Origin of the sequence: Natrinema versiforme JCM 10478, assembly GCF_000337195.1 — an archaeon.
Taxonomy (GTDB): domain Archaea; phylum Halobacteriota; class Halobacteria; order Halobacteriales; family Natrialbaceae; genus Natrinema; species Natrinema versiforme.
The window spans coordinates 1-57,671 of record NZ_AOID01000030.1 but is presented as its reverse complement, the minus strand read 5'-3'; the positions used below and the strand labels follow the sequence as shown (position 1 = coordinate 57,671).

The window sequence follows — 57,671 nt, the reverse complement described above, 5'->3', positions numbered from 1 at the left end:
CCGATGTCCTCGAGGACGACCGCAAGCGGCGCGAGGTCCTCGGTCACCGATTCTTCGCCCGCGCCGAACAGCGCAAGCGACTGCTTGAGCCCCCGAAAGGCGGGCTCGGGGAGGTCGGCGACTCCCTCGCGGTCCGCCTCGAGATCGACCTCGTGTGGGTCCCAGTGTTTTTCGACCGCGTTGCGGTAGTAGTTGTACGATCGAACCGTCGTCTCGAGTTGCAGTGGTGGCTGGTCGTCGGATCCCATTCGTACCCGAACATATGCGCCGATCGCCGATCAACCTGTATCTAACTCATAAGGGTGCTTAACTGCGGTCGCACGAAAGGGAACATATGGGCCTCATCGCGGAGTTCCAGCTCAACTCCCCGGATCTGCCGTTGACGGACGCGGTAGCGGCCGCTCCGGACGTGACGCTCTACATCGAACGGATCCTCGTCGTCGACCCCGACCGGCCGGTCGTTCTCTGCAGGACCACGGGAGCCGCCGAGGGCTTTGCCGCGGCACTCGCGTCCGATCCGACGGTCGAGACCTCTCGACGAATAGACGAGCGAGCCGAGGGCGCGATGTATCGGATCAGGCTCCGGGACCCGCCGCTCCCGATCTATCGGAAGTACATCGAACTCGGAACGACGCCGCTGGGCGGGATCGTGACCGTCGACGGCTGGTGGGCGCGGGCGCGGTTTCCGGACCGGGAAGCGCTCGCGGAGTACCGGGCGTTCTGTACGGACCGAGGCGGTACCTTCAAACTCGAGCAGCTCACCCGGGAGTCGTCATCGGACGACCCACCGTTCGGCCTCACCAGCGAGCAGTACGAGGCGCTGGTCGCGGCTCGCGAGGCGGGCTACTTCGAGGTTCCGCGGGCGGCGTCAACCGAGGATATCGGCGACCGGTTGGGGATTTCAGCCCCTTCGGCCTCCGAACGGCTGCGACGCGGCATTGATCGGCTCCTCGAGAACGCTCTCTGAGCCGTGAGAGACTGGACTCGAGATCTGTCTCGGTAGTCGAACCAGGCTCCCGATGGTTTCGACCGCCAGCGACGGGACAATTCTCAAGGCGACTGACGCGAAAGGAACGCGTATGAGTTCGTCGGAATCGGACGGCGTGACGCTGTCGGTTCGGGCCGCGGAGAAGGGAGACGCCGGCCGGGGCGTCGCGCGGATCCCCGAACCGGCGCGGCGACAGCTCGGTATTCTCAGCGGCGATACCGTCGTGATCGAGGGCGACGAGACGACCGTCGCCAAGATGTGGCCCGCAGACCAGTCGGTCTCCGAGAACGCGGTCCAGATCGACGGCGATACGCGGGCCAACGCCGGTGTCCACGTCGGCGACACCGTCTCTGTCAGGGCGAAAGACAAGTCGACCATCACCGATGCAGATCGGGTCACGCTGGTCGCGCCGCCGGGACTCCCCGATCGCCAGCGGCGAGCCGCCGAGAGCGAAGCGACGGAAAAGTTGCGCAACCGGCCGGTTCGCGCCGGCGAACAGGTCCGGATCGAAGGGATCGACCAGCAGCCGTTCAGGGTGACCGACACGGACCCGGACGGCGACGTTCGCATTACCGACGCGACGACGATCCAGATCGTCGACGCCGAAGTCGGAGCGGGCGATACCGCGACCGCAAGCGGCTCCGGAGCCGGCGGCCGCAGCCGCGACCGGCAATCGGGCGAATCGACGGGAACATTGACCGAGACCGACTCCGGCTCCGAGGTCGCGGCCGACGAGCCCGAACCCAGTCCGAGTTCCGGGGTCACCTACGAGGATATCGGCGGGTTAGACGAGGAACTCGAGCAGGTCCGCGAGATGATCGAACTCCCGCTGTCGGAGCCAGAACTGTTCCGGCGGCTCGGCGTCGAACCGCCGTCGGGTGTCCTGCTGTACGGCCCGCCGGGCACAGGAAAAACGCTGATCGCCCGTGCAGTCGCCAACGAGGTCGACGCCCGTTTCGAGACGATCTCCGGGCCGGAGATCATGTCGAAGTACAAAGGAGAGAGCGAGGAGCGGCTCCGCGACGTGTTCGAAACGGCGGAAGCGAACGCGCCGACGATCATCTTCTTCGACGAAATCGACTCGATCGCCGGCACCCGCGACGACGAGGGCGATGCCGAAAACCGGATCGTCGGCCAACTGTTGACTCTGATGGACGGCCTCGACGCCCGCGGCGAGGTCATCGTCATCGGCGCGACCAACCGCGTCGACGCGATCGATCCCGCGCTCCGCCGGGGCGGCCGCTTCGACCGCGAGATCCAGATCGGCGTCCCCGACGAGGAGGGTCGCCGGGAGATCCTCGAGGTACACACCCGCGGCATGCCGCTTTCTGACGACGTAGATATCGACGCGATCGCGCGGCGAACCCACGGTTTCGTCGGGGCGGATCTAGACGCTGTCGCGAGCGAGGCCGCGATGGCTGCGATCCGCGATCGGCCGACCGATACCGACGAGCAGCGAGTGTGGAACCGGAACCCGACAGTGCGGAAGACACACTTCGATACCGCGCTCGCGTCCGTCGAACCCTCGGCCATGCGCGAATACGTCGCCGAGTCACCGACCACCGATTTCTCCGACGTCGGCGGATTAGAGGCGGCCAAACAGACGCTCCGCGAGTCGGTCGAGTGGCCGCTGACCTACGACCGGCTCTTCGAGGAGACGAACACCGATCCGCCGTCGGGCGTCCTCCTGTACGGCCCGCCCGGAACCGGAAAAACGCTGCTCGCACGCGCGCTCGCGGGCGAAACCGACGTTAATTTCGTCCGCGTCGACGGCCCCGAAATCGTCGATCGCTACGTCGGCGAGAGCGAGAAGGCGATCCGCGAGGTGTTCGAACGCGCCCGGCAGTCGGCCCCGTCGATCGTCTTCTTCGACGAGATCGATGCCATCGCGGCCGCTCGAGGCGACGGCCACGAGGTCACCGAGCGCGTCGTCTCGCAGCTCCTGACCGAACTCGACGGGATGCGCGAAAATCCCAACCTCGTCGTGTTGGCCGCGACCAACCGCAAGGACCAGATCGATCCCGCACTGCTCCGCCCCGGCCGGCTCGACACCCACGTCTTCGTCGGCGAGCCGGATCTCGAGGCCCGCGAGAAGATCCTCGCGGTCCACGCACAGGGGAAACCACTCAGTGACGATCTCGAGATCACCGACCTCGCGGCCGAACTCGAGGGCTACACCGGGGCCGACCTCAAGGCCCTGATCAGGAACGCCTCGATGCGGGCGATCCGCGAGGTCGCGAACGAATACGATCCCGAGACGGCAAACGAGAAGGCGTCGACGGTCCGCATCGAACGCCACCATATCGAGGCCGCTCGAGACGAGACGGATGTAGCGTGAATCGGAGCTAACACCGTGGTTCGACACCCGTCGCTCCGCCGCCGCTCAATTCTCGATCCGGTCCGCCGCTTGATTCCCTTTATTCGCCGATAGCGGTTCCAGTTCGGTGGGAATTCCCATGACGAAGAGCTGATCCCCGTCTTGTACCGTCTCGTTCTCGTCCGGAAACGGGATCACGTCGTCGTCATGCACCGCGACGAGGACGGTGCCCGAGAGCCAGCCGACGAACTCGTTGTCGACCGGGTCGCCGTCCGCAACTGTCACCGAGCACACCGTCTCGTCGGCGGCACGGAGCACGGAGACGAACCCGTAGCCGTCGTCCGGCGGCTCAGATCGCGTCGTCAGCCGATACCTCGAGTCGGGCTCGAACTCGAACCCGTCGACGGCGTCGGCGTCGACGGTGATCGTCGCGACATCCCCTGTTGCGGCTCGCAGCGTTCCAGTCGAGACGAGCTGGCTCGAGTCTCCCTCGTCCTCGACCGTCCACACCTCGATCGGATCACCGGCGCTGGCGGTCGGCGACGGGTTGGCGCGGATCGCGGTGGCGGCGGTGCCGTCCGGCAGGGTCGACCCGAGCCCGGTCCGCCGTCGACCGACCGCGAGGCGATCGATACCCTCGTCGTCTCCGACCGTGATCGAGACGTGGTCGATATCGTAATCCCGCTCGAGACGTCTCGCAAGCCGCGATCGGAGCGCCGATACGTCGCGGTACTGCGGAACTAGCACCGTCCGCCCGGCGAGGTCGCGTTTGGTCGCCGCGTCGGCGGCCGGATAGCCGTCGATATCGTCGACTCGCTCGGGTAACTCGACCGGCGTCGGTCGCCGGGCCGACCGGACGAGTGACGCGCCCTCGCCGGCGGCCGCCAGTCGATCGATATCGAAGGCGTCGCGGGCGAACCGGTCGCCGATCCGACGCCCGCCCTCGGCGGTTCCCGCGCTGATAGCGACCGCACTGAGGAAGTACGCGGCGGTCGCGTGATGGGCCAGCGGCGTCCCGTCGATGATCGTCGCGTGCCCGAGACCGACCGCGTTGAGCCAGCCCGCGACGACGGCGAGGCCGGCGAAGACGCCGACGCCGACCGGGGCGACTCGAGCGCTGGCGGCGCGGTAGCCGAACGCGACGATCGTCGCCGTGATGCCGGCGAGCAAGGCGAACCCGAGAACGTTGATCAGTGCCGTTTCGGTCCACTCGGTCACGACCGCCTGCAAAACGACGACTCCCGTCACGACCTCACCTCCGTCTCCGCGATCGTGTTCGAGTCCAGTTCCGAGTCGCGGGTCGCGTCGAGCGCTCGTTTCACCGTCGTCCGCTTGCCGACGACGAACGCGTCGTCCCCGTCCTCGAGATCCTCCCCGTCGGGGTCGACGGTCCACGTTTCGCGGTCGGCAATGGTCTCCGCACTCGTCGCGGCAGTTCCGTCAGTATCGGTCTCAATCTCGTTGCGACGGGTCGCAGCGAGGATGTGGAGATCGTCATCGTTCACACCCGCTCCCGACTCGAGGGCGGCCTCGATCGCTCCGACGGGAGCGCGCCGAATCGAGTAGTCGGCCCGCTCGAGTCGGGAGATCGCCTCGCGGTCGGCGTCCGTCCCGCCGGCGGGAACGACGATTCGAGCGCGATCGGCGGCGAGCAACGCGTCGGCGCGGCCCGACGGAACCGCGACGGTAACACGCCCGTCGCCACCGGCCGTTTCGGCGGTCGGTCGCGTTCTCCCGGCGAACCGCGTGCCGAGATCGACTTCCGGTTCGGCCTCGGTTCGGCCGGAGGGACGGGCCGAGTCACTTCGATCGGTGCTCAGAACCGTTCCCCGAACTACGTCGTCCGAAACGTGAACCGCGACGTCGTCGCCGGGTGCCAGTCCCGCGGGCAGGAGAGCGCCGACCGAGACGGCCCGCCACCCGTCGGGAACCGCCGTCGAATCGCCACCCGAGGGCGGTGCCGCGGCGACGGTTGCCCGACCGCGGCCGTCGATCGACACCGAGACCGCGGCCAGTCCGTACTTGGTTCGAAGCCGCGTCTCGAGTCGGGTCTCGAGTGCCGAGAGCGGGAGGTCGGCGGGCAGCCGCCACGAATCCGCCTCGAGCGTCGCTTGAAGGTCGGGCGAGAGCGACGGGTAGCCATCGATATCGCGAATCTCCCCCGTCGTTTGGATCGTCACTTGCCCCGTCGCATCGATCGAATCGATAGCTTCGGCAGCGAGGGCCCGTCGTCGGAGGACCGGCCGTTCGATCCCGATCGGCAACTCCGCTGCGGCGCGTTCGCCTTGACTGACGGCGTACACTGCGAGGAGACAGACCGCGGCAGCCCCGATCGCCAGTCGCGCTGGTGATCGTGTGCCGGTCTCGAGTACACCCGCGGCGGCGGCGTTGAGTCCAGTCAGCGACAGCGCGATCGCGACGGTGCCGGGCCACGGAAGCGTCGATCCGCGATGGTGAAATGCGGCCCCGAGGAGACCGACGACGATCGCGGGGCCGATGCCGAAGACCAGCCCGAACGCCAGTCCGGTGATGAGTTCGGTCGTCGTCCCGATCATGGTCGCTCGAGCCCACGGTGATGGTGCGTTCTGCATCGATTCGTCGTTCGGTGTCGGCCCGGTTCGGGAGATCCGACCGCGGTCACGGCTGAATAGCGTGGCGTCACGGTCTCAGCGGGAGACGACGCGGATGGTCGGATTCGGTTGTTCGTCGATGTAGTTGCTGTCCGACGGCGGGATGACCTCTAACTGGATCGATCCCATATCCTGATCCGCGCGGAGGCTCTGGCTGCCGTCGAAATCCAGCGTCGCGTGATTATCGTCTCCGGTGGACTCGTCGAGCACCCCATCGAGTTGTGCGGAATCGGCAGTGGCAACGATCGTCGCGTCCGAGACGTTGTTACCGTTTTCGTCGATCGCGTACGCATTGACTTCCGCGCTCGATCCGGTGGCGTCCGCTTCGATCACCTGATCGTCGTCGGCAATTTTCACGGTCACCTCCGTATCGCCGACGCTGCCGATACCGCCGAGCATGTTCAGCATGATCGCCAGCGCCGCGACGCCGACGACCAGCGCGATCACCAGTCGAATCGGCAACCCCTCGATCGCGCGGTCGTCTCGAGCGAACGACCGCGAGCCGTTCATCCGATCCGTCGAATCCGAGTCGGTCCGTTTCGAAGTCACGCCCCGCTTGGCCCCGCCTTCCGCCTTAAACGTTGGATCGCGGGTTCAAATACGAAGCCGCGGGAAGTCTGCCCGTGAGTTTCGTACTCGGTCGCGACGCCGCCCTCGCGGACGGGCCGGTCTGTCGCCTCGGCTCCTACCGCGCGCTCGACGGGAGCGACGGCGCGGCCGTCCACCTCGATCTGGACTCCCCCCACGCGGTGTTGCTCGTCGGCAAGCGCGGCTACGGGAAATCCTACACGATGGGCGTCATCGCCGAAGGGCTCGCGCGGTCGCGGGGCGTCGCTCCCGTGATCGTCGATCCGATGGGTGCGTTCGACACGCTGTCGCGGCCCGCGACCGGCGACGCGGTCCCCGCACGCGTGATCGACGAGCCGGCCGTCGCACCCGACTCGCTCGACCCCCGATCCTGGTGTGCACTGCTCGGGCTCTCGCCGGAGAGCGGTGCTGGCGGGCTGCTCTGGCAGGCCGCACAGGTCGAATCGACGATCGACGGCATGCGGACACACCTCGAGTCGGCCGACGCCGCGAGCGCCGCGACGCGCGCCGCCGAAAACCATCTCCGCCTCGCCGAGTCGTGGGGCGTCTTCGACGCCGACGGACTCGCGGCTACCGATCTCGCGACCGCGGAAGCGACGGTCGTCGATGTCTCGGGGCTCGCGGATGCACCGATGAACGCCGTCTGTCGCGGGATCGCGGAGACGCTGTACCGCGCCCGGATCCGCCGATCGATCGATCGGTTGCCGTGGCTCCTGCTCGACGAGGCCCACACCTTCTTCGACGGCGTCGCCGAACCCGCCCTCGAGATGATTCTCACGCGCGGGCGCGCCCCTGGCGTCAGTCTCGTCGCCGCGACACAGCGCCCGAGTGCCGTCCCCGAAGTCGGTATCTCCCAGTCGGACATCCTCGTTTCCCATCGGCTGACTGCTCGATCGGATCTGGCGGCCCTCGAGAGCGCCCAGCCGACGTACATGAACGGCTCGCTGGCCGATGCGGACCGCTTGCCCGAGTCTCCGGGTGATGTCGTCGTGATCGACGACGCGACGGAGACGGTTCACGCGGCGCGGGTTCGAGACCGCGACACGCCACACGGGGGCGACAGTCCGAACGCAAGCGACAGCGCGCCCGGTGGCGGATGACACGGACGAACGACTCCGACGAGACGAATAGCGGTACCTCCGATCGCGGGCCTCGAGTCTGACTCCGAATCGTCCCTCAAGCGAGACTCGGCGGTGAAAATGGAACGCTGAAAACGGAAAATCGGTCCAGCGACGGACGAGTGCGGCTATAACTGCGACTACTGGAAGCCGATGCGACTGCCGCGGCGACCCGACGGGTCCGGCCCGCCGCTCGTGCCGCCCTGGAACTCCTCTTCGATCTGCTCGTAGTAGTCGAGGATGTCGTCGGTGATCGTCGGCCGGACGTTCTCCATGGCCTGCCGGAAGTGACGCATCTCGACGATGTCGGCCTCCTCGTCCTCGCGCAGCGCCTCGATGGCCGCCTCGCGGGCGATCGACTCGAGGTCGCTACCGACGTAGCCGTCCGTGATCTCGGCGATTTCTCGTAGCGTCACGTCCGCCGCGAGTGGCGTGTCCTCCGTGTGGATATCGAGGATGCGCTCGCGGCCGTCGACGTCGGGTTCGCCGATCATGACCAGTCGGTCGAACCGACCTGAGCGCAGCAGTGCGGGGTCGATCATGTCCGGTCGGTTGGTCGCGCCGATGACCATCACGTTGCCCATCTCCTCGAGGCCGTCGAGTTCGGTCAGGAGCTGGTTGACGACGCGCTCGGAGACGTTCGAGCCGGTTTCACCGCCCCGGCCCGGTGCGAGCGCGTCGAGCTCGTCGAAGAAGATGACCGTCGGCGAGACCTGCCGGGCCTTGCGGAAGGTCTGGCGGATGGCCTTCTCCGACTCCCCGACCCACTTGCTGAGTAGTTGCGGGCCGCGCACCGAGATGAAGTTCGCGTTCGTCTCGTTGGCGACGGCCTTCGCCATCAGCGTCTTCCCGGTCCCCGGCGGGCCGTAGAGCAACACGCCGGCCGGCGGATCGACGCCCAGCCGCTCGAACCGCTCGGGGTTCGAGAGCGGCCACTCGACGGATTCTTGGACCTGTTCTTTGGCGTCGTGGAGGCCGCCGACGTCGTCCCACGAGATCTTCGGGAGTTCGACGAGCACCTCCCGCATCGCCGAGGGCTCGACTTCGTTTAACGCGCCGCTGAAGTCCTGGCGCTTGACGATCATCCGATCGATCAGACTCGGCGGGATGTCCTCCTCGTCGAGATCGATCTCGGGGAGGTAGCGGCGCAGTGCCTTCATCGCGGCTTCCTTGGTCAGGCTCTCGATGTCGGCACCGACGAAGCCGTGGGTCTCGTCGGCCAGATGCCCGAGGCTGACGTCGTCGGAAAGGGGCATCCCTCGGGTGTGGATCTGCAGGATTTCCTCACGGCCGGTCTCGTCCGGCACGCCGATCTCGATCTCGCGGTCGAAGCGGCCGGGGCGGCGCAGTGCGGGATCGACCGAATCGACGCGGTTCGTCGCGGCGATGACGATAACCTGTCCCCGGGACTCGAGGCCGTCCATCATCGTCAGCAGCTGGGCGACGACACGTCGTTCGACCTCGCCGGTGACGTCTTCGCGTTTAGGCGCGATGGAGTCGAGTTCGTCGATGAAGATGATCGACGGCGACTCCTCGGTGGCGTCCTCGAAGATTTCCCGGAGCTGCTGTTCGGACTCGCCGTAGTACTTCGAGATGATCTCCGGCCCGGCGATAGAGAAGAAACTGGCGGAGGTCTCGTTGGCGACGGCCTTGGCGAGCAGGGTTTTCCCGGTGCCCGGCGGGCCGTGCAGGAGCACGCCCTGTGGGGGCTCGATGCCGAGTTTCTTGAAGATCTGCGGGTGCTTCATCGGGAGCTCGACCATCTCCCGGACCCGCTGGATCTCGTTTTGCAGGCCGCCGATGTCCTCGTATGTGATCCCGCCGCCGGTCTTCTCGAAGCCCGAGATGGGTTCCTCGCGGAGTTCGACGTCGGTGTCTTCCGTGATGAGGACGACGCCTTCGGGTTCGGTCTCGACGGCGATCAGGGGAATCGCTTGGCCCGGCGACCGCATGAACGGGTGGTTCGTCGAGGACATCACGGGAACGATGTCGCGGCCGACGACCGGTCGCTTGAGGATCTGTCGTTTCACCATACCGGCGGCGTCGGAACCGAACTGAACCGACGCCTCTTCCGGCGGCGCAAGCGTGAGCTTGTCGGCTTTCGTCGCTTCGGCCTTGCGGATCGTGACCCGCTCGCCGATACCGACGTCAGCGTTCTGGCGGGTGAAGCCGTCGATGCGGACGGTGTCGGTGTTCCAGTCCTGCCGGTCTGCACGCCAGACCTTCGCGGCAGTCGTATCTGCACCCTCGATCTCGATGATGTCGCCCGGACTCAGCTTCAAATGCAACAGCGTGTCCGGGTCGAGTCGGGCGATACCACGACCCGAGTCGTTCGGGTATGCCTTCGCAACCTCCAGTTGGACTTCGTTCATGATTTAGGGATGGACCGCGATGTCAATGACTCCGATACGTGCGCGGATAGGTTTTTTGCTAGGGTGAGTCATTTCCTGTGCTAGTAGCTATCACACACAGGTAGGACCGGACGCTACAAAGATGTACCGGCATCGGTTGGTTTTGGCCCTATCGACACCCCGTGCGCGGAAACGAGGACAGATGGCTTTTTGCGTCTTCCGCCCCGGAACGGAGGTATGCGAGTCCTCGCCTTCGACGGCCGAATGGGTGCGAGCGGTGATATGATCCTCGCCACCCTCCTCGACGCCGGTGCCGACCCCGACTCCCTCGAGCCCGTCACCGACGCTCTCGAGGTGGCGTATCGAATCGATACGGCCGACAAGAGCGGGATCGCCGCGACGACAGTCGATGTGGTTCTGACGGACACGGACGGAGACGCTGACGCCGACGGCGAGCACGATCACGGGGAATCCGAGAACGGCCACGATCACAGCCACGACCACGATCATGACCACGGTCACGATACGCCCGATCACGGCGACGAGGTCCCAGCCGAAGGCCACGGTCCCCACCGCAGCTACCTCGAGGTCCGCGACATCGTCACGGAGATGGGCCTCGCCCCGGCGGTCGAACGCGACGCGCTCGAGATCTTCGAACTGCTCGGGGAGGCCGAAGCCAGCGTCCACGGCGAGGACCTCGAGGACATTCACTTCCACGAGGTCGGGGCCGACGACGCGATCGCGGACGTGGTCGGTGCCGTTGCCTTACTCCACGACCTCGAACCCGACCGCGTCGTCACCACGCCGCTGTCGACCGGCGGCGGAACGGTGACGATGAGCCACGGCGAGTACCCCGTGCCGACGCCGGCGGTCGTCGAGATCGCACAACGGGCCGACTGGTCGCTGCAGGGTGGCCCGGTCGACGCGGAACTCCTGACGCCGACCGGTGCCGCGATTCTGGGGCACGTCGCCGACGGCATCGACTCGCTGCCCGCGCTGGATCTCGAGGCCGCGGGCAACGGCGCGGGCGGCTACGACCTCGATCCCCACCCGAACGTGCTTCGCGTCTTGGTAGGGGACGGCGAAAGTGGCAGGGAACTGGTCGAGGACGACATCGCCGTCCTCGAGACGAACCTCGACGATGCGACCCCCGAAGTGCTGGGCGGGCTCCAAGAGTCGCTCGCGAGCGCGGGCGCGCGCGACGTTTCGATTCTGCCCGCAACGATGAAGAAGTCCCGTCCGGGCCACCTCGTGAAGGTCATCTGCAAGCCCGCGGATCGGGAACGAGTTGCTCGAGCGCTGGCCGAGGAAACCGGGACGCTGGGCGTTCGCGACGCGGGGGTCACTCACCGCTGGATCGCGAACCGTGAATTCGAGACCGTGACACTCGAGATCGACGGCGACGAGTACGAGGTCACCGTGAAAATCGCGAGCGATGCCGACGGCGAGGTCTACGACGTGAGCGCGGAATACGACGAGGCAAAGGCGGTCGCTCGAGAGACAGGAGTGACGACTCGAGACGTGCTTCGACGAGCGGAACGAGCGGCCGACCCGCAGGGTACCTAATAGTTTCTCGGTCAGTTTCGATATCGGCGTGCTCACAGCTACGCTATGAGGTCAAGTCTAGTGAGGAACTGGCTTCAGACGTACCGTTTGATCTGACCGATGGCAGTTCTCGCGGCCGTTCTCGTCAGTCTGGTACTGAACGCGTACGAAAAATAAAAGCGGGTTATCGAAGGCGATTACTCCGTGGAATCGTCCTCGTCGTCGCCGTCGTCGTCAAGGGAGTCGAGGAAGTCGCTGATGATTCCGGCTAGGTTGTCGTCAGTGATACCGGAGTTGTCGGTCTCGGAGTTGTCGGTCTCGGAGTTGTCGGTATAATCGTCGCTGGCATCGGAGTCCGCGTCAGCACTCGTATCGGAGTCGACTCCGACGTTGGTCGAGGTCGTGGTCGTGTCCTCGACGTTCGCGTCGTTGCCCTGCGTGACCTCTTGGCTCTGGACCGCGGTCGTCTCAGCGTAGCTCTCGTCCGAGCTGCTGTAGGACGATGCGGCCTGCGTCTGTTCGTTGTTGTTGCTCTGCTCGACACCGATGGTCGTCTCCGCAGAGGACTCCTGATCGATGTCATCAACGTCAACATCGGAGTCTGCGTCGGAGTCTGCGTCAGAGTCTGCATGTGCCGCCGCTGTTCCTGCAGCCCCCATAAATGCGAGGCCGCCGATTAGTGCTACCGTCAGTGCGAGCGTGAGTGCGCGTTTCATGTTGAATTCGGTCACCGTGTTGCAGTCGGGCACCACGCGTGTCAACCACAACGAGACCTCCTCGAGGAGGGAACCTCCTCGTTCGACAGCGCTGTCGCTTGGCACGAAACTGGCTGTCTCCTCCCGGTCTCCCGCTGTGGCGCGTTGCCCAGTCGCTACTCATACCAGTATCCCATTTGAACCCGGCAAACGGTTTCGAGGCGAATCACGGCATTAGTGGGGCTGATCGGGCGGATTACCGTTGCAAGCGGATCGTTCACCGACTGTCAGCAGAACCTGTCGCCGTTTCGCTGCCCCTATTGAGGGCGTGGCCTGCGGTTTCAGGCCCACCCGCTCCCCTACACCGTCCCGGAAATATCGACCGTGAAACGGTTGCCGATCGGCTAGGAACCGCTAATATCCGACTTCGATTACCGAAACGGTCATCGGATCGAGACCGTTCGGAGCCTTTTGATAATTTGTCGTCAGGATATGGACGGATCAAATATAAGACGATTTTGGTCGCGGCTTGTACTTCCGTAACGGCCCGGCGAAGCCTCCGGTTTCGATCGATAAGCAGCCGCCTTCGGTTCCATAGGCCGGTTCATACGCGTTCCAATCTGTCGATAACAAAGGTACTCTTGGGGATAGGATGGTTTGCGTCGCAGAGACTCAGAAACGAAAGACCATCACGACACAGATCAAACGCTCAATGAATTCCAATACAACGAGACGCTCACGAACTACGACACTCCTTATGGCCTGTATGGTTGCCCTGTCGATGATCGCGGCCGGCGTGCCGGCAGCCACCGCGGGTGGGGACGGAGAACTAGACGCCGGAACCATACACGCACTCGAGGACGGGGAAGAACTGTATCTCGTCTTCGGTGCCGACCTCGACGGGCAGTCGCTCGAAGAGTACGTCGACGAACACGCCGACGATTCGAACGGCACCTCCGCCGAGATCATCCAGCACCAGGACGTCGATCAGGTCAACATCAACGAGCAGGGAACTGCGGTGTCGATCGCGATCGACGGCGGCGACGCGACCGCCATTCAGGAATCGAATCAGGAGAACGACAACGTCCAGAGCGGTGAGGTCACCGCCGAAAGCCGCGACGTGCGAAGCGCGGAGACCCAATTCGAGAACGTCGGCGACGTCAACATCATCGTCGGCGACGGCGGCGACCAGCAGTTCGACGGCTGGGCTGTCAAAGACAAGAAAGGCGACAAGACGGTCACGCAGGAAGCCGTCGCCGGTGTGAGCCAGTCCCAATCGGTCGGACAGGTCAACTACAACAACCAGAGCACCGCGTTCGCGCTCGCGGTCAACGACAGCGACGCGACCGCGCTCCAGCAGTCCTACCAGCGAAACGAGAACCTCCAGGAGGGCATGGCCAACGCTTCGAACGTCTACCTCGGTGACGGCGAATTCGGTCACAAGAAGGACAAGACAGGCGATCACAGCGCCGGCTCGAGTACGGGCCAGAGCGCCGACGCGCTGCTCGAGCAGTCACAGGACGTCGAGCAGGCAAACGTCAACGAACAGGACGGTGCGGTCGCCATCGCGATCGGCGAGGGCAGCACCGCCACGGCGATCCAGTTCACCGACCAGAGCAACCTCAACGAACAGATCGGTAGCGCCTCCGCCTCGAACCTGATGGCGTCGGCCGCCGGGATGGACGTCGCGACCGCGGGTAACGTCAGCGGCGATGTCCTCTCCTCGGAAACCGAAGTCCAGGAACCCGACAAGAAGGACAAGCAAGACGACGTCGACGGCGAGCAGACCGCGACCGCCGGCGTGGCACAGGGCCAAGAGGTCGAACAGCGGAACATCAACCTCCAGAACACCGCGATGGCCATCGCACAGAACGACAGCGAGTCCACCGCGATCCAGCTGGCCTACCAGCAGAACTACAACGCCCAGGTCGCGTACGCCGACGCGATCAACGTCTACGCGAGTCCGGGCTACGTCTCCGACGACGTGACGCGGACCTCGAGTACCACCGTCACGGTCGACGGGAACGCGGGCACGGCCGCCCCCGGTACGTCGTACGACTACGCCGGCAACGCCACGCAGACGAACGACGCGGAACAGACCGCCAGCACGGCGATCGAGCAGACCCAGATCGTCACCCAGGAGAACCTGAACGAACAGCACACCTCCGTCGCAGTCGCCGAAGACGGCGGCAGCGCCGGCAGCTCCCAGATCAGTCTGCAGGAGAACGAGAACGTTCAGCTCACGTCCGTCTCCGCGACGAACACGTGGGTTGAAGCGTAATATCGCGACGGCCGCCACACGGTCGACTTTCGACCGGTGTGACTGACTGTTTTCGTTTCTTCTTTGGCCGAGTACACTACCGATAGAGCAGAAATTTCCGTTCGATCACGCGGTCGCTATCGAACTCGCTTCTCGACCGACCGGGTGTCGACGAAACCGAGAGCGCTCGAGAATGGATCTATCCGGAACGAGGAAACGGACTCCGATCGAAGAATCGTGATGACGATTCGACGGCCACAGTGATACTAATACGTAAGTTTCGCGTATGCCTTCTTCGCGAGCGACATCGTCGGACTCGCGGACTCGACGATGTAGTAGGGCACGAGGTCGCCACCGTACTTGCTCTTGTACTTCGTGATCCGCTCGTTGTTCGCACTGTACATATCGTACTGCGTGATGTCGTCGAGTTCGGGATCGGTGAGGATGTCTTCGATAACCCGCCAGTGGAGCAGGCTGTTCACGCTCACGTTTTCGTAGCTCGCAGTCGTTCCGCCCTTCCAGAAGTAACAGGTATCGTTCGAGTACAGTGCGATGATTCCGCTCAGGAACTCACCGTCGGGGGTTTCCGCGACGTACACGCGGGCGCGGTCGTCGAGACTCCCGATGAGATCGCGCATGAACTCCCAGGACATGGGGAAGCCGATCCCCTGCTCCTCGTATCGCTCCCGCGTCGCGTCGTAGACCTTCCGGAGGCCGTCAACCCCCTGGATCGTGATAGAATGATCGAGGTCCTCTCCGTCTTGGATCTCCCGACGGAGGCTCTTACTGAAGGACTTGAGGACGGTGTCCGGCGTCGTCGACTCGAGATCGAGACGGTACGTAAAGCGGAAGTCAACGTCGAACCCTGCCCAGCGAAACGGCCGGGGATCGGCGTAGGTCGTATCGCAGGAAAGCCGGAACAGGAGGAGAGAGCGATCGATGTCCAGCACCGAGAGGATCCCCTCGATGAACGTCCGATTGATCTTCTCCTGTTTGCGTCGCTTCGGACTCGTCGGCATCAGAATCGGTCCCATTCTGTGGATGCCGAACCCGGGGGGCGGCGAGAGGGCACCCGTCACGAACGGTTGGTCTCTGAGAAAAAGCGGCATCAGTCCGACCGGTTGCTCGCCCCGATAGCCGCCGAACAGGTAGAGGTCACCTGCGGTATGCTCGTCGATGACTCGCAGCGAGTCAGACGTGTGAAACGGGCCGAAACCGGTCTCCGGAAGGGTATCGTCCCACTCGGAGAACGTGAGGTCTGTGAGGTGCATTTCTCTGACCGATACGGATTGGTTTTCATTGTAATAGTGTTCTTACACCCGCCGTCGGGCGCTGGATCGATCGGTATCTTAATCGGTGGTGAGTTACGTCTGATCTCGCGAAAGCGGACAACCGAACCGCCACCAAGCCGTCGGCACCGCTCGGTCGGTCGGGTGAGCGATCACCGAGCGAGCCATGGGCTATCCGTGGTTCTAGAAACGAGACGATCAGCCGGCGGAGATTCGATTCAGCGGGCGATTTCGGCCGAGCGTATCGCGTAGACTATTGCTTCGCTTCTTCGCTTTCCCACCCTCTGTCGAAGACGAATTTCCGGGCGTCGGGACTCGAGAGGATGTTGGCCGCCTGCACAACGGTTCCGACCGCCGGCAGCGGGTCTCGGCGCGAGAGCGTCCCGTAACACGTGTTGCCGATATCGAACTTCAGGAAGTCCGCGAGCCCCTCGATTTTGTTCGGTGTCTGAAGCAACCAGAGGATCTCGTTCGGCAGAACGGACCGGTATGTCACGCCGACCTCGTACTCCGTTACCGGGTCAACCTCGTCACCCACGGACAACCGGTAGAGGAGGGACGGAAAGTCCACTCCCGATCGGATCGCCAACCCGACCGGCGTCCAGAAGCGCGGATTGACTTCGAGTAACAGTGGCTCGCCGGCTTCGTCGAGGATGAACTCGACTTCGGCCGGTCCCTTCCAATCGACCGCCTCCAATACCGCCGCACCGTAGCGTTTCGCGATCCGGTCGTCGTGGCTTACGCCGACGACGGTGGGCCCGCCGCTCAGGGGATATTCCTTCTGCCGCTCGTAGGAGAAAGACGCCACAGGGTCCCCCTCGTCGTCGAAGAGCAGACAGGCGGTCGTGTACCCCGTCTTCTCGACGTACTCCTGAACGATCGGGGTTCCGTACTGCTTCGAAACCCGTTCGAAGGCTCGGTCGAAGTCCGACGGTGATTCGACGCGCGTGATCCCCCTCGAGCCCGAACTCACGCGGGGTCTGATCAGGAGCGGATAGTCGGCACTCCGTTTGATCTCCGCCTGGTCCCGTCGTTCCGGAAAATAGGTGGTCGGCGTCGGAACGCCGGCCCGTTGTGCGATCTGTATCGTCTCGCCTTTGTCGTTCAGCCGTTCGATCTTCCGTTGATCGGCGATATAGAGGTTGACGTGCCTCGAGATTTCGTCTCTGTGTTTCGACACCAGAAGCGTCGTCTCGTCGCGGACCGGAACGAGAAACTCGTAGTCTCCCTTTCGGAGGTGTCCGAGCAGCACGTCGAGAAATGCCTCGGGTTTTTCGTCGGGGATGGGATACTGTATCGTATCGCTCACGTGTTTCGAAAAGCGCGTCAGATTGTACGAGAAGTACTCGCCGACGTGAACGTCGAATCCCTTTCGCCCCAGTGATCGGCTGATAGCTAGCGCTGACAGGGTCTGACCGTCGGTGACCAAGACGTTGTTCCTCATTTCAGTGTTCCTCGGCCGAAGGCCGCGTCGTCCGCTCCGCTCGACTGCTTCGGCGTGAACGGGATGTGATACCGACGAATATCAAAACCGCCCTTGCAACGTACCAGTTCCACCGACAGTTCGAGCGAATCCCGCTGCACCGGAGTGGCAGCCGGCCGTTCTGGACACAGACAGGAATCGGGGGTTCCGTGGCGACTTCGTTCCGAACACTGCGAACAGCGGATCACCGTTTCGTCTCGAGAGCGCGCGTGTCCGCGATCGTTCGCTTCGGACACAGTGCTCGGTTCCTCGAGAGGCGACTGAGTAGTGGTGACTGCACGCCACCAGTATTGTGACACTGTTTCGGTCAGTTCGAACGGACCAGCGGCGTCGCATCGATTGACCTGCGTCGCCTTCCTTCCCAATCGGAAACTGCGATCACTGCAATCCCTGTATACCGTCCATAACAATACCCGATAGTGCGAAGAACGTGATGTGCACCGGTCATCGTCCCGGACCACGGATACGCTCGGAGACGTAGGGTCCGTTTACTCGGTCGGGAAATACGCCTCGCTATCGGCCGAGCAAACCGTTTGCCCCGGTATCGACGACTCCGTTCGAGCCGCGGTCGTTTCAGGTAGCGATTCGCGTTCTGGAGCGGGCGACAGTCGGCGATCGACGGTCGTCCCGCCGGACACGCGTTCGGCGGGCGGAGTCAACCGGTCCATCGACGAACGGATGGCCGCACACGGCGCTCCCCAGTTGTCGCTCGAGCCCGCGTCACGGGACGCCCTCGCCATCGACAGGAGTGCCTCTCTCGGCACGGACGGCGGCATCCCGGGCGGCCGAATCGGACCTGAGCAAGGCGAACTGCCACGCGGCGACCAGCAATGCGGATGAGACACGAAAACGGGAGCGATGGCTCCGAGTGGCCGATCGAGAAGACGGTCGTCCTGTCACTGGATCTCGAGTGTGACTACGGAACGGCGATTCGGGAGAACACGTACGAGGCGGCATCGAAGACGCCGGCGTTTTGTTCGCTCCTCGAGGAGTACGACGTTCCGCTCACGTGTTTCCTCCAGACGGAACTGCTCGAGGCAGCTCCCGAAGCGGCCGAGGCGCTCGAACGAGCAGCGGTCCCGGTCGATTTCCACGCGCACTCGCATACCCACCCGCATCCGAAGCGTGCGGATTTCGCGTCCGAAATCGAAACGAGCCTCGAGCGCGTCGCGGACCGCTTCTCGAGCGACGTCGTCGGCTATCGGTTTCCGGACGGGGCGATTCCGGCCGACGGCTATCAGTTGCTCGCGGACCACGACGTCGATTTCAGTTCGAGCCTCTTCCCGACGTGGCGACCCGGCCGGTTCGATAACTCGGGGCAGCCGATCACACCGCACGAACCGGTTCCCGGCCTGCTCGAGCTCCCGATCACGCCGTTTTCGTCGACGATTCGGATTCCCGTGTCGATTTCGTACCTGAAGTTTCTCGGCCGGCCGTATCGCGAACTCGTGAACCGGCGTCCGCCGAACGTGATCGTCTTGGATATACACATGCACGATCTCGTCACGACGTCGGCGATCGAGTCGCTGCCGCTTCCATACCGGGTGGTGTACAACCGAAATCGGCAACAGGGGATTCCGATTCTCCGTCAGTTGATCGAAGGGCTCCAGCGACGCGGCTATCGGTTTACGACGATGAGCGAACTGTACGCGACGTTCGGAGAGACAACCGCGGACACGATGTCGAGTTCGGTAAGGGAATAGGCACAAGGGGAACGGGGTCCGCCTGAATCGAACGCCGGCTACCACGTGAGCCGTTTGAGGTTGCCCAGGATCCGTCGCGGATGCGGCCCGTACAGCCACAGGAACAGCATGGAGTCTCTTGATTTGACGAGCGCGATCGTTTTCCCGTCGATCACGTCCCGCTGTGAGAGGAGATCGTGGCGCTGCTGCCAGAGGCTCGTCAGGACTCGTTTCATCGGCGAGATCCGAAACCCGGTCCGGACAAAGGCGTACGCGGCCCAGACGATCGCTGAGACCACCACGTAGCGCCACGGGAGGTTTCGAACGGCGAGTCTGATCCGATTGCCGACCAGCAACTCGAGTACCACGTGATCGGGTCTGCGAGCGGCCGGCGACTTCTTGTGCCGAACGACGACCGACGGAACGTAGAGGATGTCGTACCCCGCGTCGAGCGCCTGGATCGAGAGATCCATCTCCTCGAACCCGTACTCGAAGGCCTCGGGAAAGGCGTCAGTGCGCTCGAGCGTCGATCGACGGATCGCGGTCCCGACGCCGATGAAACTCGTCGTCCTGTACTCCTCGGTCGGCGGCGTCTCGAAGTCGGGCGGATCGGGGATCTCCTTTCGCAGTATCTCTCCGGAGTAGTAGTCCCGGCTCTGAAACGCGAGCACGCCGACGTCCTGGTGTTCGCGAAACCGTGAGACGATAATGTCCGTCGCGTTCGGATCCGCATACACCGCGTCGTCGTCAGTCGTGACCAGGATCTCACCGGACGCCCGTTCGTAGCCGATGTTCCGCGCCTCGGGCGGGCTCAATCGTCGGGGGAAGTCATAGAAGCTGACCTCGTCTCGGTCGAACCGTCCCCCGTCTTCGAACATCGCCGCCGTCTCGTCCGTCGAACCGCTGACGACGATCACCTCGATCGGCTCGTAGGTCTGCTCGAGGACGGACGCGACGGCGTCGGCGAGGTCGTCGGGGCGATTGTACGTCGGAATGACGTACGAGACGAGTGGATTCCCTTCGTCGGCGTCGGTGGCCGCAGGTACCATCTAGAGAAGGGGGCCGCTGACGAGAGGGATAAAGGTTGAGGAGAGAACAGGCTGTTAACCGCTGATAGCGGCCGGAAACATACCGTTTCGGAGTCGAACAACTCCCCGCATTATGACTCGTCGGCAGTCGCGTTAGCCGCCCCTCCGCCGACCGGTTCGACGATGGTGACGTCCTCGTTTTCGTAGACGATCGTCCTGTTCTCGGTGATCTCGTTTACGTGGTCCGCGCTCAGCGACGACAGCGGCGTGTCATCCGGCGCGGAGTCGTCGACCGCGTTATGCCGGATGAAAACGTACCCGCCCCTCGTGTCCGCGGGTTCGAACGTCGGGTCCCACTGGTTTTTCACCATGATCACCTCGACGTTGTAGTGGCTCATCGGCACGATAGAACGGAACAGTTGCGAGGAGATTCGGTCGGTATAGATCGGCACCACTGCTTCCTCTTCGGCCCCGCCGTCGGCGGCAGTCCGCTCGATCTCGGGTTGGTCCGCCAGCCACTGGGCCGCCTCGCGTTCCTCGTCGCTAAAGGCGTAATCGTGTGCCTCGTCGTTGAACGTGTAGTCCGCGGAGACGCCGGCGGCCGCACCCGCAAACCCGGAGTTGATGACGAACAGCGCCGCCAACACGACTGCAAGGGGGGTCCAATTCACGCTCGAGATTCCGGGGATGCGTTCGGCGGTCGTTCCGAGACGGAGGTAGCCGACGGCCGCGAAGACCGCCAGGACCGGCAACACCATCTGGTAGACTCTGTCGGCCCAGAGATCCAGGACGAGGAAGTAAGACATCCCGAGGAACGCACACAGCGGGAGAGCGAGCGCAGTGAACTCGACGTACCGGGTATCGATGCCCTGCCGGAGCCGGTTGAGGATACTGACCGTCTGCCAGACGAGCCCGAGACAGATCAGCAGCGACAACAGGAGATACAGGCCGAGGCTCACCTGTTGAAAGATCGTCTGCTGGGTCTGGACGTAGCTCGAGCCCGAGCCCGCGGCCGTCCCCCCGGGAAGGGACGCGAGCTGGTCGAGGATCGCGATCGGAATCGACGCGAGCGACGCGGTCAACTCGCTCGAGGCGTAGGCGTACCACGACGTCGCACCGACGAGGAACGCGAGCGGGTAGATCGGCGAGAGGCCGTGTCGGAACTCGCCGACGAGTCGCTCGGTGAGGACGAGGCCGATCGAGGCGGCGAGCAACGAGAGGCCGAACACGTAGGTCGAGCCGTAGTGAGAGTGAACGAGCCCGGTCGCCAACAGCACCATGCCGATCGTCCACCCGCGATCCCGGCTCTCGTGGCGGAAATACAGCAACAGTGCGCCGACGATGAATAGCTCCGAGAGCCGCTGTTTGCCGGGAGTCAGATAGAACGTCCCGTGATAGAAGACGAAAAACAGGCTGGCGTAGAGGCCGACGGTGCCATCGAACACGTCGGCTGCGAGAGAGTAGATTCCCAGCGGAACGACTGCGAAGATGATCGGATAGACGACGGTGAAGATCGTCACGAGCTCGAGTCCCGTTACCATCGAGTACGCGACGGGGACCGCAGTGACGATCGGCACCGACGACATCGAGCCGCCGAGCGCGGGAGCCCACTGGTGGTTGCTCGCGAACAGTTCGGAGAGGTAATACGTAAACTGGATGTCGGCCCCGACGACGTGTCCCGACGCGAGGCTGCGGTGCAAGAGCGTCGAGAGAGCGACGGAAAACACCACCACTGGATACTGAGAGGGTTGGATCACCCGCGTCGCCGAGAGGAGGGTGACGACTGCCACGCTGAGGACGAACAGCCCCAGCCCGACGTTGTTCCCGTACCGGTTCATGAGGAGGGCCCCGAGAACGGCGAATACCGGGAGGAACCCGAGAACGGCGTAGATCGGGAGCGAATTCGAGAACGGAACCCGAACGTGAAACGAGTTTCCGTCCGTGACCAGTATGAGGAGCGTCAATACCGCAATCAAGGCCGTCACGATGACCGCCAGCGGGAGAAACGAGAGCGGCTCGGGGACGCCGAAAACGGGAAGCAACACGCTCGCGAGGACGGTCGTAATCGAGAGCACGACGAGACTCAACCCGAGAGCGATCGTGCCGAACTCACCGACGCTGGTCGTTCTGAGCCCGAGCAGTTGCGTGAGCAACCCGCCCGGAACGACCGTCAGCAACACGACGCCGAAGACCGCTTGGGCGGCCGGGAGTTCCACGCCGATCGACTCGAGCCCGACGCTCGACCAGAAGCCGATCAACAGGGCGAACACGACCGTCGTAACTGTCGTTGGTCCCCAGTCGAAGGAGACCCCCGACGTCTGAGGGGCATACGTCATAAGGAATACGAATGTGGAAATCGAAGTGGATCTGACGAGACCATCACTCGAATTAAAACGGTAGTTGTGTTCACGATCGTTCGCCCGATAATAGCCGATTTATTCGCTCTCCGTGGCCCGATTAGTGGCGGATGCGGGCGGCTCCGATCGCTGTGACCGTTTAACAGGGTCGACGGAGGTCCGGTCTCGAGCGACGCAAACGGGTTGGGAGGGCCAAGAGCGGGCCAGAACACGGACCGTCTAACACAGTCTTACGGCCGACGGAGCCGCTCCGCTGTCCGCCTCCATTCTCAGACGAGCACCCGTATCGCCGGGACAATTACCTCGTTCCGAATTCGGGGGATCGACACGGCCAGGACGCCATAGATCGCAGCGCCAACGCCGATCACGGCGAGCAGGGAGCCGACGCTCGTGATGGGAACGGCCGACCTGATACCGACGAGGATCGCGCCCATGACGAGCGACGAGAGGGCGTACCACCCGACGATCCGATAGGGGAACTCGATCGTCATGAGCCGACTGAGGTAGTGTGTGTGAAGCGCGACGCTGATGAGTCCGACCACTGTCGTCGCGATCGCTGCCCCCACGAATCCGACCGTGACGACCAGCACCGGATTGAGCACGAGATTGAGTCCAGCCGTAATGACCGTCGTAATCGCGGCGAGATCCGGCCGATCGAGTCCGCGAAGCGCGCTCTCGATGATATCGTCGAACGACTGGAACACCTTCTCGACGAGGAGGATCACGAGCACTGCAGCGCCGAAGACGTACTCCGGGCCGAAGAGAAACCCCAGGATCTCGGACGCGAACAGCGTCCCCCCGATCAAGGCCGGAAGCGAGAAGAAGAGGGCGAATGCGATCGCCTTCGAGACCGCCCATTCGACCTTGTCGAGTTCGCCCTCGGCGTCCCACTGGCTGACCTGCGGAAAGATCGACCAGCCGATGGACTTGCTGACGAGCAAGACGAGCAGGGTGACCTGCCAGGCCACCTCGTACGTGCTTACGTACTCTTGAGACAGGAAGAACCCGATGATCGCGACGTCCATCCACTGGTATATCCGTCCGCCCGTCGACGAGACGGCGTGAAATTTCGCGTATTCGAGCAGCGACCGCGCGTGCTCGAGGGAGGGACGACCGATCGCCGTGTTACATCGCGCGTAGCCCCAGACGGCCGTGATCGCGCCGGCGAGCGCGAATCCGGCGGCGATTTCGATCACGCCGTAGCCGAACGTGACGAGGACGACGCCGAGGCCGACCCAGATGAATCGAATGGCGAACCGAATAACGGCCGTTTCGCCGACGCGAAGTTCCCCGCGTAACGCCTGGACGAAAAACGACGAGAGCTCGAACGTGATGAGCGCGACCACCAGTATGAACGCCAGTTCGAAGCCGATGTATCGGTTCACGTACGACCGCGCGAGTACGATCGAGACCGCGACGACACCGAGTAAGACGAGTTTGAGCGCCAGCGCGGAGCCGAGCATCCCTTCGCGATGGTCGCCCTCGCTCAGCCGCTTCTCGAGTGCGCCGCGAACCCCCAGATCCGCGGGAATCGTCAGCAGTCCCAGCAGCGCCTGAAAGAGGAACAGCGACCCGAGTTCGCTCGCACCGAGCTGGCGAGCGAAGTAGATGACGGCGAGAAACAGGAGGATCGATCTCCCGGCTTGCATGAGGAAGAGTTTCACACTCGAGCGTCCGAGATCCATGGATACCCTAGGGCAGACGATTGCGAGGCGGATCGCAGTTAAACCCTCCCTTCACCAGTACGGGAAACGTGGCCTTTCGCAGCAAGCGCGACCACGGCCAGGACTGAAACGATCCACTGTTCCCCGAACGGACGGACTTCGTTAGTGTCGGTGGAACGTACTGGTCAGCTACTGGCAAACTCATTTCATAACCCCTCGTACTGAGCGTGGGAACGATGAATGCTCGCGCAGACGACATCGCAGTTCTCGTCCCGGCAAACGCGTCAGTTATCCCGCTCGCGTGTATCCGTTCGCTCGGAAAACGCGGCGTCCCGACCGTCGTCGCGACCGACGATCGAAACGTTCCGGCCTGTTCGTCCCGATACTGTACCGAATCGCGGCTCGTTCCGTCACCGAATGACGATCTCACGGCCTACAAAGCGTCGTTGCTCTCGCTCGCCGAGCGCCCCGACATCCGGACGATAATCCCCGTTCGGGAGGAAGACATCTACGTCCTCTCGAAGTTCCGATCCGAATTCGAAGAACACGTCTCCGTCATCGCACCGTCGTACGGCGCGTTGCGGTCGGTTCACGATCGGTATCGGTTAGTCGAGATCGCCGACGAGCTCGGCGTCTCGGTTCCCGAGACGCGACTGCTCGACGAAGTCGACGAGTGGGACGACGACCTCATCGTCAAACCGCGGTTCTCGATTCTCACCAGCGACTACGTCGACTCGCATCTCACATCGCGGATCGACAACATGCGGGGAGAGACCACCTTCGTCGAGCCCGGTCAGAAGCCGGATCTAGACGCGATCGACCGCGATATGGAGGGCCACACGCCGATCGTCCAGGAGGCCGTGCCGATCGAACACGAGTACATGTACAGCGGGCTCTACGACCACGGTGAGGAAGTCGCCTCGTGGCAACAACGCTACCTTCGACGGAAGACCTACGGCGAGGGCGGCAGCGTCTACCGCGAAGCGGTCTTCGAACCGGAACTCGCCGACGCCGGGCGGAAGATTCTCGATCACCTCGACTGGCACGGGACGGCGTGTATCGAATTCATGAAGGACGCGAACACGGGCGAGTTCAAACTGACCGAGATCAATCCCCGCCTCTGGCTCTCCGTTCCGTGTGCGATCCGTGCGGGTGCGGACTTTCCGTACTATCACTGGCTGCTCGCGATGGGCGCGCGCGAGCGTATCGACCCGGGCTACGAACTCGGTGTCGCGACCCACTCGCTTTACGGCGAACTCTCGTATCTCAAGAGCGTTCTCTCCGAAGACTATCCGTCTACGGAACGACCGTCAGTTCCCGCTGCCTGCGCGAGCGTCCTCGCGTCCTGTATCGACCGGCCGCAGTTCGATTACGTCGATCGGACGGACTTGAAGCCGTTCGTCAAGGGCCTCTACAACGCCGTGCTGTACTCCGAAACGCTCGGCATCGCTCCCGATCGATCCGTCGAGGAGCCGATTTCCGCACCGAACTAACGATGGACGAACACTCACAACTCGAGAGCCAGCTCACGGTGACGCAGTGTCGCGATTCGGCCGACTGGGACGCCTACCTCGAGCGAGCCGACGGGCCGGTCTACGGGGTATCGGCGTGGGGCGACGCGACCGCCGGATACGGCCACGATCGCTACCACCTCGTCGTCCGCACGGCAGACGGCATCCTCGGCGCGCTCCCGCTTACGCACATCCAAAGCAGGGTGTTCGGTTCCAAACTGGTCTCGCCGCCGTACGCCGCTCGCGGGTCGATCGTCACGGACGACGGCCGAGCCGCGACCGTCAGGTCGCTGTTGCTCGAGCGGACCAGAACGCTCGCGGACGACCTCGACGTCGACTTCGTCAGTCTCCGCGGCAGGGACCTCGGAGCGGCCGACGGGTTCGAAAAACGGGACCGGTTCGTCACGTTCGATATCGATCTGAGTGGCGGCCCCGACGCGACGTGGGAGAACATCAAAGAGAGCCGCCGCCGCCAGATCAGACAGGCGGCCGACGAAGCGGGGGTCGAATACGAGATAGGAACGACGGTTGACGACCTCCGCGAATACTACGATCTCTACTTGGCGTCGATGCGCGGGCACGGGACGCCGCCGCACTCGTTTCGGTTCTTCCGAACCCTCTGGGACCGGCTGACCGGTCCCGGTCCCGGCGACCTCCACCTCGGACTGATTCGGAAAGACGGCGCACCGATCAACGGGATCATGGACCTCTCGCTCGGGTCGACCGTCTACCAGTGGGGCGTCGTCACCGACTACGAGTACCGGGACCTCAATGGCGGGAGTCTCCTGCTGTGGAAGTCACTCGAGCGGGCGGCCGCGGCGGGGTACGACTCCTACGAGATGGGCCGGACCCGCGAGGGATCGGGCGTCTACATGTTTAAAAAGAGCTTCGGCGGGGCGAAAACGTGGTACGATGACTACCATTACTTCCCATCCGGCACGGGAAGTCTCCCACATCCCGAAGACGAAAAATACGAGCCGATAAAGCGCGTATGGCGGAAACTACCGATCCCGCTCACGCGTCTAATTGGGCCTTTCGTTCGAAAGGATATCAGCCTTTGATGGCAATGCACACTACCCATCCGCATAGTGATGACTCGTTGGATCGCGAGCTGAGACGACAGCACTCGGGAGCCGGAGACATCCGATCATGAAGTACGTCTACGATCATCTATTAGATCACGTCAAAACCACACTTTCGAACCGCGAGGCGTCAAACCAACCGACGAGACACCGATCTCCGGAGGACCTCGAGACGCTCCCGGTCTCGGTCTGTCTCACGACGAAGAACAACGCCGACACCATTCGTGATTGTCTCGAGAGCGTCGTCCGGTGGACCGACGAGATCGTCGTCGTCGACAGCGACAGTCAAGACGGGACCGTCGAGATCTGCGAGGAGTACGGGGCGAACGTCTATCAACACGAGTTCGAGAGCTTCGCCCAGATCAAGACACAGGCGATGGAACACGCGGACAACGACTGGGTGTTCGTCCTCGACGCCGACGAGGAGGTCCCGCCGGAGCTGCGAGACGAGATCATCGACGCGTTCGGGACGGTGGGTGTCGTCGCCTTCTACATGGAAAAACAAGAGCACATGATGGGTGCTCGCACGAACCAGTATCACTACAAGCGACCGTATCTCGCGCGAAAAGACATCCTCTACTTCGAGCACGAGTACATCTGGGAACGGCTCTCGGTTCAGCAGCCCTACCGCGAGCGGACGAAAACCCTCTCGAACCGCATCGATCACTATCGGTTCGAGCGCGCGTCCGAGATCGAGTCGAAGATCATGCAGTATAGCGCGCTCGAGGCGGTCCAAGCCGTCGAGAGCGGGAACCGAAACGGATTCCTGTCGTTTCTGCTCCGCGGCATCGCCGTCGGTCTGGATCGGCTCATCATCAGTGGCGCGGCGCTCGACGGCTATCGGGGCTTTTTCGTCGCGTTTCTGGAGTTCTACCAGATGATTGCGGCCTACGTGAAGGTCCAAGACATCCACCGCTTGCAGGAAGAACACCCCGAGCAGTGGAAAGACATCTGGATCGAAGAGGAGTGTCGACGGTAGTCGATCCCGGACACACGAAACCTGCGTAGCGAGAAGCGAACTTCCCAGAATCAGACAATGCCAAACGAACCCAGCAGGGCCGACAGGCGAACGATCCTCCGAACTAGTGCCGGCGCGCTCGCCGCGCTCGGAGCCGGCTGTTTCAGCGTCGAACCGCCGGGAGCGAGACAGAACGAGTCGGCAAACGAAACTCCGGCCAACGAGACCGTCCCCGATATCTCGCCGGCGGACGACGACGAACTCGAACTCGTTTTCGAAGACTGGTTCGAGGAGAACACCGTCGACGCGGGCGTCTGGGAGACCGAGTTTCCGTGGGGCGAGCGAATACACAACTTCAACGCCTATGCGCCCCCCGACAACGCCTACGTCTACGAGGACAAGCTCGTCCTCAAGGCCATCGAACAGCGCTGGGAGGTCCCGGATGGAGCCCGTGGTGACGATCAAAGCGACACGGATGCGAACGAAACCGACGGCGAGATCGCGCAAGTCGAGGGGAACGAGACGGCGACCGGGACCGACGGTAACGAGACTGCGCCGAACGCAACAGCGTCCAACGGAACGGCGGCCAACGAAACAGCATCCAACGAAACGACGGACAGCGAAGCGGGAGAAACGGGGGTTCGAGAGCCAGCGAACGAGGGATCGCAGTCGTCGGAGACGGACGACCGCGATACCGTTCCGTACACGACGGGCGTGGCCACACCCTATCGCTCGTTCGGCCCCGGATACATCGAGGGACGGATCCGAATTCCGCCGACGGTCAAGGGATTCTGGCCCGCGTTCTGGCTGACGCCGGACGATCAGTGGCCGCCGGAGATAGATATCTTCGAGTTTTTCGGGACGGATCCCTGCCCCCACATGACCTACTACTACCGAGATTCGGACGGGAACATTCAGACCGAGGAGGAGACCTACTGCGGCCCGGATTTCAGCGGCGACTTCCACAACTACGCGGTCGACTGGCGCGAGGACCGAATCGTCTGGTACATCGACGGCGAAGAGCGGTTCCGCTTCGAGGACGAGGCACAGATCTCGACGGACGAGATGCGACTGATCCTCAACTTCGGTCTCGATGCCCCGTTTCTCGAGACGCCGAACTCGGCCGATCTCCCCGCCTACATGGAAATCGACCGGGTACGGGTCTGGGAGCGGTAGGGCGATCGGCGGGTGTGATAGTGGTCCCGGCCCCGACCATTGCACTCATCGTGACGGCCGCGTTCGACGGTGTCATCACCTGCGGTCGCCGCGGTCGGCTCTCCGTTACCCGCTGTCGTCAGCGACCGTTCAGAGCTGGTTTTCGATCTCCTCGGCGTCGACCATGACTCCGTTAATGAGGAGGATCGCGTTCCCCTCGAGCGAGAGGTCGCGAAGTCGGCCGTCGAATCGGTAGCTATCGATGTCGCCGTACCACGCCAGGGTCCCGGTCGCCGTCGAGCCGCTGATCTCGTCCCCCTCGAGCGTGCCGCGGTCGGGGTTCTCGGTGACGCGACCGCTCGCGGTGAACGTGTACTCGCCGTGAGTGCCCGTTCCGACGAACGTGATGCGATTCGGTGGGGTGGAACTCGATTGGTCGTCTTCGGTTCCGTCGGTGGTGCCGTCGGAGCCGCTGTCGGAGGTTCCGTCCGTCCCATCACCGGACTCGTTGTCGGATGTCCCGTCGGTGCTGTCATCGGATTCGGGATCGGACGTTTCGTCCGTCGACGAATCGGTCTCCCCGTCCGTCTCCGACCCGTCCTCAGTGTCGCTGCTTCCGTCGTCCCAGGGCGTATCGGCCGGGTCAACCGGGCCGAACGAGTCCGGGTCGACTTCCTCGCCGTCGATTCGGACCGTGACCGGTGCGTCCTGTCCGAACCCGGTGATTTTGCCGTCGAAGGTGAAGCCATCGACCTGCGACGTGCTGGTCGACGTCGTCCCCCAGCCGTAGATCCCGTCGTCGGAGACCCACTCCTGGCCCGATCCGGTCGACGAGTCGATCTCGATGCCGCCGTCCGACGCGGTGAATTCGTACCGAACGCCGTCTCCGTTCGCGGAACTGATCTCGATGGAGCGGCCGGCGGCCGCGTCATCGGACGTCTCCTCTTCGGGCTGTTCCTCGGTCTCGTCAGTGGTATCGCCATCGGACGGCGTCCCGCTACCGGGTGCGTGCTCCCAGACGCGACACCAATCGACTGCCATCTCTTCTTCCCAGGCCTGTGAGAGATCGGCGTTGCCGATGCGGTTCACGTGGGTGGTGAACATCATGTAGAAGGGGGCACCGGCTTCGACGGCGCTCATCATCGACGAGCCGTCGCGCGAGCCGATGTAGTTGCCGTTGAAGTAGAAGTCGATACTGTCCTCGTGCCAGGCACAGCCGTAGACGTTGTACGACTCGGTGAGATCGACGCCCGTATCGTGAGTCAGCGGGTCGTGCGTGTGCGTCGACCCGTCTCCGGGTTGCCCGGAGGTCGACCAGTGAACGTTGCAGTGTGCGTGGTGGCGGTCACTGTAGACATCGTTGCCGTCCTGGAACAGTTCGATGAAGTCGAGTTCCGGCGGCCATGCCTCCGAGTTCGGTTTCGACCAGAAGCCGGGCAGGAGACCCGTTCGTCCGGGCATCTTAATCTTCGCCTCGAAGTAGTGACCGGGGCCGAAATACTGCCGATTTTTGGAGTTGATCGCTCCCTGATAGACATCGTTCGAGCCACCGCCGCCGTGGGTGGTCCGCAACCGAAGGGTCCCGTTGTCGACGATCACGTTGTCCGATGTGACCGTCGCATCGTCGTTGTTCGCCGTGTTTCCCCAGCCGAAGCCGACCCCCCAGTTGTTCGAATTCAGGGAGGTGCCCTCGAACTGATCTTCGAAGGTGACCTGCCAGTTCTCGGGGTCCACGGGTCCCCCTTCGTCGGCCGCCGTAACGGAACTTGTGCCGACCGCTACCCCGCCGATCGCTGCAATCGCCCCTGCGGTGGTTGTTTTTAGCCACTCTCGTCGGCCGATCCGAGTCGCTTTCTCGTCTGTACGCTCTCTCCGACCGGAACTTCGTTCGCGTGCCATTGTTCCGATCACCTGAAAGCAACGGCCCCATATAGGTCTTTTTTGTAAGACAATAGTTTCTACTGATATTTAATCAATGTCGATAAAGTCTTGCGAAAAAATAGTTAATTAATCGATTTACTATAGTATCGAAATTATGAATGTCTGTTTCCGGTGGACCCGGCTGCCCGGAAGCGATGATCGAACCGGAAAGCCCCGAATGGGACCGAGTACGGTGGTCACAGAAGTTGGAAACAAATGATACATCAGATAGATATGAGGATCAGCACCGTATCAGAGAACAGGAGTCGTGTCGACCGAGAGCCGCTGCTACCGACGTAATATCGTATTACTGCCGCTCGCGGACATCACACATTCAGCAACTCCGATAGCTTTCGTTTCGGCCCCGATCGCTACGTGTCTCGGTCCGTCGCCATACTAACGGCTTCGACGACGACCGCCCAGACGCAGATCACCAGCCCAGTGAGGAACGCGACCACGGAGAGGAACACTACCAGCGGAGATGAAAGGACGGCGGGAGTGTACTCCATGAAAAGAAAGGAGACCGTGACGAGACCGAACAGTGAAACGAGGAACCCGGGTGCGCCGAGAACGGGCAGCGGTCGCTCGAAGCCCGCCGTCGTAATCGCGTTTCTGGCGAGCACGAGTCCGTGACTGATCGGGTCGTGACTGCTCGCGTTCTCGACGTCGTAGTCGATCGTCGTCCCGATTTCGTCGATCCGATAGCCGTTACGATAGGCGTGATAGATCACGTCGATGCTGGCGTCCATCCGATCACCGATACGGTCCTCGTTCGCCAGTGAGCGGATCGCTCGAGCGTCGTACGCTCTGAACCCGCTCTGGGTATCGCTGATCCGCGATCCGGATCGGCCGGTGTTCAGTCCGATATTTACGATGGTGTTGACGACCCACAGCCCGAACCGACGGTACACCGGCAAATCCGTCTCCGAGTCCGGATCGAACCGACTCCCGATGACGATTTCAGCGCCGGTTTCGCGCTGCTCCGCGAGCAGTTTCGGGATATCGTCCGGGTCGTGTTGTCCGTCCCCGTCGAGAACGATGAGGTGGTCGGCACCGCGGCGGTCAGCCTGCCGAAACGCCGTCCGGAGCGCACCGCCGTAGCCGCGATTCGTTCTGTGTTCGAAGACCGTCGCACCCGCGTCGCGAGCCCGTTCGGCCGTCTCATCTGCGCTTCCGTCGTCGATGACGAGGACGGTATCTACGTGCGATCGCGCCTGCGCGACGACGTCGCCGATCGAGTCCGCCTCGTTGTATGCGGGAATCGCGACGAGAACGTCGTCGAGCCCACCCGTTCGCTCCGTCCGTGCTCTCACAGCGTACGCGTCCTCTCGAGTATGCTCGAGTACGCTCCTGTCGTAGTCGATATACTCCTCGAGGTCGGAGTGGACGATCAGTCCGGGAAAGCCGAGTTGCTGTGACGCGTTCGTGAGCGTTTGAACGAGGGACTCGTCGTTTCGATCGGTGCTCGGGGTGACGATTTGGGCTCCTAACTGGCTGGCAAACGAAACCGCCTCGCCCCCTTCGTTCGCCCGATGGGTCACGAGCACTGAATGCCCGTTTCGCCTCGCCCGAAGGACGGTCCGGGCCGTTTCGTCCGCCCGGTCATCGCTCGTAATGATGCCGATCGCGGGTTTGTCGGTCTGGTCGACTCGACTGCCGAGATCCGCTGCCTGGAACAGTTTCCGCTCAGACATCGGACTCGATCCACCCCCGCGATTCGGCGATCGGTACCCGTTTCACTCGGTGCGTTCCGACCGGCCAGTCCGTCGGATCTCGTTCGGTGATCGATTTGTAGCTAATAGCCATCTCTATTGGTCGTGTGCAAATATGTCGAAGTAACAGCATACACTCGAACTTCGGTAGGACCCATTCACAGTCAGCTGAGGGCCTGATACGAAAAAAGCGGAGATAATCGTTACAAGACGTTTCGGGATATTGTCTATTGTCATTGAACGAACCAGTGTTCGCTACGGCCACGGAATTTCCCGAAAACGGCCATTAGCGCCAGGAGGTACGCGGGCTCGAATGGTTCCGACAAAACGCCGAATGACGCATCCTGGGTCCGGTTACCGCGTTCCGTTCGAAAGCAAAGTTTTCGTTAAACCAGTAACAGCGGGGAACGGTCTTGTGCAAACGATCGGTGCGTACCGACTGCGATCGCGAGGCCGTTGTCACTCGAACGGAGTCGGTCGCTATCAACCGAGTGGGGCGTGTCGTTTCACCGAGCGCCACGCAACTTTCAGTCCCGGGAGTCCGTCACGATACCAGACGATAATCGCCGCAGCGAGCAGTGCGAACTGGACGCTGCTGTACGCGCTGATCGAATAGCCGGAAAACGCGACGAGAATACCGCTGGGTTCGTCGTACGCCGGGGGGCCGAGAAACGGCCAGAACAGATACGTCGTCCCGGAGAAGTCACCCGCGATAGTCATGCGCGGGAGATCGGTTACGAGATGCGTTACATGACCGATGACGAACGCCGGTGCACTCTCGCGGTGGCCGGTGGGTCCCGCGAGTGCGGAGACGATCGGTATCAACAGCAGTGTGAAGGCAATCGAGTGGGCGAGCGAGCGACCGCTCGCGAGAAGTCCCAGTTCCCACGCGAGCGGTTTGTCGATCAGGTCGGGAAACTGTGAACCCAGTGCGACCGCGAGTGCCGGCATCGCACGCGGGGGTCGTCCGAAACGGACCCGAGCAAAGAGCGAATACAGGAGGTAGGCGACGGCGAGGTGTCCCCATGGCCACATGGGCGCTCCGTCCACGAGCGAACGGATAGGCGTATCGACGCTTCCACGCGCCGTCGAGGAGATCGGGTACTACCGCTCGAGCCTTCTTCGTCTCCCCGTCCGGTTTTGCCGACTGCGACCGGTTCCCGTGTCAGTTCGAGACATCGGACCTGGAGTCTGCAACGGGGTCGGATTCCCGTGTCAGCCTTCGGTGGCAACCAATTCACGGATCCCGTCCTCGAGCGAGATCGTGGGTTCGTAGCCGAGGTGCTCGCTGATCTTCGAGATATCCGCACAGCTATGACGGATGTCTCCCTCGCGTGGCTCGTCGTGGACGACCGCGGCGTCCGATTCGCTGTGGCGCACGATCATGTCGGCGAGTTCGTTGATCGTCACCCGCCGACCGGTGCCGACGTTGTACGCCTCGCCCGCAACGTCGCCCGTCGCCGCGAGGACGTTCGCCCTGACGATATCGTCGACGTGAACGAAATCCCGCGTTTGCTCACCGTCGCCGAACACCGTAAGCGGGTCGTCGTTCCGTGCGCGTTCGAGGAAGATATTGATCACACCGCTGTAGTCGTTTACCGGTTGCCCAGGGCCGTAGACGTTGAAATAGCGAAGCGCGACGGTCTCGAGCCCGTACAGCTCGTGATACAGGCGAGCGTATTCGTCGAGCGCGAGTTTGTCGAGGCCATACGGTGATGTCGGGTCCGCCGGATGCGTTTCCGGTATCGGAACGGCGTCAGGATGGCCGTAGATCGCCGCGCTCGATGCGAGGACGACGCGCGCGTCACACCGTCGAGCGGCTTCCAGTACCTCGAGCGTCCCGCGGACGTTTCGGTCGTGGCTCGCGCGGGGGTCCTCGACGGACTGCGAGATACTCACGAGGGCGGCCTCGTGGAACACGATGTCCGCCGAGTCCATCGCGTCGACGACGTCGGCCTCGTCACGAACGTCGCCGCGGACCAATGTCGCGTCGTCCGGGACGGCTCGAGGCGTCCCGCTCGAGCAATCGTCCAAGACGGTCACGTCGTTGTCATCGACCAGTTGGTGTGCAAGCCGGGCACCGATGAATCCCGCACCACCCGTGATGAGAACATCCGTATCGACTAGCTCCGGATCAGCCATCGTGTACGATGTCCGCCGCCGGTCGTAAAGTGCCCCATTCAACCCGCTGGGGACTGTCTTCCGCAATGAAACGACTCAACGGATCGCGCCCGGCATCATCACTCCCCTGTGCGGCGATCACTCGTCGATCCGATTCCGATGGAGTGAAACAGTCGAAACGGAGCGTAATCCGCTCGACTGTCGGTCTCGGGCTGCTCGAAGTCGGGTCGCGCGGGATCACGATGGCGGACGAATCCGATTCCTGACCGTCGATTCGGGCGACGGGATGGGGTCATCCAATCGGCGTCACGGTCGGGAACCCTGATCAATTGTTAACGACCATCATAGAAATTCGCTCGAAATCGCGCTGCTGGGAACGAGCGACGGGGAGTCTCGAATTTATCGCCCGGTAAGCCACTATTTCGGCGGTCGAATTAGTGAATCGCGGGTCGCGTTCGAATATATCAGTTATTGTCCGACGATACTGTCGCAGACCCAAAAGGCACCACCGTTTGATACGGCTAGTATATGGATAGCTATGCTGCGATCGTTCTCGCCGCCGGTGAAGGAAACCGACTCCGCCCCCTGACCAGATATCGTCCCAAACCGATGCTTCCTGCGGGAACGAAACCGATTCTCGAGCACGTTTTCGATGCGCTCGTCGACGCCGGCATCGACGAACTCGTCGCGGTCGTCGGCTACCGGTCTACTCGCGTCCAGTCTCACTTCGGTCCGACCTACCGAAACGTCCCGATCACGTACGTCTCCCAGGAAAAACAGCTCGGGACCGGCCACGCGCTCCTCGCGGCCGAATCCGCAGTCGATGGGACCTGTCTCGTGATCAACGGCGATCAGATCGTCGATACGCGAATCATCCGGGACACGATTTCGGGACACGAAGCCGACGCGAGTGCAACGCTCGCGCTGTTACAGCGCCCGTCCGTCGAAGCCTACGGCGGCGTCATCCTCGAGGACGGGCATGTGACGAATATCGTCGAAAACCCCCACGATGACCAGGATTACGTCCTCAACGCTGGCGTCTACATCATCGAACCGGCGGTGTTCGATGCCGTCCGCGCGTCGGAACCGACCGCCGGCGAGCACCATCTTGTCGACGGCCTGTCAGCGCTCGTCGACACCGGCGAGACGGTAAACGGGGTGGTCTCCGAGGGTATCTGGGCCGATGCGACCTATCCGTGGGATCTGCTCGATGTCTCCTTCGAGTTATTCGATGCGGGCATCGTCGACGGGGACCGGCCGCCGGCGGATCACCGCGACTCGAACGTGCACCCGTCGGCGGTGATCCGGGAACCCGTCGTCATCGACCGCGACTGCGTGATCGGCCCCGGTGCCGTCGTCGGTCCCTACGTCTGTCTCGGCGAGAACGCGACCGTCGGCTCGAACGCGGTCGTCGAGGAGAGCGTCATCGACGCCGATACGCGTCTCGGTGCCAACGCGACGGCGATCGAGTGTGTCACCGGTATCGGCGTGACGATCGGCGCGGGCTCGACCGTCTCCGGCGGCCCCGGCGACGTCCGTGTTCGGGACCGCATCTTCGAGGACGAATCCCTCGGCGCGCTCTTGGCGGATCGCGCCCACGACGACGGCGGCGTCACGTACGTCCCCGGGTCGATCGTCGGTCCTGACGTTGCGGTCAAACCGGGGACGACCGTTCGCGGAACGATCCCCGAGGGAACGGAGGTGTGGTCCTGATGTGTGGCATCATCGGCTACACGCCCGCACAGACGGATCCGAACATCCTCGACGTGTTGCTGGACGGCCTCTCGGGGCTGGAGTACCGAGGGTACGATTCCGCGGGCGTCGCGATCGCGGATTCGTCGCTCTCCGTATACAAGCGAAACGGCGAACTATCCGAACTCGAGGCCGCGGTGCCGGACCGCCCCGTCAACGGGCAGGCCGGGATCGGCCACACTCGGTGGAGCACGCACGGGCCGCCGACGGACGAGAACGCGCATCCCCACACCGACTGCAACGGCTCGGTCGCCGTCGTTCACAACGGGATCATCGAGAACTACCGCGACCTCCGCGAAGAACTCGAGGCCGCGGGCCACGAGTTCGAGAGCGAAACCGACACCGAGGTCGTCCCCCACCTGATCGAGACATCGCTCGAGCAGGGTGCAGACGCCGAGACGGCGTTCCGGCGCGCGGTGGATCGGCTGGAGGGTAACTTCGCCGTCGCGGCGGTCTGTTCCGACATCGAGGGCGTCCTCGCCGCGCGCCACCGGTCGCCGCTCGTCCTCGGCATCGGCGACGACGGCTACCACCTCGCGAGCGACGTGCCGGCGTTTCTCGACCACACGGACCGCGTCGTCTACCTGCAGGACGGCCAGTTCGCGAAGATCTGCCCGTCGGGCATCGAGATCACCGACGAGTCCGGGGCGGTCGTGGACATGCCGGTGAAGACCGTCGAGTGGGACCCGGAGGAGGCCGGCAAGAGCGGCTACGATCACTACATGCGAAAGGAGATCAACGAACAGCCGCGGGCGATCCGCAACTGTCTCCGCGGGCGGCTCAGCGAGATCGACCGCGCCGTCTCGATCGACGAAATCGACGACCTCGAGCGGCCGGAGCGGGTTCAACTCATCTCTTGTGGGACATCGTATCACGCGTCGCTCTACGCCGCGCGGCTCTTTCGCGACCGCGGGATCCCGGCGTCGGCGTTCCACGCGAGCGAGTACGACGCCGACGCGATTCCCATCGACGACGAGACGCTGGTGATCGCCGTCACCCAGAGCGGGGAAACTGCCGACACGCTCGGGGCGCTCCGGGACGCGAACCGCTGGGGGGCCGAGACGCTGGCGGTGACGAACGTCGTCGGAAGTTCGGTATCGCGCGAGGCCGACCACGCGATGTACATCCGCGCCGGCCCGGAGATCAGCGTCGCCGCGACGAAGACCTTCGCCTCCCAGCAGGCCGCGCTGGCGATGCTCTCGAGCGCGCTCACCGGCGAGTGTTCTCGCGGGTTCGTCGAGGACCTCCGGGCGCTGCCGGACCAGATCCAGTCGATCTTGGACCGATCGCGCGCCGAGGAGGTCGCCCGCGACTACATCGATTCGGACGCGTACTTCTTCATCGGCCGGGGGTACGGCGCACCGGTGGCGCTCGAGGGGGCGCTGAAGATGAAAGAGATCACGTACAAACACGCGGAGGGGTTCCCCGCGGGGGAGTTGAAACACGGGCCGCTGGCGCTGGTCTCGGAGCGAACACCGGTCTTCGCTATTATCAGCGGCGCATCCAACCAGGAGAAGATGATCGGGAACGTCGAGGAAGTTGCGTCCCGCAAAGCGCCGGTGATCGCGGTGACGGATTCGCCAGCGGCGGTCGAACACCACGTCGACGACCTCCTTCGGATCCCCGAGACCCGACCGCAGTTGCTGCCGATACTGGCGAACGTCCAACTCCAACTGGTGTCGTACTGGGTCGCGAATCAACTCGGCCGGTCGATCGACAAGCCCAGAAACCTCGCGAAGAGCGTGACGGTCGAGTGACCGCCGGAATCGGCGTTACTCGTCTCCGCCGCTGTCTCTGTCGTCGTTGCCGTCCCCCGGTTCGCTGTCGCTTCCGTTTTCGTCGCTGCCGTCAGCTCCGTCCGCGTCGTTCCGGTGCTCCGAGAGCGCCTCGTCGACGGTCAACTCCCCGGCCGCGACGCGGCGAGCGAGGACCTCGTCAATCGCCCGGTTGTGCTCGCTCCGCTCGCGCGAGCGGTCCTTGATCACCTGGATCTCACCCTCCGTTGGCTCGATCTCGCGGGCGTCGACGACCTCCCCCTCGAGTCGGGCGATGTTGACCGCGGCGAGCACGTCGCCCATCCCTCTCGAGCCCGTGCCGAGGTAGGGCGTCGTCCCCGTCTCGTCGACGAGTTCGACGTGGACGGTGTCGAGTTCGTTGACAAGTTTCGCGCTCTCGAGGCGGGAGCCGTCGCCGATCCGTACGACCGGAGAGGGTGCTTCGTCAGCCTCGCGCCGGATCACGTCGACGGCGTCCCCGAGGGGCACCTGAAAGGTGGCGACGATGGTCTCGCCGGTGAGGACGGCGATGCCGGGTTTCTTCCCCGGATCGACGCCGATGACCGTTCGGCCGCCGTTGCCGCGAACCGCGGCCAGCGCCTGATCGACCGCTCGCCGGGGATGATCGGGCTCGGCGACGATCGTCGCCACGTCCGGGAAGTCGTCGGCGTGTTCCGCCCCCGTAACGACGACGGTTGCCTGTTCCGGCAGCTCCTCGTCCGGCTCGACGGTCGTAAACACCGTCCCGCGATCCCGGAGTTCGTTGACGACGCCGTGGTATACCTCGAAGTCCGCCGTAGCGACGACGATCACGGCCCGGGCTTCGCTCCCGTCGAAGATAAACGTACGCGAACGGAGCCGTCGTCGGGACTGGCAACTGGTCGAAGCGGCGGGCACCGGCTGTGTCAGGCTGCGACCGGGTGAGGTCGAACGTTTCGCATCGACCGCGGCTCGGCCGTCGGCGACTGAAGCCGCTCTGCCGTCGAAACGTCGCCGTCCTCTCGAAGGACGATCACGGTGATGTCGCGATCGGTTCTCGACTCGATCCGTTCCCGGAGTTCGGCGGCGCTCCCCGTGCCGCCGACGGTCCGGACCGTCACCGTCGTCGGGTGGCGGAGGAAGAGGTCGGTCCGGTACTCGACATCGATCGAGAGAACGCGGGCGTCCGTCTCTGAGGCGGCGTCGGCAACGGTCCGGTCGAACTCGGCGTTCCCCGAGACGTTGATCGTCGTCACGGCCAGCGCCGACGAGAGGACGAGGACGGCGATGCCGAGCAGCGCGGCCCGTCGAACGACCGCGCGCCGGGCAGCCTGCTCCGCGAACCAGTGATCCGGCCGGTAGCCCTGCATCCACAGGGTCCCGAGGCTCGCGAGGTTGATCGACAGCACGTTGAGACAGACGAGGATTCCGGCGCTTATCGCGGCGGTGGCGTCCCCGTAGGCGATTCCGAGGCCGACCGTCGCCGCGGGCGGGATCAACGCGACGGCGATCGCGACGCCCACGAGCGCGACGCTGGTCGTCGAGGTCAGCGACACCGTCCCGGCGACGCCGGCACCGAGCGCGACCACCAGCGCGAGCGCACCGGGATTGACCCGCTCGGCGACCTGCTCGACGAGTTGAATCTCGAGGTCCGGAAGCATCGTCAATCGGACGATGGCGGCGAAGACGGTGGCGCTGCCGACCGCGACGAGTAGTCCGAGAAACTGGGCCCTAACGCTCGTGCGAAACAGGTCATTGTCGTCGAGGATGCTGCCGACGCTGGCCGCGATGGCCGGCCCGATCAGCGGCGCGATCACCATCGACCCGACGACCACCGCCGCGCTGTTCATCAACAGCCCGGCCGTCGCGATGACGGTGCTGACGACGGTAAAGAGGACATAGTTGGGCGTCGCCGGCGCGATCTCGGCGGCCCGGGCGCGGAGTTCCTCGCGGGCGATCCGGCCGTTCGTCTCGTCGTCGTCCGCGGACGCCGGCGAGTTCCGTTGCTGTCGTTCGAACTCGTCGGCCAGGACCGCCTCGAGTTCGCTGATCAGGACGTAGCCGTCTTCCTGCACGCCGATTTCCCGGAGGTCGTCGACGAGCGCCTCGACGTCCTCGGGGCCGGTCGGAACGAACACGAGGGCGCTGTAGTCCCGCCGCGAGGTCTCGTCGGTGAGGGCGTAGTCGATGCCCGCGTCCTCGAGGGTCGACTCGACGGCCCCTCGCTTGCCGATGGGAACGGCGATCTGCAGGAGGCGCATCTCCCGGAATCTGGGACCGGGGTCACTAAACCCTTTAGGAGTCGTGACGGTCGTTCGTCGACGGATGTCCAGGGAGTCGCATCGAACCGTCGAGGGAATCCCTCGTCGGCCCGTTCCGGGGCCTTTTTGCGCGTACCCTGCCAACTCAAACCGTGACCGACGAGGCGATTCCAACCGGCTGTGGCCCGGTCGACGAGTTGCTCGGTGGGGGGTTCGAACGCGGCACCGTCACGCAGTTGTACGGGCCGCCGGCCGCCGGGAAGACGAATCTGGCGCTGTCGGCGGCCGTCCAGACGGCCGTCGATGGCGGCACCGCCGTCTACATCGATACCGAGGGAGTCTCGGTCGACCGCTTCCAGCAGCTGCTCGAGGCCACCGTCGAGACGCAGTCGCCGCGGCCCGACGGCCAGCGGGACGGTGACACAGCCGACGACATCGAAGCCGTCGCTTCGCGGATCGTCATCGAGGACGCACTGGACTTCGAGGAGCAATCCGAGGCCGTCCGCGACGCCGAGGAGTTCGCCGAGCGCGCCGAACTGATCGTCTTAGACAGCGCGACCGGCTTTTACCGGCTCGAGCGCACCACCGACGGCGACGAGGGCGAGGCGCTGCGCAGCGTCACCCGGCAGGTGACCCACCTGCTCTCGCTGGCCCGGAAACACGATCTGGCGGTCGTCCTGACGAATCAGGTCTTCGCCGATCCCGACTCGGATCGCACCAAGGGACTCGGCGGCAACACGTTAGAGCACTGGACCGGGACCGTGCTCCGCCTCGAGCGATTTCGCGGCGGCAAACGGCGTGCGACCCTCGAGAAACACCGCTCGAAGCCCGCCGGCCAATCGGCCCAGTTCCGGATCACGGATCGGGGCCTCGAGGGCGGCGAGGAATCGATGCGCCAGTAACGCGAGTTTTCGGTCACGATAGCCGCGTCCCGAACAGTTACCGGATCGACGAGCCGAGTGGATACTATGAGCGACGGTTCGGACCGCGTCGCGGCGCGACTCGAATCGATGACCCGCGAGGAGAAACTGCGTCTCGTCAGCGGCCGCGGCGATCCCGCAGGGATGGCAACGGGCTATCTGCCCGGTATCGACCGACTCGGTATCTCGGACTTTCGACTTGTCGACGGTCCACTTGGGGTTCGCGCCGAGGGAGAAAAGGCGACGGCGTTCCCGGCGTCGATCGCCGTCGCGGCGACGTTCGACCCCGACCTCGCGCGCGAGAAGGGTGCGGCGATGGCTCGCGAGGCACGGGCGCTCGAGCAGGACGCCCTGCTCGCGCCCGGCGCGAACCTGATCAGGGTCCCCCACTGCGGACGGAATTTCGAATACTACTCCGAGGAGCCGCTGCTGGCCGCCGAAACGACGGCGGGCGCGGTCGACGGGATCCAAGACGAGAACGTCGTCGCGACGGTCAAACACTACGTCGCGAACAACCAGGAGACCGACCGCGTCCGCGTCAGCAGCGAGGTCGACGAACGGACGCTCCGGGAGCTGTATCTGCGACCGTTCCGGGCGGCCGTCGAGGCCGGCACCGGCTCCGTGATGACCGCCTACAACCGGGTCAACGGGACGTACATGAGCGACCACACACGCCTCGTCGGCGACGTGCTCAAAGGCGACTGGGGGTTCGACGGCTACGTCGTCTCGGACTGGTACGGCACGGAGAGTACCGTCGGCGCTGCGACTGCCGGGTTAGACCTCGAGATGCCCGGCGTCGCGATCGACGACGGGTTCGGTGGCGACGACGAGGGCGAGCCGCCGGACAACGGGGACGGGGATGGGGACGAAGAAGACGGTTGGTTCGACGCGGCCGATCTCGATGGCGAGGCAGCCGAGATCATGGGCGGACTCCCTGACGGAACGAAAGGGGACCTGTTCGGCGAGCCGCTGGGCGACGCGATCGACGCCGGCGAGGTGCCGGCCGAACGGCTGGACGACATGGTCCGGCGGATTCTCGGGCAACTCGAGCGGATCGGTCGCCTCGAGAGCGATGCCGGCGATCGAAGTGCCGGTGATGACGACGATAGCGACGACAGTGTCGGAGCCATCGATACGCCCGCCCACCGCGACCTCGCCGAGCGGATCGCCGTCCGGGGGACCGTCCTGCTCGAGAACGACGGCGTTCTCCCGCTCGCGGACGGGACCGACCTCGCCGTCGTCGGCCCGAACGTCCACGAAGCGAAACTCGGAGGCGGCGGCTCCTCGGAGACGACGCCGTTCCAGTCGACGAGTCCGGCGGCGGGCCTGGAGTCGCGGGCCGACGGCACGGTGACGGTCGCCCGCGGCTGCGAGCCGATTCCTGACCTCTCGCTGTTCGACGCGCTGCCGTTCGTTGAGAGCGAGGAACCCGACGAGCCGGCCGCGGACGCAGAGGTCGGCATCGACGCGGACGAGCCCGATATCGACGCCGCGGTCGGGGCCGCCAGCGACGCCGACGTCGCCGTCGTCTTCGTCCGCGACCGGACGACTGAGGGGAAGGATCGGGACTCCTTACGGTTGCCCGGCCGACAGGACGAACTCGTCGAAGCGGTCGCCGACGCGGCCGCGGCGACGGTCGTCGTCGTCCAGTCGAGCGGCCCCGTCGAACTCCCGTGGCGCGACGGGGTCGACGCCATCCTCGAGGCCTGGTATCCCGGACAGGCCGACGGCACGGCGGTCGCGTCGGTGCTGTACGGCGACCGCGATCCGTCGGGGCGACTGCCGGTCACGTTCGCCCCCGAAGGAACGTACCCGACGGCCGACGAGCGTCGGTACCCCGGGCTCGACGAGGAAGCGCAGTACGAGGAAGGCGTCTTCGTCGGCTACCGTCACTTCGACCGCGACGCCGTCGACGCCGAGCCGACGTACCCGTTCGGTCACGGGCGCTCCTACGCCGACTTCGCGTACCGCGACGCGGCGGTCGTCGATGACCGGACGGTCCGTGTCACCGTCGAGAACGTCGCCGACCGTGATGGCCGCGAGGTAGTGCAGGCGTACGTCCGGCCCCCCGAATCGGGCGCAGTCGAGCGGCCGACTCGAGAACTCGCCGGCTTCGAATCGGTCGCAATCCCCGCCGGCGAGACGCGGACGGTCGAGATCGACCTCGCTGACCGGTCGCTCGGACGGTACGACGCGGACGACGGCTGGGTTATCGATGCCGGGACGTACACCGTCGAACTGGCTCGCTCGGCGCGGGACCGACGAAAAACAGTCGATATCGAGTTCGCGGACGACGCGACACTGTAACCCGCAGTCCGCAGAGCGGCCGCGCGCTTTAGAGCTGGTTCAGCTTCCGGAGGAGCTGACCGCGGTACTCCTCGTCGCTCGTGACGCCCTTGAGTTCGAGGACGTTGCGCTCGAGTTTGTCCAGTGCGACGCGGAAGGCGTTCTCGGAGCCGTAGCCCTCGCCGGTGCCGGCGACCTGCTCCTTGTTCGTCCGCAGGCGGATCTGACACTGCACGAGCGGGGTGCCACGGAGCCGCTCTCGGTGTTCCTTGAATCGGACGTGTGCGTGCATCACCTGCATGTCTTGGTACTTGTCGACGACCTCCTCGATGTTCTCGACGATGCCCTCTCGAGTGATAGTGTCGAGCATCGAGATGTTGGTGATCTGGACGTCCATGTGCTCTTCCTCGGTGAACGTCAGCGCGCGCAGCACGTCCGTCTTGGTGATGACGCCGATGACGATGCGGTCGTCGTCGGCCGGCGTGACCATCAGTCCGGCGTAATCGTCCGCGAGCATCGTTTCGACGGCCTCTTCGACGGAGGTGTCGAGCGTCGTCGTCTCGACGGGGCTGGTCATGATGTCGTAGACGGGCACGTCGAGCAGCCGCTCGCTGTCGCCGGATCGATCGCCCGTCGTCGTCGTGTGGTTCTCCCGGATGACGAAGTCGGCGATGTCGTGGGTCGTCACGACCCCCGAGAGGTAGCCGTTCTCGTTGAGGATCGGCAGCCGGGAGATGCCGTGCTCGCGCAAGAGGTTGATCGCCTTGCCGATCCCATCGTCCTCCGTGAGCGTGACCGGATCGTCGGTGTAGACGTCCTCGACGGTCAGCGCGTCCAGGTTCTCGAGGACGGCCTCGAGGATGGCATCGTCGGTGATGACGCCCCAAAGATCGCCGTTTTCGAAGACCGGTGCGACCTTAGCGTTGCTCTCGACGAGCACGCGTGCGGTCTCTCGGACGTCTTCGTGGCGGTCGACCTTGGGCGACGGCGTGTTCCGACTGGGTTTGGTGAGCGCCGCCACCTTGGCGTCGTCCTCGACGTGGGACTGGAGGACCTCCCGCTCGCTGATGACGCCCTCGTACTCCCCGTCGTTCGTGACGATAATTCCCTTGGGATTGCCGTCCTCGAACATCGAACGGACTTTTCCCATGCGGGTCCCAACATCGACTTCGATAAACTCCGTGGTGGCGATATCAGCGATATTCATCCTTCTAGGAGAACATACTGACGCAGAGGTATTTAACGTACTGCCCGTTTTATCCAAGGAGGACCAGCCCGGGGGATTTTTGCATCGGCCGTTGAATCTGACTCGATGCCCGATATCAGCGTCTTCGGTCGCTACACCTACCTCGTCACGGAGGTCGTCTGGGGAATCGTGGCCGCCCTGTTGCTGTCCCGCGCGAACGCCCTTCGGAAAGCGGCAGTAACCATCCTCGCGCTGTACCCCGTCGCCTACGTCTGGGACCGGTACACCCTCGCCGTCGGCGTCTTCGACATCAACCTCCGAACCGGAATCGACGTGGCCGGCATCCCGCTCGAGGAACACCTCTTCATGGCGGTCGTCCCCGGTCTCGTCATCGGGTTCCACGAGACCATTTTCGGCGACCGCGACGAGTCACGGCGTCGATGACGACACCGATCCGTCTCCGTAACGGCGGCCACCGGTCGCCGCCGTGACACCCACGTCTCACTGACTGTAACTGACCGCGACAGTCTTGTGTCGCCGTCCGGTCACTCAACTCGATGGACGGCCGGCGATCCGAGACGACCGCGACTGACGCGGACGGGAGCGGCGACCGCGCGCTGCTTCGGGGGCTGCTCAACGTGGTCGTCTCGCTCCTCCTCATCTGCTCGCTCGCGCTCGGCACCGCGCTGTTTGCCCCCCAGCTCATCGACGGCCTCGATCTCGGCCTCGATAACCGACCCTCGCCCAGCTCCGACCCGCCGCCGGCGGGCGAACGCGATCCCAGCGTCACCGATCCGGACGACCCCGGCAACTCGAGCTACGAGACCGACATCGAGACGGTCCGGTCGCCCACCGTCGAGGCCTTCGTCCACGCCGAGATCAACGAGCGGCGGGCCGACCACGGCCTCGAGCCCCTCGCGTGGGACGGCACGATCGCGTCCGTCTCGCGTGCACACACGTACGACATGGCCCAGCGTGACTACTTCGCGCACACGAATCCCGACGGCGAAGGGCCGTACGACCGGTTCAACGACGTCGACAGCTACTGTCAGGGGTACGGCGAGAACATCGCCATGACGTGGGTCGATCGGCGCGTCGAACGACCCGGAGAGGCCGGTCCCGTTCGCTATCAGACCGCCGAGGGACTCGCGACCGGGCTGGTCAACCAGTGGATGAACTCGACGGACCACCGGGAAGCGATCCTCGAGGACGGCGAGACGCCCCGCTGGGACCGCGCGGGCGTCGGCGTCTACATCGACGAGGACGGCTCGGTGTACGCCGGCCAGAACTTCTGTCGCGAGTGGTAGCCGCCGTCGCACGGCACTCGCCATCGCCGTTGTCATCGCGATCCGCGACCGCTCGGCGACCGGTCGGTCTCGAGCGGTGACAGACGAAGCGGGAATCGTCGGCCCGGGCCGGCCGCAGGAACTGCGAACGACTTACACGTTATTGGTCCTGATTGTCGTACACGTCGTATGGAACTCCCGCAGACACTCACCGCGATCTATCGGACGGCCAGCGACCGCGACCTGACCTTTCTCGCGGCCGGCTTCGCCTACTACGCGTTCGTCTCGCTGATTCCGCTGGTCTTGCTCGCGCTCGTCGTCGGCTCGCTGCTCGGCGGCGAGCAGGCCGCCCAGCGACTCATCACCGCCGCCGGCGACTTCCTCCCGGCGTCGGGCGAGGACCTCGTCACCGATGCCCTGACGACCGAATCCGGGCGCGCTGAGGCGACCGTCGTCGCACTCGGCGTCGCCACGTGGGGCGCGCTCAAGGTCTTTCGCGGGCTGAGCCTCGCGTTCGACAAGGTCTACGACGAGGTTGCCGAGGACTCGCTCGTCGATCAGATCAGGGACGGACTCACCGTGATCGTCGCGGGGGCGGGCGCGCTCGTGTTGATGCTCGGGATCGGTGCCGCGCTCAGGACCGTCGCCGACACCGTCCCGTTCGCCGGCGTGCTCGGCTGGCTCGTCCTGCTCGCCGGGCTCGTCCTCGTCTTCCTCCCGATCTATTACGTCCTCCCGCCGATTCCGGTCGATCTGGGCGAGATTCTCCCGGGAGCGATCTTCGCCGCCGTCGGCTGGACGGTCCTCCAGTTCGGCTTCCAGCTCTACGCGGCCAACGCCGCTCAGTACGAGGCCTACGGGGCCGTCGGTGCCGTCCTCCTCTTCGTCACGTGGCTCTACTTCGCCGGCATCATCATCCTCGTCGGGGCCGTGCTCAACGTCGTCCGAGCGCGCCCCGCGATCGCGGAATAGCTTCCCGTTGCGACCGCCGTCTTCCTCGTTTCCTGAACCCCCTCGACAGGGGAAAGATTATGTCCCCGGCAGCGACAGCCACCATCATGAGCGACGAGCAATCGACCCCCGCCGCAGCCGACGAAACCGGCGCGGCGGACGAGACGGACGAGGCCGATTCGGGCGACGCCCTCGAGCCCAACGGCGGCCCCCAGCGCGTCGTCTCCGAGGAGAGCGTCGACGACATCCTCGACTCGCTGGACGCGACGAAATCCGCGTCGGCGAACGCGGCGTCGGCCGACTCGAGCACGTCCGAAACGGTGACCACAACCACCGCCGAGGCCGATTCGGGGTCCGAGACCGGGGCCGACGAATCCCCCGATCCGGACTCGAGCGACGACGAATCGCCGGACAGTGCCGAGGCCAGTTTCGACGAACCGGGCTCGAGCGACGAAAGCACTGAGAGCGACGAGAGCGATCCCGAGCCGTCCGCGGTTGACTCGGCTGCGGCCTCCCTCCCGGACGATATCGCCGACGAGTCGCCCGAGGACCTCGCCGCCCGCGTCGAACGGGGCGATGTCACCGGCGCTGACGTTCGCGCGGCCGAAGCCGGTGAGGACCGCGAGTCGACCCCCGAAATCGACGACGTCGATCTTTCGATGGACGACCTCGAGACGACGCAGGCCGGCGGACCCACCGGTGACGCAAACGTGCCCGACGACGCCGACCCGCTCGCTGGATCGGTCGATCCTGACGACGGCCCCGCGACGGGCGATGACGAAGACGATTCACCCGGACTGCTCGGCCGGATCAAGCGCTTCTTCTCGCGATAGTTCCGGTCTCGAGGAGTCGCGATTCTGACGGACATACTCGTCTTCGATTATTTGCTCGCTCGAGGGGACTCGAGCGGTCTCGACGGCCGCTCAGCCGACCAGCGAGATCAGGACGAACATCGTCGCGATCGAGGCGAGCGTCGTGACGAAGACGTTCAAGGACGCGAATTTCCTGTCGCCGCCGAGTTCGCTCGCGAAGACGAACGTCGAGACGGCCGTCGGCGTGCCGAGCATCACGACGGTGGCGGTAAACGTCGCCGAATCGACGGCGAGCGCCGAGAAGACGGCCCACGCGAGGACCGGCATCAGGCCGACCTTGAGCGCGACGACGGCGGCGGTCGCACCGACGTCGATCGACGGCATATCGACCTCCAGCGAGGCCCCGACACAGAGCAGCGCGACCGGCAAGGCGAGCGACCCGACCGTGTCGAGGCCGCTCGCGGCAAGCGACGGGATCGAGGCACCGACTGAGCCGATCGTTAGCCCGGCGAGCAGCGCCAGCAAGACGGGGTTTCGCGCAAGCCCGCGGAGTTCCTGCCCGATCGAGGCGTCGGTCCCGTTGAGCATCGAGAGCACGACGACCGTCAGCGGCACCTGGGCCAACGACACGACACCCAGCACGACGCTTGCAATCGCCGTCACCGAGTCGTTGAACGTCGCGGCGACCAGGGGCAGTCCGAGATAGCCCAGATTCGAGTGATAGGACTGAACGATCGCGACGCTCCGGCGCGCACTCGAGTCCCGATGGCGATGGACGAGCCACGCGAACCCCGCGGTGGCGAACAGCACGAAGAGGAGTCCGCCGAACAGCGCCGGCGAGAGGAGGGCACCGATCGATCGGTCGTAGGTCGAGACGAAGACCAGCGCCGGGAGCGCGACGTAGTAGGCGGTGTCGTTCAACACTGCGGTCCGACCCGCGTCGAGCACGCCGATCGTCCGCAATCCCGCCCCGACCAGCAACACGACGAGCAGCGCCAACAGCCGACCGACGACTTCCATGTCCCGGCCGAATCGACTCACGGGCTTGTACTGTTCGGTCCGGGCAAGCTATAGGGCCGATAACGTATCGGAACAGTAACAATAGGCGGCCGAAAAAACGCGATCCATGTCATCGGAGGACGCTCGAGACTGGGCGGCCAGCCGAGAAACGACGAATCTCCTTCTCGGAACGAATATCGTGGTGCTCGCCGCGGGCTTCGTTCGCCTCGGATCCGTCGGTCCACGGCCGATACAGTGGCTTTCGGAACTAATACTCACGCTCGTCTTGGCCGTCGCCGTCGCGCTCGTCGTCGGACGACTCTTCAAGTACGAATAGCTTCGTGTCGTGGTGTCTAGGAGCACTGGCCCTCGCTGGAGCTGCTCAAGGGCTCGCAAACCGACTCACTGCTACTCGATTTGCGAGAGCGGCAGAAACCGGGTGGAGCAGATTTGAACCACGCCGAGACGTTCTCACTCCGTTGCGCGCGCCTCGTCTGGTTCAAACTGCGGTACCAATTTTCGAGCGACGCGCTCGTCGCGTCGCTCCTCGCGTAGTGTCGCTCGAAAAGTGGGTTGGAGCAGATTTGAACTGCCGGCCTCCTCCATGTCAAGGAGGTGTCGTAACCAGACTAGACCACCAACCCTGGTTTGGCTTTCGTCCGTGGCCTGCGTCGCCACGTTGTCTGCACTCAGTCGTTGCCCGCCACACCAATTGAAGGTTTCGAATCGATTGCCGTACGCGAGTCTCCACCACGCACCCGTCCGACACGCTTAAGTCGATGTACGGATTTGGTCATTACAAGACAACTACGTACATTGGTGTCCACTATGCAGGAGTATGTCGAACGAGTCACGGACGGGGAGGATCTCACGCAATCGGACGCTCGAGCGGCTTCGGCTGCCGTTTTCGAGGATGCAACGGAGGCGCAGATCGGCGCGCTGCTGGCGGCGCTGCGCTCGAAGGGAGAGACCGAAGCCGAGATCGCCGGCTTCGCCGAGGGGATGCGCAACGCGGCCAGAACGATCTCGCCGGATCGGGAGCCGCTGGTCGACACCTGCGGCACCGGCGGCGACGATTACAACACGATCAACGTCTCGACGACGAGCGCGATCGTGGCCGCCGGGGCCGGCGTTCCGATCGCCAAACACGGCAACTACTCGGTTTCGTCCTCGTCGGGCAGCGCGGACGTGCTCGAGGAAGTCGGCGTCGACGTCGAGGCCGAACCGCCGGCCGTCGAGGACGCGATCGAGGACGACGGGATCGGCTTCATGCTCGCACCGGTGTTCCACCCGGCGATGAAGGCCGTCATCGGCCCGCGCAAGGAACTGGGAATGCGGACGATCTTCAACGTGCTCGGGCCGCTGACCAATCCCGCCGGCGCGGACGCACAGGTCGTCGGCGTCTACGACCCCGACCTCGTCCCCGTGCTCGCGGAGGCGCTCTCGCGGATGGACATCGACCGCGCACTGGTCGTCCACGGCGCGGGCACCGACGAGATCGCCATCCACGGCGAGACGGTCGTCGCAGAGGTCGACGGCGATTCGGTCGAGGAGTACACCCTCGAGCCGGCGGATCTCGGCCTCGCGGAGCACGACATCGGCGACATCGCCGGCGGCTCGCCCGAGGAAAACGCGGCCGACATGCGCGGGATCGTCGAGGGCGACGTGACCGGCGCGAAACGGGACGTGATCCTCGCGAACGCCGGCGCGGCGATCTACGTCGCCGGCGAGGCCGGCTCCCTCGAGGCAGGTGCCGAGGTGGCCCGCGAGGCGATCGAGGACGGCGAGGCAGCACGGAAACTCGAGCAACTCTGCGGCGCGACGGCGCGGGCGGAGGGCCAATGACCCGCGTCAAGGTCTGCGGACTGACCACCGAAGCCGACCTTGAGGCCGCGATCGACGCGGGCGCGGACGCGGTCGGCATCATCTGCGACGTGTCCGTCGACACGCCGCGGGAGGTCTCGGTCGAGCGGGCCGCGACGCTCGCGGCGGCGACCCCGCCGTTCGTGACGAGCGTGCTCGTGACGATGCCGGAGAGTCCCGAGGCGGCGATCGAACTGGCCGAGGAGATCGAACCCGACGCGCTCCAGATCCACAGCGACATGCGGGTCGGCGATCTCGCCTACCTGCGCGCGAAACTCGAGACGGACCTCCTGCTGGCGGTCGACGCCGACGACGCGACGACCGCCGAGACCTACGACGACATCGTCGATGCCCTCATCGTCGACACGCCCGGCGACGACGGCGGCGGCGGCACCGGCCGCACCCACGATTGGGATCAGACGCGGATGGCGGCCGCGGACCTCGAGTCGCCGCTGGTCCTCGCGGGCGGGCTCACGCCGGACAACGTCGGCGACGCGGTCCGAACCGTCGATCCCTTCGCGGTCGACGTGGCAAGCGGCGTCGAGAAACGGGGCGGCGTCAAGGACGCCGATGCCGTGCGATCGTTCGTCGACCGAGCCAAGAGCGCCCGCAAACCGGCGGAGCCGTAACCGTGACCATGCACGACGCTGACTCCGATTCGACGCCGACCGACCGACCGGTTTTCGACATCGACCGGGAGACGTTCTGCGACCACGCGGGCACGAGCGAGGAGCGGGCGGACCGACCTGCCGTCGTCCACACCGTCGCGACCCTCGAGTGCGAGACGACGCCGCTGGCCGCCTACGCGGCGCTGACCGGCCGCTCTGACGCGGTCGATCGCGAGCGCTCGCCGTACGCCTTCCTGCTCGAGAGCGCGGAGAAAACGGCCTCGAGCGACCCGGACGGGGCGTTCCGACCGAGCGCCGCGGACGCCGAGCGCCACGCGCGTTACTCCTACGTGGGCTATGACCCCGAGGCCGTCGTGACCGTCGAGTCCGGCGAAGCGACCGTCGAGGCGTTGACCGAGGACGCGCCGCTCGATGCGATCGAGACCGACGCCGAGGGCGACACCGTCGACGCGCTGCGGGCCGCGATGCCCGACGTCCGCCTCGAGAACATGCCCGATCACGACCGCCAGCACCTCGAGGGCGGACTGGTCGGCTTCCTGGCCTACGACGCGGTCTACGACCTCTGGCTCGAGGAGGTCGGCTGCGAGCGACCCGACTCGCGGTTCCCCGACGCGCAGTTCCTCCTGACGACGAAGACACTGGCCTTCGACGAGCGCGACGGGACGGTCTCGCTGGTCTGTACGCCCGTCCTCGAGGCCGACGACGACCCCGGGGAAGTGTACGACGCACTGCAGGCGGAGGCCGCCGATGTCGCGGCGACGCTCCGAGAGGCCGAACGGCCCGAAACGGGCGGGTTCGTCCACGAAGAAGAGGTCGCGGGTCCCAAAGACGAGTACGAGGAAAGCGTCAGGCGGGCCAAAGAGCACGTCCTCGATGGAGACATCTATCAGGGCGTCATCTCCCGAACCCGGGAGCTCTACGGCGACGTGGATACCCTCGGTTTCTACGAGGCCATGCGAGACGTGAACCCGTCGCCGTACATGTACCTGCTCGACCACGACGACCTGACCGTCGTTGGGGCGAGCCCCGAGACCCTGATCTCCGTCCGCGGCCGCGAGGTCATGTCCAACCCCATCGCCGGCACCTGCGACCGCGGCTCGAGCCCCGTCGAGGACCGCCGGCTCGCGGGCGAGATGCTGGCCGACGGCAAGGAACGCGCCGAGCATACAATGCTGGTCGATCTGGCGCGCAACGACGTTCGCCGGGTCTCCGAGCCGGGCTCGGTCCGCGTCGACGAGTTCATGAACGTCCTCAAGTACAGCCACGTCCAGCATATCGAGTCGACCGTGACCGGCACGCTGGCCGCGGATTCGGACGGGTTCGACGCGACTCGCGCCTCGTTCCCCGCCGGCACCCTCTCTGGAGCCCCGAAAATTCGGGCAATGGAGATCATCGACAACCTCGAGTCCACTCCCCGCGGCCTCTACGGCGGCGGCGTCGGCTACTACTCGTGGACCGGCGACACGGACTTCGCGATCGTGATTCGGACCGCAACGGTGGAGGACGAAGGAGAACGTGATCGAATTACGGTCCAGGCCGGCGCGGGGCTGGTCGCCGACAGCGATCCCACCGCCGAGTACGAGGAGACCGAGCAGAAGATGGGCGGTGTCCTCGCCGCGCTCGAGGCGATCGAACTGCCGGGCGACGAGGCGACGACGGACGACGAGTCCGAGGCGACGGCGGAGGTGAGCCGATGAGCGCGCCCGCAACGCAAGGCGACCGAAACGACGCGGAAACGGAGCCGCTCACGGTCCTGTTCGTCGACAACTACGACTCCTTTACCTACAACCTCGTCGAATACGTCAGCCAGCAGGCCGGCACCGAGACCGAGGTCCTGAAAAACACCGCGTCGCTCGCGGACGTGCGCGCCGTCGACCCCGACGCGATTATCGTCAGTCCGGGACCAGGCCATCCGAAAAACGACCGCGATGTCGGCGTCACGATGGACGTGCTCCGGGAGGTTTCGCCCGACGTGCCGACCCTCGGCGTCTGTCTCGGCCTCGAGGCCGCCGTCTACGAGTACGGCGGCACCGTCGGCCGCGCGCCCGACCCGATCCACGGCAAGGCCTCCGCGGTCGACCACGACGGCGAGGGCGTCTTCGCGGGCCTCGAGCAGGGCTTTCGCGCGGGGCGGTATCACTCGCTCGTCGCGACCGAGGTGCCGGACTGTCTCGCGGTCTCGGCGACCGCAGAACATGGGGAGGAAACGCTCGTCATGGGCGTCCGCCACGAGGAGTATCCCCTCGAGTGCGTGCAGTTTCACCCGGAGAGCGTGCTGACGGCGGCGGGCCACGACGTGATCGAGAACTTCCTCTCGAGCGTCTAAGCGACAGTGTGCGCTTCTCGCCGCGAGTGTCGGTTCACGTAGCGACGGAGAAAGGGCAACTTCTCAGCACGCAGTTTGCGGGTCAGAGGGACGATTCTACAGTTTGGCTATCGGCCTGCTCCTTAGACGCCGGGGAGCAACTCGAGCTGTCCGACCGCGTAGAGGGCCGCGAGGACGACCGCGGCGACGATACCGACGCGGACGGCCAGTTTGATGGCGATTCGGAGGGCGATAACCGCGACTGCGAAGGCTGCGAGAGCGGCCAGCACCAGCAGGATCGGGGGTGCCGACAGCAGTGCATCGATCATACGAACCTCCCGGTCCCCCAGGGACGTAATCTTTCTGGATATCGTGACTGACTCGCGAGCGTGAGTGACTCGAGTGCGTATATCGGTCAGTGGGACCGGATCACCGGGAAACCGGAAATTCGCGCGATTGCGACGGCCTCGTGTCGGAAACAGTCACGGTCAATTCGGTCTGAAAATCGTTAAGGCGGTCGACCGCGTAGGGTCTATTGACCGCACAGGCGGCCGTCTCGCCGGTCGCCGGCAGAACAGAAACGAAAGGTTACAGAGACATCTCTGAAACCATATTTGTATTACTACAAGAAAAGTAGGACAACAACACCACGTTTTAAGAGGTATCAATGAATATCGAACCTTCGTTACGAATGATGCGAGCAAGGATCCGGACCGACGCCAGAATCGACGTGCGGAAGCGGTGTACCGACGAGGTGACCCACGCGTGAGCGATGTCGACCTCTCCGCGGCAGATCTCACGCTTCCGATCAAGCGCTCCGACGGTGACACCTTAGCGGAGCGACTGACCGACAACGCCTATCAGAACATCCTCCCGGCCCGCTATCTCCGGAAGGACTCGAACGGCGAGCTAATCGAGACCCAAGAGGATCTCTTCGACCGCGTCGGCAAAAACGTCGCGCTGGCCGAAGCCGTCTACGAGGCCGAAAAGCGAGGCCTCGAGATCACGGTCACGCCCGACCAGCTAAAGCCCGACCACCCGCGCCGAGACGAGCTCGCCGCGGAGGTCTTCGGTGAAGGCGTGACGGCCGACGACGACGCGGAAACCGTACTGGCCGAGCACAACGTCAACAAGTTCGCCTACGAGACGGTCGTCCCCGAGCTTCCCGACGAGGTCCGAAGCCACGTCGAGGACGTCGCCGGGACGTTCACTGACGGAATGGAGTCGCTTTCCTTTATGCCGAACTCGCCGACGCTGATGAACGCCGGCGACGAACTCCAGCAGCTCTCGGCCTGTTTCGTCATGTCGCCCGACGACGACCTCTCGGATATCCACGAGACTGCCAAGAAGGCGGCCGAAGTCTTCCAGTCCGGCGGCGGCGTCGGCTACGGCTTCTGGCAACTGCGACCCTACGGCGACTCGGTTGGCTCGACGGGCGGTATCGCCTCCGGCCCGATCACCTTCATGCGGACCTACGACCAGCTCTGTGAGACCATCGCGCAGGGCGGGACTCGACGCGGGGCCCAGATGGGCATCATGCGCGTCTCCCACCCGGACGTCATCGAGTTCATCCACGCCAAGAACAAGGACGTCTCGCTGGCCCACACGCTGCGACTGAACGACCCCGACGACTACACCTACACCACCTTCTCGGAAGCGCTCGAGGAGGCCCGCGAACTGATCGACGAGGACGGGCGCGTGCCCAAGCACCTGCGCAACGCCGTCGAGGGCCACCTCTCGAACTTCAACATCTCCGTCGGCGTCACGGACGACTTCATGGAGGCCGTCCAGAACGGCGAGGAGTACACGTTCACCAACCCGCGCACCGAAGAGCCCCATATCGCGAGCGAGGAGACCAAGGAGATGTACAGCCGGTACGACCTCGGCGAGCACGTCGAGGTCGGCGAACCGCTCTCGATCCCCGCGGAACTCGTCTGGGAGCGCATCGTCCAAGGCGCTCACGAGAACGGCGAACCGGGCGTCATCTACCTCGAGCGAGTGAACAACCAGCACTCCTTCGACGTCGAGAAACAGGAGGACCACCAGATCCTCGCGACCAACCCCTGTGGCGAACAGCCACTGGAGGAACACGAGGCCTGTAACCTCGGCCACATCAACCTCTCGACACTCGCCGATCTGGACGCCCCCGACTGGCGCGTCTGGTCCGAGGAACACAGCGACGAGTACGACTCCGAAGCGGCGGCTATCGAGGCCTTCCTCGAGGAGGCCATCGACTTCGAGGAGTTCGACGAGCGCATCGAGTACGGCACGCGCTTCCTCGAGAACGTCGTCACCATGTCCGACTTCCCGGTCGAGGAGATCGAGGAGAAGGTCCGGGATATGCGCAAGATCGGACTCGGCATCATGGGGCTGGCCCAGCTGTACGTCCAGCTCGGCATCAAGTACGGCAGCGACGAAGGGAACGAAGTCGCCCGCCAGCTGATGACCCACATCAACCACGGCGCGAAGGCCAAGAGCCACGAACTCGCCACCGAGCGCGGCTCCTTTAACGACTGGGGCGACTCGAAGTACGCCAACCCGACCGAGTACCGCGAGTGGTTCGAACACCAGACCGGCGAGGACGCCGACGACTGGGAAGACGGCTTCCCCATCCGCAACCACAACGTCACGACCATCGCCCCGACCGGGACGACCTCCATGGTCGGCAACACCACCGGCGGCTGCGAGCCCATCTACAACGTCGCTTACTACAAGAACGTCACCGACGACGTCCAGGGCGACGAGATGCTCGTCGAATTCGACGACTACTTCCTGCGCACCCTCGAGGCAAACGACATCGACGTCGAGGCCGTCAAAGAGGAGGCACAGGAGCAGATGGCGACGAACCAGTTCGACGGCGTCGAAGGGCTCTCGACCGTGCCCGACGCCATCGGCGAACTGTTCGTCATCACCAGCGACCTCTCCGCGAAACAGCACGCGGCGGTCCAGTGTGCCTGTCAGAAGGGCGTCGACTCCTCGATCTCGAAGACGGTCAACGCGCCGAACGACTCCTCGCTCGAGGACGCAAAGGAGGTCTTCGAGTGGGTCTACGAGAACGGCGGCAAGGGCGTCACCTACTACCGCGACGGCACCCGCTCGAAGCAGGTGCTGACGACGCGTGCGGACAACGCCGACTTCGCCGACGAGACCGAAGCCGCACAGGCCCTGGTCGAACAGATCGACGAGATCTTCGGCGGCCTCGAAGCCTTCCTCGAGAGCGAGGAAGTCGCGGACGTCCTCGAGGAGGACGTCGACGCGCTGCTCGGCGAGGACGGCCAGCCGATCGAGGTCGACTTCACCGAGAAGCGCGAGCGACCCGACGCCCTGCAGGGCGTCAGCCAGCGCATCGACACCGGCTACGGGAAGATCTACGTGACGATCAACGAGGACCCCGAGACCGGCCAGCCGTTCGAGCTGTTCGCCAACATCGGCCACTCCGGCGGCTTCACGAACTCCTTTACCGAGGCCCTGGCGAAGGTCATCTCGACCTCGCTGCGTTCGGGCGTCGACCCAGAGGAGATCGTCGACGAACTCTGTGGCACGCGCTCGCCGAAGGTCGCGTGGGACAAGGGCGAGCAGATCCAGTCCATCCCGGACGCCATCGGCACCGCGATGCGCCGCTACCTCGAGAACGAGATCGACAAGCCGTACCCGAAACAGCAGACCCTCGAGGAGTCCGCCGACGCGGAGATCGCCGACTACGACGGCCCGAAGACCGACGGCGGCGCGGCCGCCGCCGAGAGCGGGTCGGCCGCGGACGCTGACGACGACACGACCCAGGACCTCATCGACGCCGGCGAATCGCCGGAGTGTCCCGACTGCGGGTCGATGTCGCTGTACTTCTCCGAAGGCTGCAAGACCTGCGAATCTTGTGGCTGGAGCGAGTGCTGAGCGCTGACTGAGCCGGTTTTGGGCTTTTCTATCGTCACAGTTTTCTTCTCTTTTACATTACCGCTCCGCCTGAAACGCCACACTTAGCACCGGTCGGCGAGTAGGGCCTCGTATGACTGCCGACGGTGTGGACGGTGCCGCGGGCGGTGCCAACGGAGACGGATCAACCGGCAGCGTCGCTACGGCTACGGACGACTCGAGCGACCGAGCCGCTGGCGCGCCGCGGTGTCCGCACTGCGAAGCCCCGATGTACAAACGCCACTGCAAGTACGTCTGTCCCCAGCACGGGGTCATCCCTGTCTCTTATACACATCTCTGAGCG

General features: G+C 64.4%; 45 protein-coding genes and 1 tRNA gene (1 of these 46 running past the window's edge). 25 read left to right on the top strand and 21 right to left on the bottom strand.

Going from position 1 to position 57,671, the window contains the following annotated elements:
* Positions 1-248 carry the 5' portion of a ribonucleotide-diphosphate reductase subunit beta gene (locus C489_RS10880; RefSeq protein ID WP_006431302.1) on the bottom strand. 655 nt of this gene lie to the left of the window's left edge, so 248 of the gene's 903 nt are visible here — the first part of the coding sequence; its start codon is at positions 246-248; its stop codon lies beyond the left edge, outside the window.
* Positions 249-334: 86 nt separating this feature from the next.
* Here C489_RS10880 and C489_RS10875 point away from each other — a divergent pair, with 86 nt between their 5' ends.
* Both C489_RS10875 and C489_RS10870 read left to right on the top strand, forming a co-directional pair.
* Positions 335-967, top strand: coding sequence for a helix-turn-helix domain-containing protein (locus C489_RS10875; protein WP_006431301.1), 633 nt, complete (start codon positions 335-337; stop codon positions 965-967).
* A 112-nt stretch (positions 968-1,079) separates the two neighbouring features.
* On the top strand, positions 1,080-3,326 hold the full coding sequence (locus C489_RS10870) for an AAA family ATPase (RefSeq protein WP_049890792.1): 2,247 nt from the start codon (positions 1,080-1,082) through the stop codon (positions 3,324-3,326).
* 45 nt (positions 3,327-3,371) lie between these two features.
* Here C489_RS10870 and C489_RS10865 read toward each other — a convergent pair whose 3' ends face one another.
* The 3 genes from C489_RS10865 to C489_RS10855 form a co-directional block, all read right to left on the bottom strand.
* Entirely contained in the window at positions 3,372-4,553 is a 1,182-nt protein-coding gene (locus C489_RS10865) for a TrkA C-terminal domain-containing protein (RefSeq protein ID WP_006431299.1), read from the bottom strand.
* Positions 4,550-5,896: a hypothetical protein gene (locus C489_RS10860; protein WP_239642050.1), complete on the bottom strand. Its 1,347-nt coding sequence runs from the start codon at positions 5,894-5,896 to the stop codon at positions 4,550-4,552. Before C489_RS10860 ends, C489_RS10865 begins: the two co-directional genes overlap by 4 nt.
* A 75-nt stretch (positions 5,897-5,971) precedes the next feature.
* The gene (locus C489_RS10855) at positions 5,972-6,484 is read right to left on the bottom strand and encodes a DUF7382 domain-containing protein (RefSeq protein ID WP_006431297.1); all 513 of its coding nucleotides are present in this window, start codon (positions 6,482-6,484) and stop codon (positions 5,972-5,974) included.
* 74 nt (positions 6,485-6,558) lie between these two features.
* Between C489_RS10855 and C489_RS10850 the strand changes: the two genes are divergently transcribed.
* Positions 6,559-7,623: an ATP-binding protein gene (locus C489_RS10850; RefSeq protein WP_006431296.1), complete on the top strand. Its 1,065-nt coding sequence runs from the start codon at positions 6,559-6,561 to the stop codon at positions 7,621-7,623.
* A gap of 158 nt (positions 7,624-7,781) precedes the next feature.
* Here C489_RS10850 and C489_RS10845 read toward each other — a convergent pair whose 3' ends face one another.
* Complete coding sequence (locus C489_RS10845; protein WP_006431295.1) at positions 7,782-10,013, bottom strand: CDC48 family AAA ATPase; 2,232 nt, start codon at positions 10,011-10,013, stop codon at positions 7,782-7,784.
* A 216-nt stretch (positions 10,014-10,229) separates the two neighbouring features.
* Here C489_RS10845 and larC point away from each other — a divergent pair, with 216 nt between their 5' ends.
* Positions 10,230-11,558: a nickel pincer cofactor biosynthesis protein LarC gene (larC, locus tag C489_RS10840; RefSeq protein WP_006431294.1), complete on the top strand. Its 1,329-nt coding sequence runs from the start codon at positions 10,230-10,232 to the stop codon at positions 11,556-11,558.
* Positions 11,559-11,734: 176 nt separating this feature from the next.
* On the opposite strand, the gene C489_RS22410 is transcribed toward larC, so the two are convergent.
* Complete coding sequence (locus tag C489_RS22410) at positions 11,735-12,358, bottom strand: hypothetical protein (RefSeq protein WP_193364779.1); 624 nt, start codon at positions 12,356-12,358, stop codon at positions 11,735-11,737.
* A gap of 640 nt (positions 12,359-12,998) precedes the next feature.
* On the opposite strand from C489_RS22410, the gene C489_RS10830 reads away from it, so the two are divergent.
* On the top strand, positions 12,999-14,513 hold the full coding sequence (locus C489_RS10830) for a hypothetical protein (RefSeq protein WP_006431292.1): 1,515 nt from the start codon (positions 12,999-13,001) through the stop codon (positions 14,511-14,513).
* A 245-nt stretch (positions 14,514-14,758) separates the two neighbouring features.
* Here C489_RS10830 and C489_RS10825 read toward each other — a convergent pair whose 3' ends face one another.
* Both C489_RS10825 and C489_RS10820 read right to left on the bottom strand, forming a co-directional pair.
* Positions 14,759-15,763, bottom strand: coding sequence for a lipid II:glycine glycyltransferase FemX (locus tag C489_RS10825; protein WP_006431291.1), 1,005 nt, complete (start codon positions 15,761-15,763; stop codon positions 14,759-14,761).
* A gap of 271 nt (positions 15,764-16,034) precedes the next feature.
* A complete protein-coding gene (locus tag C489_RS10820; protein ID WP_006431290.1) occupies positions 16,035-17,225 on the bottom strand; it encodes a carboxylate--amine ligase in 1,191 nt (396 codons plus the stop codon).
* An 869-nt stretch (positions 17,226-18,094) separates the two neighbouring features.
* Between C489_RS10820 and C489_RS10810 the strand changes: the two genes are divergently transcribed.
* Positions 18,095-18,967 carry a polysaccharide deacetylase family protein gene (locus C489_RS10810; RefSeq protein ID WP_006431288.1) on the top strand — a complete coding sequence of 291 codons (873 nt, stop codon included), beginning with the start codon at positions 18,095-18,097 and terminating at the stop codon, positions 18,965-18,967.
* Positions 18,968-19,005: 38 nt separating this feature from the next.
* Here the strand turns inward: C489_RS10810 and C489_RS10805 are convergent, their stop codons facing one another.
* The 3 genes from C489_RS10805 to C489_RS10795 form a co-directional block, all read right to left on the bottom strand.
* Complete coding sequence (locus C489_RS10805; RefSeq protein WP_006431287.1) at positions 19,006-19,995, bottom strand: glycosyltransferase family 2 protein; 990 nt, start codon at positions 19,993-19,995, stop codon at positions 19,006-19,008.
* 110 nt (positions 19,996-20,105) lie between these two features.
* Positions 20,106-22,310 carry a DUF2206 domain-containing protein gene (locus tag C489_RS10800; protein ID WP_006431286.1) on the bottom strand — a complete coding sequence of 735 codons (2,205 nt, stop codon included), beginning with the start codon at positions 22,308-22,310 and terminating at the stop codon, positions 20,106-20,108.
* Between the two features lie 290 nt (positions 22,311-22,600).
* Positions 22,601-24,016: a flippase gene (locus C489_RS10795; RefSeq protein ID WP_006431285.1), complete on the bottom strand. Its 1,416-nt coding sequence runs from the start codon at positions 24,014-24,016 to the stop codon at positions 22,601-22,603.
* A gap of 215 nt (positions 24,017-24,231) precedes the next feature.
* Here C489_RS10795 and C489_RS10790 point away from each other — a divergent pair, with 215 nt between their 5' ends.
* From C489_RS10790 to C489_RS22610, 4 genes are all read left to right on the top strand, one after another.
* The gene (locus C489_RS10790) at positions 24,232-25,488 is read left to right on the top strand and encodes a carboxylate--amine ligase (protein ID WP_006431284.1); all 1,257 of its coding nucleotides are present in this window, start codon (positions 24,232-24,234) and stop codon (positions 25,486-25,488) included.
* A 2-nt stretch (positions 25,489-25,490) separates the two neighbouring features.
* Positions 25,491-26,567 carry a lipid II:glycine glycyltransferase FemX gene (locus tag C489_RS10785; protein WP_006431283.1) on the top strand — a complete coding sequence of 359 codons (1,077 nt, stop codon included), beginning with the start codon at positions 25,491-25,493 and terminating at the stop codon, positions 26,565-26,567.
* Between the two features lie 88 nt (positions 26,568-26,655).
* Entirely contained in the window at positions 26,656-27,567 is a 912-nt protein-coding gene (locus tag C489_RS10780) for a glycosyltransferase family 2 protein (protein WP_006431282.1), read from the top strand.
* Between the two features lie 57 nt (positions 27,568-27,624).
* Positions 27,625-28,722 (top strand): glycoside hydrolase family 16 protein, encoded by a 1,098-nt coding sequence (locus tag C489_RS22610; protein ID WP_006431281.1) that lies wholly within the window; start codon positions 27,625-27,627, stop codon positions 28,720-28,722.
* A 129-nt stretch (positions 28,723-28,851) separates the two neighbouring features.
* Here C489_RS22610 and C489_RS10770 read toward each other — a convergent pair whose 3' ends face one another.
* The 4 genes from C489_RS10770 to C489_RS10755 all read right to left on the bottom strand — a co-directional run bounded on the left by C489_RS10770 (position 28,852) and on the right by C489_RS10755 (position 34,475).
* Positions 28,852-30,435, bottom strand: a complete 1,584-nt coding sequence (locus C489_RS10770; protein ID WP_006431280.1) for a glycoside hydrolase family 16 protein — start codon at positions 30,433-30,435, stop codon at positions 28,852-28,854.
* A 557-nt stretch (positions 30,436-30,992) separates the two neighbouring features.
* Positions 30,993-32,315: a glycosyltransferase family 2 protein gene (locus C489_RS10765; protein WP_006431279.1), complete on the bottom strand. Its 1,323-nt coding sequence runs from the start codon at positions 32,313-32,315 to the stop codon at positions 30,993-30,995.
* Positions 32,316-32,816: 501 nt separating this feature from the next.
* Positions 32,817-33,368 carry a metal-dependent hydrolase gene (locus tag C489_RS10760; protein WP_049890784.1) on the bottom strand — a complete coding sequence of 184 codons (552 nt, stop codon included), beginning with the start codon at positions 33,366-33,368 and terminating at the stop codon, positions 32,817-32,819.
* Between the two features lie 180 nt (positions 33,369-33,548).
* Positions 33,549-34,475 (bottom strand): NAD-dependent epimerase/dehydratase family protein, encoded by a 927-nt coding sequence (locus tag C489_RS10755; RefSeq protein ID WP_006431276.1) that lies wholly within the window; start codon positions 34,473-34,475, stop codon positions 33,549-33,551.
* A gap of 507 nt (positions 34,476-34,982) precedes the next feature.
* On the opposite strand from C489_RS10755, the gene C489_RS10750 reads away from it, so the two are divergent.
* Complete coding sequence (locus C489_RS10750; RefSeq protein WP_006431275.1) at positions 34,983-36,167, top strand: sugar phosphate nucleotidyltransferase; 1,185 nt, start codon at positions 34,983-34,985, stop codon at positions 36,165-36,167.
* Positions 36,167-37,963 (top strand): glutamine--fructose-6-phosphate transaminase (isomerizing), encoded by a 1,797-nt coding sequence (glmS, locus tag C489_RS10745; protein ID WP_006431274.1) that lies wholly within the window; start codon positions 36,167-36,169, stop codon positions 37,961-37,963. Before C489_RS10750 ends, glmS begins: the two co-directional genes overlap by 1 nt.
* Before the next feature lie 15 nt (positions 37,964-37,978).
* Here the strand turns inward: glmS and C489_RS10740 are convergent, their stop codons facing one another.
* Both C489_RS10740 and C489_RS10735 read right to left on the bottom strand, forming a co-directional pair.
* Positions 37,979-38,794: a hypothetical protein gene (locus C489_RS10740; protein ID WP_006431273.1), complete on the bottom strand. Its 816-nt coding sequence runs from the start codon at positions 38,792-38,794 to the stop codon at positions 37,979-37,981.
* Positions 38,795-38,886: 92 nt separating this feature from the next.
* Entirely contained in the window at positions 38,887-40,221 is a 1,335-nt protein-coding gene (locus C489_RS10735) for a TIGR00341 family protein (RefSeq protein WP_006431272.1), read from the bottom strand.
* 137 nt (positions 40,222-40,358) lie between these two features.
* Between C489_RS10735 and radB the strand changes: the two genes are divergently transcribed.
* Both radB and C489_RS10725 read left to right on the top strand, forming a co-directional pair.
* A complete protein-coding gene (gene radB, locus C489_RS10730; protein ID WP_083902802.1) occupies positions 40,359-41,123 on the top strand; it encodes a DNA repair and recombination protein RadB in 765 nt (254 codons plus the stop codon).
* A 66-nt stretch (positions 41,124-41,189) separates the two neighbouring features.
* On the top strand, positions 41,190-43,448 hold the full coding sequence (locus C489_RS10725) for a beta-glucosidase (protein ID WP_006431268.1): 2,259 nt from the start codon (positions 41,190-41,192) through the stop codon (positions 43,446-43,448).
* A 28-nt stretch (positions 43,449-43,476) separates the two neighbouring features.
* Here C489_RS10725 and C489_RS10720 read toward each other — a convergent pair whose 3' ends face one another.
* Entirely contained in the window at positions 43,477-44,634 is a 1,158-nt protein-coding gene (locus C489_RS10720) for a CBS domain-containing protein (RefSeq protein WP_006431267.1), read from the bottom strand.
* Positions 44,635-44,739: 105 nt separating this feature from the next.
* Between C489_RS10720 and C489_RS10715 the strand changes: the two genes are divergently transcribed.
* The 4 genes from C489_RS10715 (at position 44,740) to C489_RS10700 (ending at position 47,683) form a co-directional block, all read left to right on the top strand.
* Positions 44,740-45,057 (top strand): lycopene cyclase domain-containing protein, encoded by a 318-nt coding sequence (locus C489_RS10715; RefSeq protein WP_006431266.1) that lies wholly within the window; start codon positions 44,740-44,742, stop codon positions 45,055-45,057.
* A 113-nt stretch (positions 45,058-45,170) separates the two neighbouring features.
* Complete coding sequence (locus C489_RS10710; RefSeq protein WP_006431265.1) at positions 45,171-45,920, top strand: CAP domain-containing protein; 750 nt, start codon at positions 45,171-45,173, stop codon at positions 45,918-45,920.
* A gap of 168 nt (positions 45,921-46,088) precedes the next feature.
* Complete coding sequence (locus C489_RS10705; protein ID WP_006431264.1) at positions 46,089-46,871, top strand: YihY/virulence factor BrkB family protein; 783 nt, start codon at positions 46,089-46,091, stop codon at positions 46,869-46,871.
* An 86-nt stretch (positions 46,872-46,957) separates the two neighbouring features.
* The gene (locus C489_RS10700; protein ID WP_006431263.1) at positions 46,958-47,683 is read left to right on the top strand and encodes a hypothetical protein; all 726 of its coding nucleotides are present in this window, start codon (positions 46,958-46,960) and stop codon (positions 47,681-47,683) included.
* 90 nt (positions 47,684-47,773) lie between these two features.
* Here C489_RS10700 and C489_RS10695 read toward each other — a convergent pair whose 3' ends face one another.
* On the bottom strand, positions 47,774-48,682 hold the full coding sequence (locus tag C489_RS10695; protein ID WP_006431262.1) for an AEC family transporter: 909 nt from the start codon (positions 48,680-48,682) through the stop codon (positions 47,774-47,776).
* 106 nt (positions 48,683-48,788) lie between these two features.
* Here C489_RS10695 and C489_RS10690 point away from each other — a divergent pair, with 106 nt between their 5' ends.
* Complete coding sequence (locus tag C489_RS10690) at positions 48,789-48,998, top strand: hypothetical protein (protein ID WP_006431261.1); 210 nt, start codon at positions 48,789-48,791, stop codon at positions 48,996-48,998.
* 232 nt (positions 48,999-49,230) lie between these two features.
* Here C489_RS10690 and C489_RS10685 read toward each other — a convergent pair.
* Positions 49,231-49,305, bottom strand: a tRNA-Val gene (locus tag C489_RS10685).
* A 184-nt stretch (positions 49,306-49,489) separates the two neighbouring features.
* Here C489_RS10685 and trpD point away from each other — a divergent pair.
* Genes trpD through trpG form a run of 4 tightly spaced genes read left to right on the top strand, consistent with a single transcriptional unit; the run spans position 49,490 to position 53,479 of the window.
* Positions 49,490-50,506, top strand: coding sequence for an anthranilate phosphoribosyltransferase (trpD, locus tag C489_RS10680; protein ID WP_006431260.1), 1,017 nt, complete (start codon positions 49,490-49,492; stop codon positions 50,504-50,506).
* On the top strand, positions 50,503-51,153 hold the full coding sequence (locus C489_RS10675) for a phosphoribosylanthranilate isomerase (protein ID WP_006431259.1): 651 nt from the start codon (positions 50,503-50,505) through the stop codon (positions 51,151-51,153). The genes trpD and C489_RS10675 overlap by 4 nt, the downstream gene beginning before the upstream one ends.
* An 8-nt stretch (positions 51,154-51,161) precedes the next feature.
* Positions 51,162-52,850 carry an anthranilate synthase component I gene (trpE, locus tag C489_RS10670; protein ID WP_006431258.1) on the top strand — a complete coding sequence of 563 codons (1,689 nt, stop codon included), beginning with the start codon at positions 51,162-51,164 and terminating at the stop codon, positions 52,848-52,850.
* Positions 52,847-53,479, top strand: coding sequence for an anthranilate synthase component II (gene trpG, locus C489_RS10665; RefSeq protein ID WP_006431257.1), 633 nt, complete (start codon positions 52,847-52,849; stop codon positions 53,477-53,479). Before trpE ends, trpG begins: the two co-directional genes overlap by 4 nt.
* A 122-nt stretch (positions 53,480-53,601) precedes the next feature.
* Here the strand turns inward: trpG and C489_RS10660 are convergent, their stop codons facing one another.
* Positions 53,602-53,787 (bottom strand): hypothetical protein, encoded by a 186-nt coding sequence (locus C489_RS10660; protein WP_006431256.1) that lies wholly within the window; start codon positions 53,785-53,787, stop codon positions 53,602-53,604.
* Between the two features lie 436 nt (positions 53,788-54,223).
* On the opposite strand from C489_RS10660, the gene C489_RS10655 reads away from it, so the two are divergent.
* Together C489_RS10655 and C489_RS20820 are read left to right on the top strand one after the other, a co-directional pair.
* Positions 54,224-57,349, top strand: coding sequence for an adenosylcobalamin-dependent ribonucleoside-diphosphate reductase (locus tag C489_RS10655; RefSeq protein ID WP_006431255.1), 3,126 nt, complete (start codon positions 54,224-54,226; stop codon positions 57,347-57,349).
* A gap of 112 nt (positions 57,350-57,461) precedes the next feature.
* Positions 57,462-57,668, top strand: coding sequence for an HVO_2523 family zinc finger protein (locus C489_RS20820; protein WP_083902801.1), 207 nt, complete (start codon positions 57,462-57,464; stop codon positions 57,666-57,668).
* Positions 57,669-57,671 lie beyond the last annotated feature (3 nt).

Bases quoted from the DNA above. Each gene is read 5' to 3' on its own strand.
- C489_RS10820 (WP_006431290.1), bottom strand. From the start codon at position 17,225: ATGAGGAACAACGTCTTGGTCACCGACGGTCAGACCCTGTCAGCGCTA.
- C489_RS10755 (WP_006431276.1), bottom strand. From the start codon at position 34,475: ATGGCTGATCCGGAGCTAGTCGATACGGATGTTCTCATCACGGGTGGT.
- C489_RS10765 (WP_006431279.1), bottom strand. From the start codon at position 32,315: ATGTCTGAGCGGAAACTGTTCCAGGCAGCGGATCTCGGCAGTCGAGTC.
- trpE (WP_006431258.1), top strand. From the start codon at position 51,162: ATGCACGACGCTGACTCCGATTCGACGCCGACCGACCGACCGGTTTTC.
- C489_RS10810 (WP_006431288.1), top strand. From the start codon at position 18,095: ATGCGGATGAGACACGAAAACGGGAGCGATGGCTCCGAGTGGCCGATC.
- C489_RS10780 (WP_006431282.1), top strand. From the start codon at position 26,656: ATGAAGTACGTCTACGATCATCTATTAGATCACGTCAAAACCACACTT.
- C489_RS10760 (WP_049890784.1), bottom strand. From the start codon at position 33,368: ATGTGGCCATGGGGACACCTCGCCGTCGCCTACCTCCTGTATTCGCTC.
- C489_RS10805 (WP_006431287.1), bottom strand. From the start codon at position 19,995: ATGGTACCTGCGGCCACCGACGCCGACGAAGGGAATCCACTCGTCTCG.
- larC (WP_006431294.1), top strand. From the start codon at position 10,230: ATGCGAGTCCTCGCCTTCGACGGCCGAATGGGTGCGAGCGGTGATATG.
- C489_RS10690 (WP_006431261.1), top strand. From the start codon at position 48,789: ATGTCATCGGAGGACGCTCGAGACTGGGCGGCCAGCCGAGAAACGACG.
- C489_RS10675 (WP_006431259.1), top strand. From the start codon at position 50,503: ATGACCCGCGTCAAGGTCTGCGGACTGACCACCGAAGCCGACCTTGAG.
- C489_RS10845 (WP_006431295.1), bottom strand. From the start codon at position 10,013: ATGAACGAAGTCCAACTGGAGGTTGCGAAGGCATACCCGAACGACTCG.
- C489_RS10830 (WP_006431292.1), top strand. From the start codon at position 12,999: ATGGTTGCCCTGTCGATGATCGCGGCCGGCGTGCCGGCAGCCACCGCG.
- trpD (WP_006431260.1), top strand. From the start codon at position 49,490: ATGCAGGAGTATGTCGAACGAGTCACGGACGGGGAGGATCTCACGCAA.
- C489_RS10825 (WP_006431291.1), bottom strand. From the start codon at position 15,763: ATGCACCTCACAGACCTCACGTTCTCCGAGTGGGACGATACCCTTCCG.
- C489_RS10715 (WP_006431266.1), top strand. From the start codon at position 44,740: ATGCCCGATATCAGCGTCTTCGGTCGCTACACCTACCTCGTCACGGAG.
- C489_RS10735 (WP_006431272.1), bottom strand. From the start codon at position 40,221: ATGCGCCTCCTGCAGATCGCCGTTCCCATCGGCAAGCGAGGGGCCGTC.
- C489_RS10790 (WP_006431284.1), top strand. From the start codon at position 24,232: ATGAATGCTCGCGCAGACGACATCGCAGTTCTCGTCCCGGCAAACGCG.
- trpG (WP_006431257.1), top strand. From the start codon at position 52,847: ATGAGCGCGCCCGCAACGCAAGGCGACCGAAACGACGCGGAAACGGAG.
- C489_RS10705 (WP_006431264.1), top strand. From the start codon at position 46,089: ATGGAACTCCCGCAGACACTCACCGCGATCTATCGGACGGCCAGCGAC.
- C489_RS10725 (WP_006431268.1), top strand. From the start codon at position 41,190: ATGAGCGACGGTTCGGACCGCGTCGCGGCGCGACTCGAATCGATGACC.
- C489_RS10785 (WP_006431283.1), top strand. From the start codon at position 25,491: ATGGACGAACACTCACAACTCGAGAGCCAGCTCACGGTGACGCAGTGT.
- C489_RS10720 (WP_006431267.1), bottom strand. From the start codon at position 44,634: ATGAATATCGCTGATATCGCCACCACGGAGTTTATCGAAGTCGATGTT.
- glmS (WP_006431274.1), top strand. From the start codon at position 36,167: ATGTGTGGCATCATCGGCTACACGCCCGCACAGACGGATCCGAACATC.
- C489_RS20820 (WP_083902801.1), top strand. From the start codon at position 57,462: ATGACTGCCGACGGTGTGGACGGTGCCGCGGGCGGTGCCAACGGAGAC.
- C489_RS10800 (WP_006431286.1), bottom strand. From the start codon at position 22,310: ATGACGTATGCCCCTCAGACGTCGGGGGTCTCCTTCGACTGGGGACCA.
- C489_RS10860 (WP_239642050.1), bottom strand. From the start codon at position 5,896: ATGCAGAACGCACCATCACCGTGGGCTCGAGCGACCATGATCGGGACG.
- C489_RS10660 (WP_006431256.1), bottom strand. From the start codon at position 53,787: ATGATCGATGCACTGCTGTCGGCACCCCCGATCCTGCTGGTGCTGGCC.
- C489_RS10870 (WP_049890792.1), top strand. From the start codon at position 1,080: ATGAGTTCGTCGGAATCGGACGGCGTGACGCTGTCGGTTCGGGCCGCG.
- C489_RS22610 (WP_006431281.1), top strand. From the start codon at position 27,625: ATGCCAAACGAACCCAGCAGGGCCGACAGGCGAACGATCCTCCGAACT.
- C489_RS10875 (WP_006431301.1), top strand. From the start codon at position 335: ATGGGCCTCATCGCGGAGTTCCAGCTCAACTCCCCGGATCTGCCGTTG.
- C489_RS10710 (WP_006431265.1), top strand. From the start codon at position 45,171: ATGGACGGCCGGCGATCCGAGACGACCGCGACTGACGCGGACGGGAGC.
- C489_RS10695 (WP_006431262.1), bottom strand. From the start codon at position 48,682: ATGGAAGTCGTCGGTCGGCTGTTGGCGCTGCTCGTCGTGTTGCTGGTC.
- C489_RS10750 (WP_006431275.1), top strand. From the start codon at position 34,983: ATGGATAGCTATGCTGCGATCGTTCTCGCCGCCGGTGAAGGAAACCGA.
- C489_RS10795 (WP_006431285.1), bottom strand. From the start codon at position 24,016: ATGGATCTCGGACGCTCGAGTGTGAAACTCTTCCTCATGCAAGCCGGG.
- C489_RS10700 (WP_006431263.1), top strand. From the start codon at position 46,958: ATGAGCGACGAGCAATCGACCCCCGCCGCAGCCGACGAAACCGGCGCG.